The organism is Microbacterium sp. NPDC089186 (genome assembly GCF_040685115.1).
Lineage (GTDB): Bacteria > Actinomycetota > Actinomycetes > Actinomycetales > Microbacteriaceae > Microbacterium > Microbacterium galbum.
The window spans coordinates 1-57,459 of the sequence record NZ_JBFBHJ010000002.1; the positions used below are offsets into that span (position 1 = coordinate 1).

Sequence of the window (57,459 nt, forward strand, 5' to 3'; positions counted from 1 at the left end):
GAACAGATGTTGGGGGTGGTTCGCTACTTGAGGGGCTGCGGGGCCTTCCGGCCGCTCCGCTCTCCCCTGTGGGGCGAACAAGTAATAAGTTACGCCCGAACGACCACCCCGTCGAATCGAGCACACACCCCGGGCGTGTCGCGACCGTGATGCCGCGGAAACAGGACCGAAACGCGGGATGGCCCGGCCGACGCGTCGTCGACCGGGCCATCCGGGAATCCCTCGGCGAACCGTGACCGTTCAGGCGTTCGCGGCCTCGGCGCTCTTCTGCGCCGGAGCGGGCCAGAGCGCATCGAGCAGCTGCCGCACCCAGGCGATGAGGTTCGCGTCGTCGGCATCCTGAGGAAGGGGGACGACCATGGCATCCCCTCCCGCCACCAGCTTCGCCTTCGGGTAGAGGCGCTGGAGACGCACGCGCATGGAGTCGGGGAGGTCGGCGGGGGCGATACGCAGGTTGGACCCCATCGCCACGACGTCGGCGAGTCCGGCCTGGGCGGCACGGCGACGAAGACGCGCCACGGCGACGAGACCCTCGACCTCCGCCGGGGGCTCACCGTAGCGGTCGCGGAGCTCTTCGACGACGAGGTCGATGGCATCGTCCTTCGCCGTGGCGGATGCCGCGGCCGAAAGCTTCTGGTACGCCTCGAGGCGCAGCCGCTCGCTGTCGATGTAGAACTCGGGCAGACGCGCATCGACCGGCAGCTCGAGGCGCAGCTCGGTCGGGCCGTCGACGTCTTCACCGCGGAATGTCGACACCGCCTCGCCGATCATGCGCAGGTACAGGTCGAATCCGACGCCGGCGATGTGACCCGCCTGCTCCGCTCCCAGCAGGTTGCCGGCTCCGCGCAGCTCGAGGTCTTTCAACGCCACCTGCATTCCGGAACCGAGGTCGTTGTTGACCGCGATGGTCTCGAGGCGGTCGGCCGCGGTCTCGGACAGTGGCTTCATGTCGTCGTAGAGGAAGTACGCGTAGGCCCGGTCGCGGCCGCGCCCCACGCGCCCGCGCAGCTGGTGCAGCTGCGACAGGCCGTACTTGTCGGCACGGTCGATGATGATCGTGTTCGCGTTCGAGATGTCGAGACCGGTCTCGATGATCGTGGTCGACACGAGCACGTCGGCCCGCCGCTCCCAGAAGTCGTCGACGACCTGCTCGAGGGCGTGCTCACCCATCTGCCCGTGGGCGACGACGATGCGCGCCTCGGGTACGAGCTCGGCGAGGTGCGCGGCGACCCGCTGGATCGACGACACGCGGTTGTGCACGTAGAACACCTGGCCTTCGCGCAGCAGTTCACGGCGGATGGCCGCGGCGATCTGCTTGTCGTTGCGCGGGCCTACGTACGACAGGATCGGATGCCGGTCCTCCGGCGGGGTGGCCAGGGTCGACATCTCGCGAATCCCGGTGACCGCCATCTCGAGCGTGCGCGGAATGGGTGTCGCGCTCATCGCCAGGATGTCGACGTTGGTCTTCAGCTTCTTCAGTTGGTCCTTGTGCTCGACGCCGAAGCGCTGCTCCTCATCGATGATCATGAGCCCGAGGTCCTTGAAGACGACCTTCTCGGTGAGGATGCGGTGCGTTCCGATGACCATGTCGACCGTGCCGTCGGTGAGGCCCGCGAGCGTCGCTTTCGCCTCTTTGTCGGTCTGGAAACGCGAGAGCGGGCGAACCGTGACGGGGAACCCGGCGAAGCGCTCGGCGAACGTCTCGAGGTGCTGCTTGACGAGCAGGGTCGTCGGCACGAGCATCGCGACCTGTTTGCCGTCCTGGATGGCCTTGAACGCGGCGCGCACCGCGACCTCGGTCTTGCCGAAGCCCACGTCGCCGGAGAGCAGGCGATCCATCGGGATCGGCTTCTCCATGTCGGCCTTGATCTCGTCGATCGTCTGCAGCTGATCCTGCGTCTCGGCGAAGGGGAACGCCTCCTCCAGCTCGCGCTGCCACGGCGTGTCGGGCCCGAAGGCGTAGCCCTTGGACGCCATACGCGCCGAGTACAGCTTCACCAGCTCGACCGCGATGTCGCGCACGGCCTTGCGGGCACGGCCCTTGGCGGCCGCCCAGTCGCTGCCGCCCATCTTCGACAGCGTCGGCGCCTCGCCGCCGACGTACTTCGACAGCAGGTCGAGCTGGTCGGTGGGGACGAACAGCTTGTCGCCGGGATAGCCGCGCTTGGCCGGCGCATACTCCAGGACGAGGTATTCCTTCGTCGTCTTCACCGCGTTGCGGCCACCGCTGGAGACCTCGCGCTGCGTCAGCTCGAGGAACTTGCCGATGCCGTGCGTGGCGTGCACGACGACGTCGCCGGGCTTGAGCTGCAGAGGATCGACGACGTTGCGCCGACGGGATGCGAGCTTCTTCGCGCCGCGGTTGTCGGAACCCACCGACCGGCCGTAGAACTCGGTCTCGGTGATCACGGCGAACCGCGCCTCGACGAGCTGGAAGCCCCGTTCCATCGGCGCGCACACGACGTGGGCCACCCCGGGCTCGGGCGGGAGGCGCAGATCGTCGACCCGTCGGGCCGCGATGCCGCGCTCCGCGAGGACGTCTCGGGCGCGATCCACCATCCCCGGTCCGGATGCCGTGACCACGACGGACCAGCCGTCGGCGAGCAGCTGACCGACGTGCGCGGTGGCGCCCTCGACGTTGCCCTGGAACGACGGCACCGCGTCGGCCTTGACGCGCTGAGCGGAGTCGTCGCCGATCACGAGGCCCTCGTCCTCGGCATCCGCCGCTCCGGAATCGAAAGCGCTGAGCTGCCACCACACGCCTCCGCGACCGCTCGCGCGCTCGTGCAGGTCGTCGAGCGTCACGAAGTCGCCGGAGTCGAGATCGACGGGGGTGTCGGCCCCCGCGGTCGCCGCCGACCAGGCGGCCTCGAGGAACTCGCGGTTGGTGTCGCCGAGGGTCGTCGCGCGGGCGAGAGAACGCTCGGGATCGACGAGGGCGACGGCGCTGCCGCCCGGCAGGTAGTCGACGAGGGTGACGAGATCGTCGACGAGCACGGGGATGAGGGACTCCATGCCCTCGGCGGGGATTCCCTCGGCCATCTTCTCCAGAAGCTGACGCAGGCCCGGGTACCCGTCGCGCAGCGCGGCCGCTCGGGCGCGCACCTCCGAGGTGAGGAGGAGTTCGCGGCTGGGGACGAGGGTGACCTCGGTGACCTCGCCGGGCAGCGATCGCTGGTCGGCGACCGAGAAGGCGCGGATCTGATCGACCTCATCGCCGAAGAACTCCACGCGATAGGGGTGGTCGGCCACCGGAGGGAAGACGTCGAGGATGCCGCCGCGCACGGCGAACTCGCCGCGCCGGGACACCATGTCGACCCGGTGGTACGCCAATTCGACGAGGCGGGTGGTCACGCTCTCGAGCTCGTGCCCGCGTCCGCCGACGACGAGTTCGACGGGCTCGACGTCGCCGAGCCCGGGCGCGAGGGGCTGGAGGGCGCTGCGGACGGACGCCGTGACGACCAAGGGCGACTCGCCGTTCCACGCGGCGATGCGCCGGAGGACGTCGAGGCGGCGCCCGACCGTCTCGGGGCTGGGGCTCAACCGCTCGTGCGGAAGCGTCTCCCAGGCGGGGAAGTGCAGCACCTGGGCGCCGGGGAGCACGGCATCCAGTGCCGGACCGAGCGACTCGGCCCGACGACCCGTCGGCGCGATCACCAGAACGGCGCCCGGGTCGCCCGAGGCGCGACGACGCTCGATCAGGCCCGCGATGACGGGCGCGTCGAGGCCGTCGACGAGGGAGAGAGACAGGTCGGCGGAGGCCGCGGACGCGGCCTCGCGGTACGACTCAGCCTGCTCGAGGGCGCGGACGATCCCGGGAACTGTCACTCGGGAAAGTCTACGCGGGGCCACCGACACCGGGCGGGGCTGGACGAACACGGGCACGGTCATTCGTGCGGTGTCGACCGGTGACGTCGGCAGGTTCAGCCACCTCCGGGTGAAGCGAAGCCACCCGGGACGGGGCTCGACGGGCTGAGCCACCCCGGAGGGAGGGTGCTGCGTAGAGTGGCGGCATGTCCTCCCCCAGCGCTCCGGACGGACCGGTCTTCACGGCGCCCCACGTCGCGCCGCCGGTCGGGACCCTGCTCGCTCCCGTGCCGACGAAGCGCCGCGGGCGGCCGCTGGGAACGTGGGCTCTGCTGCTGGCGCTGATCGCGGGGGTGCTGGCATCCGCCGTCGCCGGATTCGTCGCGTTCCGCATCGCGCGGGGTGCCGGGCCCGGTCTCCTCGCCGCGGGCCCCTCGACCATCGATCTCCGGGTGCTCTCACCCGTCCGCGATCTGGTGCTGGTCGGCGAGATCACCTTCTGGACGGCGACGGTCATCGGCGTCGCCGCGGTCGCGATGGGCATCGTGGCGACGGTGCGCGGCTCCGCACGCGGGGCGGGCATTGCGGCGATCGTGATCGGCGTGCTCGGACCTGTGCTCTTCGGGATCTTCGTCGCCCTCGCGCTCGTCGGCGGGATCGCGACCTTGCCGGGTGGAACCGGCGTCGCGGTCTGACCCCGCTACCGGTCGGCGCGCCCGCCGTCCACCCGGTGAGCGGCGACGGCGGATTTCCTAGGCTGGGGTCCGGGCAACGGCCCGTCGACCCATCCGAGGAGGATCCCGTGAGCAGCACCACTCCCCCGCCCTACGATCGCGCGAACGCCTACCCCGACGCCGGCCGGGCGCCCTCGGCACCGGTATACGACGGCGGTCGGCGATCGACGACCCTCGGGCTGATCGCGTTCCTCGCCGCGGCCGCGGGCGTCGTCGTGGGCATCATCCTCGCCGTCATCGCCGGCGTGCAGGCCGGCGGGTTGCAGCAGTACGCCGGGCTGGACGGTCAGAACGACCCGACGACCTTCCCGCCGGACGCCTCGCAGAAGGCCATCGCCGCCAGTGTGCTCGGCATCGCCGCGTTCGCCGTCTACGGGATCTTCGCGCTCTGGGGATTCATCCAGGGCATCGTCGCCGCGGTCAAGAACCGCGGGCGCGGATGGGGCTTCGCCGCCGTCGCCATCTCGGTCCTCGGCGGCATCGCCGTCATCGTCGCGTTCGTGAGCGGCATCGGGATCGGCGTCGGCTCCGGCATGTGACCCCCTCACCGCCACGACGGCCCCGGTCCTCACGGACCGGGGCCGTCGAGCGTACGGGGCGTCGGCTCAGCGCCGCTCAGGCGCGCGGGGCGTGGAATCGCTGCTGCGCGGCGACGAGTCCCTCCTCGACCAGGAGCTCCACGGCATCCGCGGCATCCGAGACGAGGATCGGCAGCGTCGTGCGCTCGGTGGCGCCGAAGGGGTCGAGCACCCAGTCGGCAGGATCCTGGCGACCCGCCGGTCGGCCGATGCCCACCCGCACACGCGGGAAGTCCGCCGTGCCGAGCGCCTTCGCGACGTCGCGGACGCCGTTGTGCCCGCCGTGACCGCCGCCGGTCTTGAGCTTGAGCGTGTCGAAGGGGATGTCGAGCTCATCGTGGACGACGACGACGCGATCGGGGTCGATGCCGTAGAAACGCGCGAGACCCGCCGCGGGGCCGCCCGAGACGTTCATGAAGCTGTTCGGCTTGGCGAGGATGAGCTTCGCCGCGCCCGGGCGCACCCAGGTCTCGGCCACGCGCGCGTTCGCCTTGTGCGCACGGAACGCCTCACGCCGGCGGGCGGCGAGCTCGTCGACGACCATCTGGCCGATGTTGTGGCGCGTGGCCTCGTATCGCGGTCCGGGATTGCCGAGACCGATGATGAGCCAGGTGTCAGCCATGGCATCCATCCTTCCGGATCCGCGCGCGGACCCCGTGGAAACGACCGAGGGGACGCGAATCCGCGTCCCCTCGTCGTGTGCGGGTCTCGGAGGACCCGCGCAGGATCAGTTCTCGTCGCCCTCTTCGGCGGCCGTCTCGGCCTCCTCCGACTGCTCCTCGGCGACCTCGGCGTCGGCCTCGGCGATCTCCTCGTCGGCGGCGATGGTGTCGAGCGGAACCGAGACGCCCACGACGAGGGTCTCGGGCTCGGTGACCAGCGAGGCGCCGGCGGGGAGCGTCAGGTCGGCGGCGGTGATCTGGGTGCCGTCCTCGGCGCCCTCGACGTCGACCTCGATGTTCTGCGGGATGTGGGTGGCCTCGACCTCGAGCGACACCGAGGTGGCGTCGAGCATCGCGATGGTGCCGGGGAAGGGCTCACCGGTGACGACGACGGGCACGTCGACCTGGACCTTCTCGCCCTTCTTCACGACGATGAGGTCGATGTGCTCGATGATCTGACGCACGGGGTCCTTCTGCACGTCCTTCACCAGGACGAGCTGGCTCTTGCCCGCGATGTCGAGGTCGAGCAGCGCGTTGGCGCGACGGATGAGCAGCGCGGTCTGGTGACCGGGCAGCGCGACGTGCTGGGGCTCGGTGCCGTGACCGTAGATGACGGCCGGGATCTTGCCCGCGGCGCGGAGGCGACGGGCGAAGCCCTTGCCGAAGTTCTCGCGGAGCTCCGTGACGACCTTGTTGTCTTCCGACATGTTGTTCTCCTCGCGGGCTCATGTCCCGCAGCTTGTGAGCGGACGGTGTCCGCACCTGTGTGGTCTGGATTCGACTCGAACGCGAGCGCGTGAGGAAAGCCGGGAGCCTGCATCACCGCGTCGATCACGGATGCCGGGTGCTCCCTGCGGGCGCACGGCGATGGCATCCCTCGCCGAAGTACCCCGGAAGTCTACCAGCGACGGCCCGCGCTCTCGACCCCCGCGATGCGGGGGCGGACGGGAGCACGCGACGGCGACGGTAGGATCGAGGGGCCACACCGACCCGGAGGATCATCATGGACAGCGGCTTCTTCTCTCACGTCGTGATCTGGGTCGTCGGCGGCCTGGCCGCGATCGGCGGCGTCGCCGCGATCGGCGCGCTCTTCTCGCTCGGCCGCAACGCCTCGTACAAGAAGCACTGACGCCCACCCGGGCTGCTCCTCGAGCCCCGGTCTCGCGTCGAGGTGTCCGCGCGGGGGTCGTCCCCGGCGCGCGCCCCGGCTTCTTCCGACGGATTCGACGCGCCGAGCCCGTAGACCATCGTCGCCGCGACCTGACGGCGTCCGCGCGCGCATTCACGACGCATCCCGGCCGGCCCGGGCCCACCGGACGCTCGAACGCCCCGGTCACCGTCCTCGCGGGCGGCGACCGGGGCGTTCTCGTCGGTCAGAGCGCGAAGACGACCTTGCCCGAGCGCTGCGAGTCGCGCGCCGTGGCGAAGGCCTCCTCGGCATCCGTCACCGCGAACTCGTGCGTGAGCGCGCTCTCGATACCGGGGGTGGACGCGAGCAGCTGCACCGCGCGGTCGATCTCGTCGAGGAATCGGAACGCACCGAGGTAGCGGACCTCCTTCGAGATGAAGGGGGCGAGGTTCACCGGGCGCGGGTCATCCGGCAGCATGCCGACCTGCACGACGGTGCCTCCGGGGCGTACGGCCTTCAGCGCCGTCGAGATGGAGACGGGCACGCCCGAGCATTCGAGCACCACGGCGTACGCGTTCGGCTCGACCTGCTCGCTCGACACGTCGATGGTCGCCGCAGCGCCCAGGTCCGCGGCGCGCTCGAGGGGCCCGGTCAACACGTCCGTCGCCGTGACGCGCGCCCCGGCGGCCGCCGCGGCGGCCACGGCCATCAGGCCGATAGGTCCCGAGCCGGTGACGAGGACCTCGAGTCCCGCGACGTCTCCCGCCTTGCCGAGCGCGTGCAGCGCCACGGCCAGAGGCTCGGCCAGCACCGCCCGGCGCACCGGCAGCTCCTCCGGCAGCACGCGCACCATGTCGGCCTCGATGATCAGGTACTCGGATGCCGCGCCCTGGGTGTGCGGCCATGTCGAGGCGCTGCCCAGGTACGACCCGCCCGGCCACAGGTGCGGGGCGTTCTCGATGCCCTCTCGCGGCGTGCCGAAGCGGGCGGGGTGCACGGTGACCGGCGTCCCCTCCGCCAGAACACCGGAGGGATCGAGGTCGACCCGCCCGGAGAGCTCGTGCCCCGGAACCAACGGCTCGCGCACGACGAAGGCGCCGTTGGCCCCCTCGTAGTAGTAGTGCAGGTCGGATCCGCAGATGCCGACGTATTCCACGCGAAGGCGCACCTGCCCCTCCCCGGGCTCGGGAACGGCGACGTCCTGCACCTGCGCGGTGAGCGCCTTCTCGATCAGCAGCGACTTCATCGGTCTTCCTCTCCGCGGTCAGACGACCGCCGTCATCCCGCCGTCGACGAAGATGTTCTGCCCCGAGACGAAGCTCGACGCGTCGGACGCGAGGAACAGCAGAGCCCCGCGAAGCTCGTCGAAGTCGCCCCATCGGGCGGCGGGCGTGCGCTGGGTCAACCAGCGCGTGAACTCGGGATCGTCGACCAGGGCGCGGTTCATCTCCGTCGCGAAGTACCCCGGACTCAGGGCGTTCACCTGGATGCCGAACCGCGCGAGGTCGGCGGCCATGCCGGCCGTGAGCTGCGCGACGCCGCCCTTCGTGGCCGAGTACGGCGCGATCGTCTGCCGCGCCAGGCGCGATTGAACCGACGCGACGTTGACGACCTTGCCCGATCCGCGCGCGACCATCGCGGGGGTGACGAACCGCGAGACGTAGAAGACGCCCGAGGTTCGCCGCGACGATGTCGTCCCAGTCGGCGACCGCGAACTCGTGGATCGGCGCCCGGCGCTGCACGCCGGCGTTGTTGACGAGGATGTCGGGAACCCCGACCTCCTCGAGCAGGCCGGTCACGCTCGTCTCGACCGCGGTGGCATCGGTGACGTCGAACACCACCGCGTGGGCGGGGCGCCCCGACAGCTCCTCGGCCTCGGCGCGGGTCCGCTCCACGGCATCCGCGTCACGACCGTGCACGATGACGCGGGCGCCGCCGCGGGCGAGGGTGAGGGCCAGCGCGCGGCCGAGGCCCCGCGATGAGCCGGTGACGAGCGCGAGCCGGTCGGAGACGTCGAACAGGTCGGCGTTCGAGCCGGTCACAGCAGCGCGCCGATGCCGAAGACGAGGAGCGCCGCGAGGAAGCCGAGCACCGACTCGATGGCCTGCTGCACCGTCCACGTCTTCAGGGTGGTCTTGACGTCCATACCCATCAGGCGTCCGACCAGCCAGAAGCCGGAGTCGTTGACGTGACCGGCGAACACGGAGCCGGCGGCCGTGGCGAGGGTGATGGCGACCACCTGCAGCGGCGAGAAGTCGCCCGCCATGACGGCCGGGGCCGCCAGGCCCGCGGCGGTGACGAGGGCGACGGTCGCCGAGCCCTGCGCGAGACGGAGGATGACGGCGATGACGTAAGCGGCGACGATGACCGGCAGACCGAGGTCGCCCAGGCTGTCGGCCAGCGCGTCGCCGATGCCCGAGGCGCGCAGGACGGCGCCGAACATGCCACCGGCGCCGGTGATGAGGATGACCGAGCACACCGGTCCGAGCGCCGAGTCGACGACCTTCTCGAGGGCGGTGCCGTTCTCGCCGCGGCGGAAGCCGAAGACGACGGTCGCGACCAGCACGGTGATGAGCAGCGCGACGGGCGAGTTGCCGAGCAGGATGAGCACCTGGACGACCGTGTTGTCCGTCGGCACGACGCCGGCGGCGCCCAGGGTGGTCAGACCCGTGTTGAGGAAGATGAGCAGCATCGGCAGCAACAGGACGGCGATGACCGTGAGCGGCTTGGGCGGGTTGGCCGGCTGATCGGCGTCGACGTCGCCGAAGAGGGCGGGCACGGGCAGCACTATGCGGCGCGCGATGAACTTGCCCCACAGGTAGCCCGAGAGGTACCAGATCGGGAACGCGATGATCAGGCCGACGATGAGCACGAGGCCGAGGTTCGCGCCGTAGAGGCCGCTCGCCGTGACCGGGCCCGGGTGCGGCGGCAGGAAGACGTGCATCACGGAGAAGGCGGCGGCGGCCGGCAGACCGAACAGCAGCACGTTGTTGCCCGAGACGCGGCGCGCGATCGCGAAGATGATCGGCAGCATCATGACGAGCCCGGCGTCGAAGAACATCGGGAATCCGAGGATGAGCGAGACGATGCCGAGGGCGAACGGCGCCCGCTTCTCGCCGAAGATGCGCACGAAGGTCTCGGCGAGCGACTGCGCACCGCCGGAGTGCTCGATGAGCCTGCCGAGCATCGCGCCGAGGGCGACCAGGAGGGCGACCGTGCCGAGTGTCCCTCCGAACCCTCCCGTCAAGGTGGTCACGATGGTCGACACCGGGATTCCGGCGACGAACGCCGTCACCAGCGACACGATGATGAGCGCGAGGAACGCGTGCACCTTCAGCCAGATGATGAGCACCAGGATGAGCGCGATCGCGCCCGCGGCGATGGCGAGCAAGGGCGCCGTGCCGAGTGTTTGGGTCCAGTCGTCCACGAGATCTCCGTTGATTCAGGGGGGCGCGGCATCGGGCAAGCTGTGTGTGACCCGCACCCACGGGTGAGTGAAGGCATTTTCACATAAAGATCGTATCTTTGACAAGATAAGGTCGTATCAAACGACCTGAGGAGGGGTCATGGCCCGCGCATCGCACGGATCGTTGCTGGACGCCCTCGGCATGCGCATCGTCGACGGGGACCTGCCCACGGGCCACGTTCTGACCCTTGCCGCACTCGAGGCCGAGTACGGCGTCTCGCGCACCGTCGTGCGCGAAGCCGTCCGCGTGCTCGAGGCCATGGGCATGCTCGCTCAGCGTCGTCGCGTCGGCATCACCGTGCGGCCCGCCTCCGACTGGAGCGCTCTGGACACCCGGCTCATCGGCTGGCAGCTCGCCGGCAAGCGCCGCGACCAGCTCATCGCGAACACCACGGAGCTGCGCGCCGCGGTCGAACCCGTCGCCGCGCGACTGAGCGCGCGTCGGGCGACCGACCTGCAACGCGGGGAGATCCTGCGCCTGGCCGAGGAGCTCGAGCGCCTCGGCGCCGCCGGTCTCGGCAACTCGCCCGAGTACCTCGCAGCCGACATCGCCTTCCACGACCTGATCCTCGTCTCCAGCGGCAACCTCATGCTCGCCGCCGCGCGCGCCCCCATCGCCGCCGCGATCGAGGGACGCTCGATGCACGGCCTGACCCCCGGCATCCCGAACCCCGACGCGCTCGACAATCACGTCGCCACCGCCGCCGCCATCGCCCGGGCCGACGCCGACGCGGCGGAGGAGCACACGCGGCTGTACGTCGCCGCCGTGCTCACCGAAGTGCGCCGCTCCATCTGACCCCTTCCCCCGACGAAGAGAGAAGCCATGACCGTCCCCGTCCTCGTATTCATGGGCCCCGCCGGCACCGGCAAGTCCACCGTCGCCGGCATGCTCGCCGGCCGTCTGGGGTGGGATTTCCAGGAGGGCGACGACCTGCACCCCGCGGAGAACGTCTCCAAGATGGCATCCGGTCACGCGCTCACCGACGACGACCGCTGGCCGTGGCTCGACCGGGTCGCCGGATGGATCGACGGTCAGATCTCCGCCGGACGGCCCGGCGTCATCACGTGCTCGGCACTCAAGCGCAGCTACCGCGACGTGCTGCGCCGCGACGATGTGACCTTCGTGCTGCTGATGGGCGACCCGAAGCTCGTGCTCGAGCGTCTGCTGCGCCGCCAGGGGCATTACATGCCGCCGTCGCTATTGACCTCGCAGTTCGAGACGTTGGAGATGCCGGATGCCGACGAGCGGGCGATCCGCGTCGACCTCGACCTGACGCCCGGCGAACAGGTGCAGGAGGTCGTCGACCGCCTCAGCCTCTCCCCCGCCTGAAACACGCGGGAGTCGAGCCGATAAAGTGGCATCGGCAACCCCACGTGCGCCCGAAACCCCTTCTCGCAGCCGATTTACGGAGCAACGAATGACGTCGACCCCCTCCCCGACCGGACCCTCGACCGACCAGGATCAGGCCCCTCACGAGGCCGCACAGGTGCACGAGGGTGCGCCCGGCATCGAAGAGGTGGACCGCCCCACCGCCGAGGCCGACTCGCGCCCCGAGGGCGAAGGCGACGGCCGCGCCAACATCGGCGTCGTGGGTCTGGCCGTGATGGGCTCGAACCTCGCCCGCAATCTCGCCAGCCGCGAGGGCAACACGGTCGCGATCTTCAACCGCAGCCAGGACAAGACCGAGCACGTGCTCGAGCAGCACCCCGAGGCGAATTTCGTCGCCTCGTTCTCGTACGAGGACTTCGCCGCGTCGCTGTCGAAGCCCCGCACCGCGATCATCATGGTCAAGGCCGGCCGCCCCACCGACTTCGTCATCGACGAGCTGGTGAAGGTGTTCGAGCCCGGCGACATCATCGTCGACGGCGGCAACGCCCTGTTCACCGACACCATCCGCCGTGAGAAGGCCGTGCGCGAGACCGGCATCAACTTCGTCGGCATGGGCGTCTCGGGCGGCGAGGAGGGCGCGCTGCGCGGCCCCTCGATCATGCCGGGGGGCTCCGACGAGGCCTGGGCCACGCTCGGCCCCATCCTGAAGTCCATCGCCGCGGTCGCCGAGGGCGAGCCGTGCGTCACGCACGTCGGCCACGACGGCGCGGGCCACTTCGTCAAGATGGTGCACAACGGCATCGAGTACGCCGACATGCAGCTCATCGCCGAGGCCTACGACCTCATCCGCCGCGCCACGGGCAAGTCGCCGGCCGAGATCGCCGACGTCTTCGCCGAGTGGAACCGCGGCGAGCTGGAGTCCTACCTCATCGAGATCACCGCCGAGGTGCTGCGCCAGACCGACGCCGACACCGGCAAGCCGCTCGTCGACGTCATCCTCGACCAGGCCGGGGCCAAGGGCACCGGCGCGTGGACCGTTCAGACGGCTCTCGACCTGGGCGTGCCGGTCTCGGGCATCGCCGAGGCGACCTTCGCCCGCTCGCTGTCGAGCCACCCCGAGCAGCGCGAGGTCTCGCGCGAGCTCCCCGGCCCCTCCGGCACCGACGTGCTGTCGGGCGAGGATGCCGACGCGTTCATCGAGCAGGTTCGCCTCGCGTTGTACGCCTCGAAGATCGTGGCCTACTCGCAGGGCTTCGACGAGATCCGCGCCGGCGCCGCGCAGTACGACTGGAACATCGACCTGGGCGCGGTGTCGAAGATCTGGCGCGGCGGCTGCATCATCCGCGCGCAGTTCCTCAACCGCATCGCCGAGGCGTACGACGCCGAGGCCACCCTCCCCGTGCTGCTGACCGCCCCGTACTTCGTCGAGGCGCTCGGTCGCGCCCAGGACGCCTGGCGCCACATCGTCTCGCTGTCGGCGGCGAGCGGCATCCCGGCCCCCGCCTTCAGCTCGTCGCTGGCGTACTACGACGGCCTGCGCGCCGAGCGTCTGCCCGCAGCGCTCATCCAGGGTCAGCGCGACTTCTTCGGGGCGCACACCTACCGCCGCATCGACAAGGAGGGCACCTTCCACACCCTCTGGTCGGGCGACCGCACCGAGATCGAGGCGGAAGACACCCACTGACCATCGGTCGGGCGAGGCGGCGACGGGCACTGCTCGTCGCCGCCTCGTGCGTCTACGCCGCAGCGGTGTGGTGGATGACGCTGCGCCCCTCGATCTACGACGACCGGGTGGGCGGCATCCTGCACCGGGTGTTCCGCGCGCTGGCGTCGTGGCCCGGCACGGCGTGGATCACCTTCGACCTGGTGGAGTTCAGCGCGAACGTGCTGCTGTTCGTCCCCCTGGGCGTGCTCGTCGTCGCGTGGCGTCGACGGTGGTGGCAGGGGATCCTCCTCGGCCTGGTGCTGAGCGCCGCGATCGAGATCACTCAGCTGGCGTTCCTGCCGACCCGGGTCGCCGACCCGCGAGACGTCATCGCGAACACGCTCGGGGCGGCCGTCGGCGTGGGGGTCGCGATCGTCCTCAGCCGCCGGATCGTTCGCTCTCAGGAATCCCATAAGCCGCGCCATAGAAAGCTCATAGATAGGGGCGCACAATGAGTCCCATGACCGCGACCGCCGCCGCCCCCGCCTTCACCCGCCCCGACGGGAGCGCGCTGCGCGTGCTCGTCGTCGACGATGAGCAGATGCTCACCGACCTCCTCTCGATGGCTCTGCGCATGGAGGGCTGGGAGGTCAAGACCGCCGGCTCCGGATTCGACGCGCTCTCCGCCGCCCGTGACTTCGAACCGGATGCCATGGTGCTCGACATCATGATGCCCGACCTCGACGGCATGGCCGTGCTGCAGCGCCTGCGCCACTCGGGCAACGACGTGCCCGTGCTGTTCCTCACCGCGAAGGACGCCGTCGCCGACCGCGTCGCCGGTCTCACCGCCGGCGGAGACGACTACGTCACCAAGCCCTTCAGCCTCGAGGAGGTGGTGGCGCGCCTGCGCGGCCTGATGCGGCGGGCCGGGACCGCGCTGACGCGCGACTCCGAGCCCATCCTGCGGGTCGGCGACCTGTCGCTCAACGAGGACAGCCACGAGGTCGTGCGCGGCGACAAGGAGATCGAGCTCACCGCCACCGAGTTCGAGCTGCTGCGCTTTCTGATGCGCAACCAGCGCCGCGTGGTCTCGAAGGCGCAGATCCTCGACCGCGTCTGGAACTACGACTTCGGTGGTCGCTCGAGCGTCGTCGAGCTGTACATCTCGTACCTGCGCAAGAAGATCGACGCCGGCAACGAGCCGCTCATCCACACCGTCCGCGGCGTCGGCTACATGATCAAAGCCCCCCAGTGACCCCGCCTCCGCGGCCGGCTCCCCCGGTCCCCCCACGCGCATCCGCGACCGAGACCCGGTTCCAGCGGCTGCGGCGGCGACCCTGGACGCTTCAGGCGCGCCTCATGACGGCGGTCATCGGCATGGTCGCTTTCATCCTCGTGATAATCGGCATCTCCACCAGCGCAATCCTCAGCGGTGTCCTCTACGTCAACCTGGGGGCGCAGGTCGACGAGGCCGCGGCCTCGATCCAGCAGAAGACGGTGTTCCAAAACTCCGCGGAGCAGGTTCTGGCATCCGGGTTCTTCGACCCGGGCACACTGCTCGTGATGAACTCCCGCGGCGCGGGAATCACGGGCGCCGTGGTGGGCGACGAGGGCGCCCGCGCGCTGACGACGGATGACTTGAATCGCATCGCCGACAGCCTGCAGGCGGCAGTGGAGTCGAACGCTCAGACCGTCGAATTGCCGAACCTCGGTGAGTACCTGGTCCGCACCTTTCCCGCGCCGGGCGGCGACAGCCTCTTCCTCGTCGGTCTGCCCCTCTCGAGCGTCACGAGCACGATCGGAGCGATCCTCACCACCGTCGCCCTCGTCACCACCGGCGGTCTGCTGCTGCTGGGCGCGATCATCGCGATCGTGATCCGCCTCGGTCTGCGTCCGCTCCGTTCGGTCGCCGAGACCGCCACCCGGGTGGCCTCGCTGCGCATGGACCAGGGCGATGTGTCGATCACCGAGCGTGTCCCCGCCGACCAGGTCGACGATCATACCGAGATCGGACAGGTCGGCCTGGCGTTGAACACCCTGCTCGACCGCGTCGACGCCTCGCTGTCGGCCCGCCAGCGCAACGAGGAACTCATGCGCCGGTTCGTTGCCGACGCCAGTCACGAGTTGCGCACCCCCTTGGCATCCATCCGAGGATTCTCGGAACTGTCGCTGCGCGCCATGCGGCAGGCCCAGGATGACGAGAGCCGCCAGCGCACCGCTCTCGCGGTCGAGACCACCGAACAGTCGCTCGAGCGCATCCAGGCGCAGTCGCTGCGCATGACCACTCTCGTCGAGGATCTGCTGCTGCTCGCGCGGCTCGACGAGGGGCAGGAGCTCGTCTACGGATCGGTCGATCTCACGCAGCTCGCTGTCGAGGCGGTCGGAGACGCCCGCCCGGCCGGCCCCGACCACTCGTGGAGCATCGAGGTCCCCGACGAGCCGGTCGAGCTGGCCGGCGACGCGTCACGGCTGCACCAGGTGATCGCGAATCTCCTCGCCAACGCCCGCACCCATACGCCCGCCGGCAGCACCGTGACCGTGTCGGTCGCGCACGAGGGCACCGAGGCCGTGCTGCGCGTCCACGACGACGGCCCCGGCATCGACCCCTCCGTCGCCTCGCAACTGTTCGAGCGCTTCGCCCGCGCCGATCGCTCGCGCGACCGCAAGACCGGTGGCACGGGACTCGGCCTCTCGATCGCGCGCGCGATCGTGGACGCCCACAACGGCGCCATCACCGTGCGCAGCGCTCCCGGCGACACGACATTCGAGGTGCGTCTGCCCGCGAAACCGGCCGACCCGGCGTGAGCCGGACGGTCTGAGCCCACCCGGTGCGAGCCGGACGGTCCGGGCGACCGGGTGGGAGCCTTCGGCGCGGGTCGACACGGTCCGCGCTGCGTCGGCCGGCCCGGGCCGTCAGGTGCAGCGGGCGCGCAGCTCGGCGCGGGCCCGTTCGAGGTCGCTCGGGACGCTGCCGGGCGGCGCGACGACATCGGGCTCGAGGGGGCCGTCGTAGACGGTGCCCGTGCGGTCGACGTCGTACGAGGTGGTCAGCACCAGCCTTGCGCCGTCGCTGAGCTCGCGCACCTCGTTGCCGGTGGTCAACCCCGCCGTGCGCGCGCCGACGCGCACGGTGTCGGCCTGACCCGCGAAGGCGATCGCCACGATCTCGGCGGCGCTTGCGGTCGTCGTCGACGTCAGCAGAGCGACGGGGGCGTCGATCGTGAAGCCGCCCGGCGTCTCGGTGCCGGCGTCTCCGGGGGTCGACACGACGCCGCCGCCCTCGACGCGCGCCCACGCCAGCTCGCCCTCCCGCGAGCGCAGACCCACGACGTCGCCGTCGTCGAGCAGCGGGGCTGCCACGGCGAGCATCGGCCACGCGTTGCCGCCGCCGTTCGTGCGCAAGTCGATGATCCACCCGCACGTGGTGGCGTCCGCCGCCCGCTTCATCGCCGTGAGCCCGGCGGATCGGTACCGCTCCTCGGCCTCCGCGGACTGCCCGTTGAACGACGGCAGCGACACGGTCGAGATGCCCTCGAACGTCGACACCGACGGCACCGGGAACGTCGCGCCCGGCTGATCCACCGACCGCGCCGCGACAGCCTCCGCGGGGGTGAGGAAGAACGAATGGATGCCGCCGGCCGCCACCGCCAGTTCGCCGAGACCGGCGTGCGCATCGCTGATCGTCTCCCGCGCTTTCAGCTCGCCCTCCGCCGCGGTCACGGCATCCTGGAACTCGGCGGTGTCGGCATGGATGCCGTCGCGCATCTCGGCGACGGCGCGGTCGACGTAGGCGGCCACGTCGTCGTCGGCCGCCGTGCACCCCGGCAGGGACAGCGCGCCCAGGAGCGCGACGCCGATGACGACGCGGAGGCGGGACGTCACCGCCCGCCGCCCTCGAACCGCGTCGCACCCGGCGTGAGAGCAGCGCGCACCCGCGCCGCCATCTCGGCGTCGAGCACCTCGTCGACGCGCGAGACGTCGTACCACCCGAGGTCGGTCATCTCGCCGTCGACCGGCGTCGGCTCCCCCGACAGCCACCGGCACGCGAAGACCAGATCGAGGTAGTCGGCACGATCGCCGTTGGCGTAGGTCACGCGCGGTATCTGATGCACCCAGGCGAGGCGGTCGACGCCGATTCCGACACCCGCCTCTTCCAGCGCCTCGCGCGCCGCGGCGTCGGCGGGCTCCTCCCCCGGGTCGACGATGCCCGTGAGGGGAGTCAGCCGCCCGTTGTCGCTGCGGCGCCCCAGCAACACCTCGTCGCCGCGGCGGATGACGGCGGTCACCCCCACGAGGGGGAGCGGAACCGTACCGACGTGTCGACGCAGCTCGAGAACGAAGTCCGGTGTGGGCACCGGCTCACTGTAACCGGTGCTCAGTACCCCGCGAAGGCGTCGGTCGTGAGCGACTTCGCCTTCGCGAGCGCCGGCGCGAGGGCGGCGATCAGCCGCGGCGGACCGGAGACGTACGCCGCGCGCTGCGCGATGTCGGGCACCGCGCGCAGCAGCGCACCGGCATCCACGCGATCCGGCCCCGCCCACGTCCAGCCCGCCGGGAGGTCGCCCGGTTCATCGCGCGAGAACACCACGACGGGGATGCCGCTGGCCGCGATGTCGTCACGGAAGGCCAGCTCCGCCGCCTCCGACACCACGTACACCAGCACCGCGTCGCGCTCCTGGCCGGTGGCGACGAGGTGGCGCAGCTGCGCGACGAAGGGGGTGACCCCGATGCCGGCCGCGACCATGAGCACCGGGGCGGTCGGACGCGCCGGAAGGACGAAATCGCCCCACACGCCCGTGACCGCGAGAGTGGAGCCGTGCGCGACGGCGGCGAGGGCGCGCTTGTACGACGACTGCGACCCGTCCTTGAAAGCGATGCGCACCTCGGGCAGGTCTTCGGGTGCCGAAGCGATCGAGAACTCACGGCGCGTACCGCGGCGGTCGGGCCGACGGTGCGGCACGTCGAGTTCCAGGTACTGGCCCGGGGCGAACGAGAAGGGACGCGCCGCGCGGAAGGTGAGTTCGCGCACGGTGGGGGTCAGATCGCGCCGCTCCTCGACGCGCAACCGCACGGCCGCACGCAGGCAGAACAGGAACGCCACGAGGTTGCCCACGAGCAGCGCCCGCTCCTGGCCGAGGGTAATCCCCCCGACCGCGAGCGGCCACCCGGCCAGCACGCCCACGACGATGGCGACGAGGAGCTGCTGAGCGCGGCGCGGCGGCAGCGTGAGCGGCTCCGAGAGCATGAACGCCCCGAGGAAGAGGAACGGCGACGAGAAGGCCACCTGCACCAGCACGCTCGGCACGTCGACCGGGAACCCCGCGGAGGTGAACTGAACGGTCGTGCGGACGAACGCGACCGTCATGGCCACGACCCAGAACGTCGCGACGACGGGCAGCTTGTCGGTGCGCAGCAGCAACAGCACTCCCAGCACCAGAACCGGCGCCGCGAGCCACGGCGAACCCACCCACCACGCCGACGACCCCAGATCGGGCGCCCAGATGCTCACGATCGTCAGAACCGTCGCACCGGCCGCCGCGGGGTTGAAGATGTGGCGCCCCCGCCACGCCAGCACGTACTTCGACGCGGATGCCACGACCCCGGCCAGTACGAGACCCGCGATGCCCAGCGGTTCGACGCTCGGGCGCAGCACGAACAGCAGGATCGCGGCAGTGATGAGCGAGGACTCCAGGCGGCGCGGCATCCGGAGCACGCTCTGCGCGACGAGATCGGTCACCGCGCACGCCGCGACCAGGACGACGGCGCTGACGACGAGCTCGAGCGGCTCCGGCACGACCAGACCGGCGAACGACAGCACGAGCGAGAGAATAGCGAGCAGTCCGAGCGACGACAGGACCAGGCGGTACATCGAGACACGGCCGATGAGACCGCGCACGCGGGTGGAGCCGGCGGTGAGCGTGGTGCTCATGACAGGGGTCCCTTCCGAGGGGTGAAGAGGGTCAGGCGAAGATCTCACCGGAGAAACCGGGCGACCACTCGACCCGGCCGTCGGTGCGCATGCGCACCCACTGCGCATCCCAGGATGCCGCGAGCTCGGGCCCGCCGTCGAAGAACAGCGCCGTCGCCAGGGCGTCGGCGCGCATCGCGGTGTCGGCGAGCGCCCACGTCGCCGCACACGCGCGGACGGGAGCGCCGGTGCGCGCGTCGAGAACGTGATGGAGGCCGTCGCCCCACGCGCGGCGATTGATGGCCGAGGCGCAGAGGGCGGCATCCTCCACCGTGACGACGCCGATCACCCGCGTGGGGTCGTAGGGGTGCTCGAGGCCGACGCGCACGGGGGCCCCGCGAGCGGCGAGGTCTCCGGAGGCGTCGACGATCAGGTCACCGCCGACGTGCGGGGAGAGGGCCTCGACGACGAGGTCGACGAGACGCCCCTTCCCGAGCGCCCCCACGTCGATCGTGGCGGGACGCGCGAGCCGCAGCCTCCCGTCGGACCACGACAGGTCCCGGCGCCAGTCGGGTGCCGCGACAGGCGCGCCCTGCGGCGCGAGGGAGAGGCGCGCGTCGTAGCCGAGCCGGGCGAGGGCGTCGCCGATCAGCGGATTGACGGCGCCCCCGGTCGCCCGATCGAGTTCGTCGTAGAGCGAGAGCATGGCATCCGCGTCACCGGGAAGGTCGACGGATGCCGCACGCCCGTCCGCGAGGGCCGACACCACCGAGTCGTCGCGGAAGCGCGACCACTCGCGGTCGAACCGCTCGACGACGGCGGTCACTGCATCGCGGGCGACCGGCGGCACGGGTGCGGCCGAGTCGATCGCCCACGACGTGCCGATCGCGTCGAAGGCCCACGTCGAGCCCGTCGCGGTCGGAGTGCTCATCTCGGTCAGGCCTTCGCCTCGGTCTTGATGGTCTCGACGGCCGTGTTGAAGCCGCCGCTGGTGAGGGAGGATCCGGCGACCTTGCTCACCGAGATCTCGTCGAGCTTCTTGCCGACGACCTCGTCCTGGATGCCGCCGATGAACTCGCTCTGGTACCGCTTGGACTCCGCGGCCTGCGGGTCGCCGGTCACCTCCACGGCCGTGACGGTGTCGCCCGCGATCGTGAGGGTGACGTCGATCGTCTCGACGCTCTCGGGGGTCGCGTACTGCCCCGTGGCCTCGTAGGTGCCGTCGGCGTAGGTGCCCGAGGTCGCGGAGCCGGTGGCGGAGCTCGCGCTGGGGGCGGACGAGGCGGCGGGGGCCGCGGTCGTCTCGGCGGGAGCGGCGGCGTCGGTCGTGCCGCCCGCGCACCCGGCCAGGGTGACGATGCCGGCGACGCCCAGGAGGGCGGTCCCGACGCGGACGGGACGGGGTACGGCTGTGGTGCGGATCATGGAGGGTCCTCCTTCGGTCGTGCCTCGCGGCGCGTGCATGCTCACGGTAGGGACACGACCTTCACGGCTCCCCGGTTCATACCTTTGTGCCGGCTATGAGCGGTGCGACGCGGGAGGTCTCCGCGCCTGTCGAAGGGACCGGCGCCCGGCAGCGCCTCCTCGAGCCGACAACGGACGGAGGCCCCTGCGCCTGTCGAAGGGACCGGTGGCTTCGACAGGCTCAGCCACCTCGCGAGCGTCGGGAAAACGGACGCAGCCACCTCACCCAGCGAGGACCGGTGGCTTCGACAGGCTCAGCCACCTGGCGACCGTGGGAAAACGGGCGCAGCCGCCTCCCGGCGGGGAGGCGGCTGCGTCGCGACAGGCGGGGAGGGCGCTTACGCGTCGCCGCCGAACATGCTCGTGACCGAGCCGTCTTCGAACACCTCGTGGATGGCGCGGGCCAGCAGCGGTGCGATCGGCAGCACCGTCAGGCGATCGAAACGGCGCTCGGCGGACAGCGGAACGGTGTCGGTGACGACGACCTCGTCGATCGCGGCATCCTGAAGCCGTTCCGTGGCGGGATCGCTGAAGATCGCGTGGGTCGCGGCGACGATGACCTTGCGGGCTCCGGACGCCTTCAGCGCCTGCGCGGCCTTCTGGATCGTGCCGCCGGTGTCGATCATGTCGTCGACGAGCAGGCAGGTGCGGCCCTTCACGTCACCGACGATCTCGTGCACCGAGACCTGGTTGGCGACCTTCGGGTCGCGACGCTTGTGGATGATCGCCAGCGGAGCGCCGAGACTGTCGGACCACGTGTCGGCCACGCGCACACGGCCCATGTCGGGAGAGACGACGGTGAGGGTCTCGCGGTCCTCCCCCGTGAGCCCCTGCTCGAAGTGCTCGAGCAGCACGGGCTTGGCGAAGAGGTGATCGACGGGGCCGTCGAAGAAGCCCTGGATCTGCGCGGCGTGCAGGTCGACGCTCATGATCCGGTCGGCGCCCGCGGTCTTCAGCAGGTCGGCGACGAGACGAGCGCTGATCGGCTCGCGTCCGCGGCCCTTCTTGTCTTGCCGCGAGTACGGGAAGTACGGCGCGACGACGGTGATGCGCTTGGCGGAGGCGCGCTTGAGGGCGTCGAGCATGATGAGCAGCTCCATGAGCCATTCGTTGACCGGCGGTCCGAACGACTGCACGACGAAAACATCGCATCCTCGGATCGACACCTCGAAGCGGGTGTAGATCTCACCCGAGGCGAAGGTGCGATGCTCGGTGGGGGCCAACTCGGTGCCGAGGTGCTCGGCGACCTGCTTCGCCAGTTCGGGATGCGACCGGCCGGAGGCGACGACGAGCCGCTTCTTGGTCTTGGCGACGAGCCCGGGGGCGATGCCGTTGTCGCGGTCGAGGTCTACACGATTCTTCTTACGAGCCATCGGCCGCTTCCTGTTCAGCCCGAGCCCGCGCAGCCACGTCGGCCGCCGCGGTGCCCGGTCGGTTCTTCTCGACCCACCCCTCGATGTTGCGCTGGGGGGACACGCTGAGCGCCAGAGCACCGGCCGGAACGTCCTTGCGGATCACCGCCCCGGCACCCGTCTTGGCACCGGCTCCAATCGTAACCGGCGCCACGAAGACGTTGTGCGATCCGCTGTGCACATCGTCGCCGATGACGGTGCGGTGCTTGGCGATGTCGTCGTAGTTGGCGGTGATCGCGCCGGCGCCGAGGTTGACCCCGCGGCCGATCTCGGTGTCGCCGATGTACGACAGGTGCGGGACCTTGCTGCCCTCTCCGATCGAGGAGTTCTTCACCTCGACGAAGGTGCCGACCTTGCCCTTGACGCCGACGCGGGCGTTCGCGCGGAGATAGGCGAAGGGACCGACGGTTGCGCCCGCCTCGACGACCGCGAGAGTCCCGTCGGTGCGCGTGACCGTGGCATCCTCACCGATCTCGCAGTCCACGAGGCTGGTGTCGGGGCCGATCGTGGCGCCCGAGGCGATGACGGTCGCTCCGCGCACGTGCGTGTTGGGCAGGATCGTCACGTCGGGAGCCAGCGTCGCCGTCACGTCGATCCACGTCGTCGCCGGGTCGACCACCGTGACGCCCTCGAGCTGCCAGCGGCGTACCGTCCGGGCGTTGAGGGTGCGTCCGGCTTCCGAGAGCTGCACGCGATCGTTCACGCCGAGGGCGGCCGCCGCATCGGAGGTGACGGATGCCGCGACGCCCAGCTGCGCGTCGCGGAGCAGGCCGATCACGTCGGTGAGGTACTTCTCGCCCTGCGCGTTGGCGGTGCCCACGAGCGCCAGCTGGGCGCGCAGCGGTGCCGCCTGGAAGACGTAGACCCCCACGTTGATCTCGGTGACCGCGGCCTCGTCGGTCGTGGCATCCTTCTGCTCGACGATGCGGCGCACACCGTCGGTCTCGTCGCGCAGGATGCGGCCGTAGCCGAAGGGCTCGTCGACGCGAGCGCTCAGGAGCGTCACGGCCGTTCCGCCGGTGCGGTGGGTCGCGAGCAGCTCGGTGAGGGTGCCGGTCTCGAGCAGCGGCACGTCGGCGCTGAGCACGAGCACGTCGCCCTCGAACCCGTCGAGCGCGTCGAGTGCGGCCTCGACGGCGCGCCCGGTGCCCGGGACCTCGTCCTGATCGACCACGACGACGCCGGGGGCGAGCTCCGACACCGCCTCGGCGACGAGCTCGCGCTCGTGCCGCACGACGACAACGATGCGGGCCGGGTCGAGGGATGCCGCGGTGTCGAGCACGTGTCCGACGAGCGGACGACCGCCCACCGGATGCAGCACCTTGGGAAGACGCGACCGCATGCGGGTGCCCTGACCCGCAGCGAGGACGACGACGGCCAACTCGGTCGGTGATGTCATGCTCCGCCGCCAGGATTCGAACCTGGACCTAACAGCTCCAAAGGCTGTCGTGCTGCCGTTACACCACGGCGGACCGTGCCCGCGGGCACCGGTCAAGTCTGCCAGACGTCGGCCCTCCGCACCCTCCCGACGCCACGACCACGGCGTCCTCTCGCCATAATGAGGGAGTGAGCCGGGACAGCGACGAAGTCGACCGCATCGTCGATGCGTGGATGCGGCAGCGCCCCGATCTCGACTTCTCCCCCCTCGAGGTGCTCTCGCGCGTGGCGCGGCTCTCGCGCCACCTCGACATCGCGCGCAAGGAGGCGTTCCGCCGCAGCGACATCGAGTCGTGGGAGTGGGACGTGCTCTCGGCCCTGCGGCGTGCGGGAGAGCCGTACCAGCTGAGCCCGAAGCAGCTGCTGCAGCAGACGCTGGTGTCGAGCGGCACGATGACCAACCGCATCGACCGCCTCGTTGCCCGCCGTTTCGTGCGGCGCGAGGCCGACCCCGGCGACGGTCGCAGCATCCTGGTGACCCTTACCGATGACGGACGCGTGCGAGTGGATGCCGCGATCACGCGCCTCGTCGACGCCGAGGCTCTGCTGCTGGAGGGTCTGGCGAAGAACGACCGCGAGCGCCTCGCGACACTGCTGCGCAAGCTGAGCCTGGGATTCGACGCATGAGCACCCCCGTCTCCTCCCCCTCTCGATGGGCGCGCGTGCGCGCGTGGTTCGACGTGCGCTTCCGCTCCCCCGCGGCCATCTACGGCCTGATCGTCTTCGCGGCCTTCGTCACGATCGCCGACGACCACGCCGAAACGGTGTGGGAGGTGCTGCTGAGCGCGTCGACCTCGCTCGTGGTCTTCTTCATCGCCCACGTCTTCGCCCACACGCTCACCGAGCACGCCGACCACGGCCTGCGCCACGCCACGCGCGAGGGGATGCGCCACGGCGCCGGCATGCTCTACGCCTCTGTGCCCTCGGTGCTGGTGCTGATGTACGCCGGTGTCACCGGGATGCCGATCGACGACGCGTCCGAGCTGTCGATGTGGTCGACGTTCGTGGTGCTCTTCCTGCTCGGCTACAGCGCCTATCGCCGCCGCGGCGCCCGCCTCTTCGGGCGGCTCGTCGGCGGGTTCGCGACCGCGTGTCTCGGGGTCTTCATCGCGATCCTCGAGTACGCGATCCACTGAGGCCCGCGGGTCGCACCCGATCGCGGGGGCGAGGACCCGGAGGCCGCAGCTGCGGCATCCGGAACGGCGCGAGCAGCGGCGCTCGGGCTCAGCCGATCGCCTCCGTGAGCTCGAACCAGCGTCCCTCGAGCTCGTCGCGCTCGTCCTCCAAGGCGCTGATGCGCTCCATCTCCTTGCCCAGACCGACGTAGTCCGACTGATCGTGGTCGGCCAGGGCGGCTTTCGCCCTGTCGATCTGCTGCTGCAGCTTCTCGATCTTGCGCTCGGCGGCCGAGGCCTCTTTCTGCGCGGCGCGCAGGTCGGCGCCCTGCAGCCCCGCCGGAGCCACTGACCCACCGGATGCCGCGGGGCGCGAGGGCTCGGCATCCTGGAGCGCCCGCAGGCGCAGGTATTCGTCCACTCCCCCGGGGAGGTGGCGCAGCTTGGCATCCAGGATCGCGTACTGCTGGTCGGTGACGCGCTCGAGGAAGTACCGGTCGTGGGAGACGACGATGAGGGTGCCCGACCACGAGTCGAGCAGGTCCTCCATGGCCGCGAGCATGTCGGTGTCGAGGTCGTTGGTGGGCTCGTCGAGGATCAGCACGTTGGGCTGGTCGAGGATGACCAGCAGCAGCTGCAGGCGCCGCTTCTGCCCACCCGAGAGGTCCTTCACCGGGGTGGACAGCTGGGCGCTCGAGAACCCGAGGCGCTCCAGCAGCTGCCCGGGGGTCAGCTCCTGCGCCTTCGACCCGGTGCCGAAGGCGTAGGTGGTGCGGAGGTTCGAGATGACCACGCGCACCGGGTCGTCCAGGTGCTGGTCGAGTTCGTCCAGGCGCTGGGTCAACGTGGCGACTTTGACGGTCTTCCCGCGCTTCACGCGTCCACTGGTGGGTTCGAGGGATCCGGTCACCAGGTTCAGCAGCGTCGACTTGCCCGCGCCGTTGACGCCCAGGATGCCGGTGCGCTCCCCCGGCGCGATCCGCCACTCGACGTCCTTCAGCACCGTCTTGTCGCCGAACGCGACGCCCGCGTCCAGCAGGTCGACGACGTCCTTGCCGAGCCGCGCGACCGCGAGCGACTGGAGCGCCACCTTGTCGCGGATCTCGGGGACGTCGGCGATGAGCTCGTTCGCGGCGTCGATGCGGAACTTCGGCTTCGACGTGCGCGCCGGCGCCCCGCGGCGCAGCCAGGCGAGCTCCTTGCGCGCGAGGTTCTGACGGCGCTGCTCGATCGATGCCGCCTGGCGGTCGCGCTCGACGCGCTGCAGGATGTACGCCGCGTACCCGCCCTCGAAGGGCTCGACGAGGCGGTCGTGCACCTCCCACGTGGTGTTGCAGATCTCATCGAGGAACCACCGGTCGTGCGTGACGACGAGCAGGCCGCCGGCGCTCGGCGCCCAGCGCTTCTTGAGGTGTCCGGCGAGCCAGGTGATGGCCTCGACGTCGAGGTGGTTGGTGGGCTCGTCGAGGAACAGCACGTCCCAGTCGCCCGAGAGCAGCTTCGCCAGAGCGACGCGACGCCGCTGACCACCGGAGAGCTCGCCGAGTCTGGCATCCCAGGGCAGGTCTCCGAGCAGCCCGGCGATGACGTCTCGCGTGCGGGCGTCGCCGGCCCACTCGTGCTCGGGGCGGTCGCCGACCACCGCGTGGCCGATCGTGTCGTCGTCGTCGAGGGTGTCCTGCTGGTCCAGCACCCCGACCGTCACTCCCCCACGCACGGTCACGCGCCCGCCGTCGGGTTCGCGGATGCCGGCGAGCATGCCCAGCAGGCTGGACTTGCCGTCGCCGTTGCGGCCGACGATGCCGATGCGGTCGCCCTCGTTCACGCCCAGCGAGACGGAGTCGAACACGACCTTGGTCGGGTATTCCAGGTGCAGGGCTTCGCCCCCGAGCAGATGTGCCATATCCGTCCCAGGCTACGCGGTGCGGTGACCCGCCCGAGCGCCGCGGTCGCGGCATCCTCCCTCCCGCTCACGCGGCAGCGCCGACGCAGGAGCGATTTCGACGCCGTGAGCCGGCAGCTCGCTGACGACTCGGGCGCAGGATGTCGCCGGACTGCTGTCTTGCGGATAGCGCCGACCCGGCCGCGGAAACACGGCGGGGCCGCCCGGCGAACCGGACGGCCCCGCACTGCGGAACGGGCTCAGAAGCCGTTGGCGGCGAGCCACTCCTTGGCGATGTCGGGCGTCGACTCCTGGTCGACGGTCGACTTCACGTTGAGCTCGACGAGGCCCTCGGGGGTGAGCGCCGCGCTGACCTTGTTCAGCACGTCGGACACCTCGGAGGCGACGTTCGAGTTGACGACCGGCACGACGTTCGACGCGAGGAACAGGCCCTTCGGGTCGGTCAGCGTGACGAGGTCGTCGGTCTGGATGCGGGGGTCGGCCGTGTAGACGTTCGCGACCTGGATGGTGCCGGCGACGAGGTCGTCGACCGTGGTCTCACCGGTCGGCGAGAACTGCACGTTCACGCCGTAGGTCGACTGCAGGCCGGTCGGGCCGTAGGGACGCTCGGCGAGCTCGGCGTTTCCACCGAGCGTGACGCCCGAGGTGACCTTGGCCAGATCGGCGATGCTCGTGAGGCCGTTCGCCTGCGCGAAGGCCGCGGTCACGGTGTACGAGTCCTGGTCGGTCGCGTCGGACTGGTCGAGCACCTCGAGGCCCTCGGGAAGCGCCGCCGGCAGCGCCGCGTACACGTCGTCCGCGGTGCGGGCCGTGGTCTCGGCGTCGAAGAACTGCAGGAGGTTGCCGGTGTACTCGGGGAACACCGAGACGGTGCCGTCCTCGAGCAGCGGGATGTAGGCGTCGCGCTGGCCGATCTGGAACTGGCGCGTGACCGTCTTGCCGGCGCCCTCGAGGGCCTGGGCGTAGATCTCGGCGATGATCTCGTTCGAGTAGTAGGCCTGCGAGCCGACGACGATGGTGTCGGACGACGCCGACGCGTCGCCGCCGCCGTTGCTCAGCGGGTCGCTCGAGCCGCCACTGCAGCCGGCGAGGGCGATCGAGGCGACAGCGAGGCCGGCGAAGACGCCGAGGCCCTTCCGGGTTCGTGCTGTGAACATGGGTGCTCTCTTTTCTGGTGATGCGGGATTCGGGTGGGTCAGGGGGTCGCGGGCGGCGCGGCGGGGGCGCCGACGGCGATGGCCTCGGCACGGCGCTGACGCGCGGAGCGTCGCTGCGGTTGCGCGGAGCCGGCGGCGCGGATGCCGCGCGGCACGACGAGATGCTGGAGCAGGGCGAACAGGCCGTCGATGACGAGGGCGAGAACGGCCACGAGGATCGCGCCGCCGATGAGGATGTCGAAGCGACGCAGCGGGATGGCGGCGATGATGTACTGCCCGAGACCGCCGAGACCGATGTAGGCGGCGATCGTCACGGTCGCGAGCACCTGCAGTGTCGCGGCGCGGATGCCGCCGACCAGCAGCGGGAGTCCGAGCGGCACCTCGATGCGCCAGAGGATCTGCGATTCGGTCATGCCCATCGATCGGCCGGCGTCGATGACGCGCCGGTCGATCGCCTCGAAGCCGGTGTACGCCCCGGCCAGGAGGGAGGGGATCGCGAGGACGACGAACGAGATGACCGCCGCCTCGGGCTTGTGCAGCACGCCGAGCAGGAGGGTCAGGAGGATGAGCAGTCCGAACGACGGGATCGCACGCGCGGCCCCGGAGATCGCGACGGCGATCTCTCGTCCCTTGCCCGTGTGGCCGATGTACCACCCGAGCGGAATCGCGATGACGCCCGCGATGACCACCGCGATGAGGGTGTAGAGCAGCTGTACGCCGATCGCGAGCGGGATGGCATCGAACCCGCGGCCGGGATCGCCGGAGAAGATCCACCCGATGGCGTCTCCGAGAAGGTTCACGCGGCCACCGCCGTCCGTGCGCGTCGCGCCGAGGGCACCGCGGCACGACGGGTCCAGGGCATCAGCAGGCGCCCCGCGATCACCAGCACGAGGTCGATGACCAGCGCGAGCACGACGACGGCGACGACCCCGGCGAAGACCTCCGGGATGATCCGGCGCTGCAGTCCGTTGGTGAAGAGGTAGCCGATGTTCTGGATGCCGACCAGGATGCCGACCGTGGCCAGCGCGATCGTGCTCGCCGAGGCGACGCGAAGACCCGCCAGCACCACCGGTCCGGCGAGGGGGAACTCCACCGCGATGAAGCGGCGGAACGAGCCGTAGCCGATGGCGGTGGACGCCTGGCGGACGCCCGCATCCACCGAATCGAGACCGTCGGCGACGGCGCGGACGAGGATGGCGACGGCGTAGATCGCGAGCGCGACGATGAGGTTGGTCTCACTGACGATGCTGTACCAGCCGGTGACCACGGGCACGAGGATGAGCAGCGCGAGCGAGGGGATCGTGTACAGCAGCCCCGTGATCGTGATGACGCCGCTGCGCACCAGACGGTACCGCCAGGCGACCCAGCCGAGGGGGACGCTGATGACGAAGCCGACGACCAGGGCGATCAGACTTTGACGCAGGTGCACCAGCGTCAGCTGCCCGATGAGGTCGAGGTTGTTGCCGACCCAGTTCACGGGCGCGCGTCCTCCACGAGGGCGCCCTGCGTGCGGCCCTCGGCATCCACCACGACCGTGCCGGTCGGCGTCTGCTTGAGGTGGAGTGCGCGCTTGCCCTTGACGGCACCGATGAAGCTCGCCACGAAGTCGCTCGCGGGGTTCTCCACGATCTCGCTCGGCGTGCCCACCTGGGCGATCTTGGCGCCCTTCTCGAGGATGACGACCTGGTCGCCGAGGAGGAAGGCCTCGTCGATGTCGTGAGTGACGAAGACGATCGTCTTGCCGATCTCGCTCTGCAGCCGCAGGAGCTCCTGCTGCAGCTCGTCGCGCACGATCGGGTCGACGGCGCCGAACGGCTCGTCCATCAGCAGGATGTTGGGGTCGGCGGCGAGGCCCCGGGCGACGCCCACGCGCTGCTGCTGGCCGCCCGAGAGCTGGCTCGGGTAACGGTCGGCCATCGCCGTGTCGAGGCCGACGGTCTTCATCAGCTCGAGCGCGCGCGTGCGTGCGGTCTTGCGGTTCTGGCCCTGCAGCACGGGAACCGTGGCGATGTTGTCGGCGACGGTGAAGTGCGGAAGCAGACCGGAGTTCTGCATCACGTAGCCGATGCTGCGTCGCAGCTGCACGGCGGCCTTTCCGCCGATGTCGTCGCCGTCGATGGAGATCGTGCCCGACGAGGGCTCGACCATGCGGTTGATCATGCGCAGGAGGGTGGTCTTCCCGCAGCCCGAGGAGCCGACGAAGACGGTGGTCTTGCGCGAGGGGATGACGAGGTGGAAGTCGTCGACGGCGCGGGTGCCGTCAGGGAAGACCTTGGAGACGGCCGAGAACTCGATCATGCGAATCGCCGCCTCAGTCGGAGACCACGACCTTGCGGTCGAAGGCCACGTAGCCGGCGAAGTCCTTCCCGACGCGCTCGACGGCACCGTCGCGCAGGTCGGGGTACGACCATGCGCCGTCCTTCAGCTCGGCACCGTCGAGGGAGACGTTCCAGTACTGCGCGGCGCCCTTCCAGGGGCAGGTGTAGGCCGTGGGGCTCTTCTGCAGAGCCCCCTCGCGGATCGCCTGCGGCGGGAAGTACCAGTTGCCCTCGATCGAGGCCAGGTCGTCGCGGTCGGCTTCGGCGATCACGACGCCGTCGAGAACTGCCTTCATGGGTACCCCCTCCGTGGCGCCCCGCGGGCACAGCGCCGACGGGTGACGATCCACCTCGGTCGAGGCTAGCGAGGTACGGAACGCGTCAGCGGAAGATTGCTCCGTGTGTCGACCTGGGCTATGGTGCCCGGCTCCTGCGAGGCGACCCGGATCGGCCGGAGGGACCGGGGACATGGGGACCGGTGGCTTCGACAGGCTCAGCCGCCTCTGCCGCGACGCGGGTCCCCCGACACCGTCGAGGGACCGGGGGCGCGGCGGGGTCAGACGACGCGGGCTCCGGGCACCGGTCCGTGCACGTGGAGAGCCACGTGACCGGCAGCGCTCAGCGTCACCTGGAGATCGATCGCCGACGACTCGTCGGCGGCGAGGAAGGCGAGGGTCGGCCCCGACCCCGATACGAGACCCGCCAGAGCGCCCGAGCTCTCTCCGCGTTCGAGGACCCGGGCCAGGTCGGGCCGCAGGTGAAGCGCCGGAGCCTGCAGGTCGTTGCGCAGGGTCGCGGCGAGCATTCCGGCATCCCCCTGGCGCAGGGCGTGCAACACGTCGGGGTCGACCGCCGGGACCCGCCGGGCGGGTCCGATGTCGACCGCGTGGCGTTCGCGGTGCGCGTCGAGTTCGCCGTAGACCACCGGCGTCGACATGCCGACCTCGTTCGTGACCAGCACCCAGTCGAAGCGTCCGCGCGCCAGGGCCGGGCTCAACTCATCACCACGGCCCGTGCCCACGGCGGTGCCGCCGAGGAGGGCGAACGGCACGTCGGCCCCCAGCTGCGCCGCCAAGTGGGCGAGCTCGCTCGTCGGCATCCCGAGCCCCCAGAGGGCATCGCAGGCGACCAGGGCCGCCGCCGCATCCGCGGACCCGCCGCCCATACCGCCGGCCACGGGAACGGCCTTGCGGATCGCGAGGTGCGCGCCGCGGTCGACACCGGCCGTTCGCGCGAGCAGCCGGGCGGCGCGGATCGCGAGGTTGCGGTCGTCGGTGGGAACGCCCTCGATGTCGACCGGACCCTTCGCACTCACCGACATCGCGAAGTCGTCGGCCGGGGTGGCGATCATCTCCTCGTAGAGAGACACGGCCTGGAACGCCGTCGCGAGTTCGTGGTACCCGTCGTCCTGCACGTCGCCGACCTCGAGGAAGACGTTGATCTTCCCGGGCGCGCGCACGCGGACGGACGCGGGGGTGGTGAGGCTCACGACAGCCCCCGCTCACCCGTGCGCCGCGAGGCCCCGGCGTGTGCGAAACTGGAACGTCGGCCCGCTTCCCGCCGTCGCTCGCAGGGCGGTTCGGGACAGACCGGGCCGGAGCGAGCGATGAGAGTCACTCTTCGACAGTAGCGCTCCGCTCCCCGCCGTTCGGCGTCGCCGCCGAAACGTCTTCGTAACCCCGGAACCTTACGGTGTCCGGAACCCGTCACCTACCCCCGAGGAGGCAGTATGCGCCCGATGGTCCCCCTGTCGATCGACACCGACCCCTGGCGCGCGCTGCTCTCCCGCTCCGATATCCGGATGCACGACGGCATCCTGCACGTCGTCGACGACACCTCGACCCCCTCGATCGCCGAGCGCGACGACCTGCTCACCGCGGCATCCGCGATCGAAGCGGCCGGCGTGCGCGTGCTGCTCGTGCGCGACGCGAACCGTCGCCCGAAGCTCGTGGTCGACACCGCCGACGCCGAGGCGGCGCTGACGGCACTGCGCGACCCCGAGCTCGGGCCGATCTACCTCAAGGCCCGCGGCGAAGACCCGGTGCCCGCGCACAGCGTGCACCCCTCCGCCGGTTCGGTGCAGGCGTACGCCGTCTTCCGTCCGCGCACCTCGACCGAGGGCTCCTACCGCTACGGCGCCTCGCTCGCGCCGCGGCTCGAACTCTGGCGCTTCGGCGAGAAGACGATCGAGGCTCCCCGCCCCAGCGCCCTCACCCGCCGGCGATTCGCCGCGGCCGACCTCGACCTGGTCGAGATCGAGCGCTACGGGCGCCGGTGGATGACCGTGTCGGGCATGTTCGACCCGCACCCGAACGAGTTCACCGCCGAGGTCGACATGGTCTTCTCGTGGGTCGACGGCTCGTCGAGCGAGTTCCAGCGCCAGCGCGCGGCGCGGATGAAGGGCTACGTCGTGGGCGACGGCGACGACAACGCCGCCCGTTACCGCCAGGTCGACGAGCTTCGCTACGCGCTGCGCAGCGTGCACATGTACGCGCCGTGGGTGCGACGCATCTTCATTGCGACGGACTCCCCCACCCCCGAGTGGCTCGCCGATCACCCGAAGGTGACGATCGTGCGCAGCGAGGACTTCTTCGCCGACCCCTCCGTGCTGCCCACGCACAACTCGCACGCGGTCGAGGCGCAGTTGCATCGCATCCCGGGGCTGGCCGAGCACTTCCTCTACAGCAACGACGACATGTTCTTCGGTCGCCCGGTGACGCCGGAGCTATTCTTCAGCGGCGGCGGCGTGAGCCGTTTCGTCGAGAGCGGTGTCCGTATCGGCAGCGGACCGGCGCACATCGAGCGCTCCGGTCACGACAACGGCCTGCGCGTGAACCGCGCGCTGCTGAAGGAGCGCTTCGGGCGCGTCATCACGCTCGACCTCGAGCACTGCGCCACCCCGCTGCGCCGCTCCGTCGCGTTCGAGCTCGAGCGCGAGTTCGCCGACGACTACGCCCGCACCGCGGCCAGCCGCTTCCGCTCCGCCACCGACATCTCGGTGACGAACAGCCTCTACCACTACTACGCCCTGGCGACCGGTCGCGCGATCGTCACGACCGAGCCGCGCACCCGCTACGTGCAGACGACGCAGCTGGACTCGCTGCGCACGATGGAGCGCCTCGTGTCGCGTCGCGACACCGACATGTTCTGCCTCAATGACGGCAGCGTGCCCGAGATCCCCGAGGAGGTGCGCGTGCCCGCGCTGCGCGCCTGCCTCGAGCGGTACTTCCCCGTGGCGGCGCCGTGGGAGAAGAAAGCGGTCAGCGAAGGATCGGCAACGGCGTCGTCGGCGGCGACACCGGTCCGCTGAACGCCCGCGACGCCGGCACCACGACGCCGGCGTCGCGCAGCCGTCGCTGCGATTCCTCGGCATCCACGTACTGCAGGGCCGCGCTGGCGGCGAGCGGCACGACCGAGTGGACCACGGTCTCGTCGTAGACGTGCACGAGGTTGAATCCCTGGGCGGAGTCCTGCGGACGGGTTCCGCCGACGGGCACCATCAGGTCCTGCGTGTAGCAGGTGGCCGAGGCCACCGACACGGGGATGCCGGCGAACGTCGCGAACGTCGAGTAGTGCAGGTGCCCCGCGAGGATCGCGCGCACGTCGGATCCGCGGAGCACCTCGGCGAGGCTGCGCTGATCGCGCAGCTCGACGGATGCCGCGAGGTCGAGGACGCTCGGCACGGGCGGGTGGTGCATGGCGAGGATCGTGCCCAGGGGCGCGGGGGTGGCGAGCACGTCGGCGAGCCAGCGCAGTTGGGCGGGGGTGACCTCGCCGTGGTGGGCGCCCGGGACCGACGTGTCGAGGGTCACGATGCGCAGGCCGTCGAACTCGTCGACGCGGTCGACCGGGGCCGTCGGCTCCGCCGTGTCGCCGGGGAGCAGTTGAGAGCGGAAAGCGGCCCGGTCGTCGTGGTTGCCCATGACCCAGACCACGCGCGTCGCGAGGCGCTTCGCGAGCGGCTCGACGAGGGCGCGGACCCGGTCGTAGGCGTCGCTCTCGCCGAAGTCGGCCAGGTCGCCGGTGAACACGAGCGCGTCGGGACGGATGCCGGAGGCCTCGATCGACGCGACCGCCCGGGCGAGATAGGCCTCGGAGTCGACGTCGTCGTACAGCGGCGCACCGCCGGCACGGAGGTGGGTGTCGCTCAGGTGCAGCAGCACCCGTTCGGCGCGGGGGTACTCGGCGTAGCGCATCTCGTTCCTCTCGGGCCGTCGGGTACGACCTCGTCACCGGCGTGATGCTCCCGGTTGGCTCGAAATGTTACCGGCATGTTTCAGGAACGCGTGGTGAACACGTCAAGAATTGCCTGACGGGCGTCTCCCCTCCCGGCGAGTCGCGCGAGTCGCCGAGAATCGTCGCGGGAGCGCAGCCCGAAGCGACGATTCTCGGCGAGTCGTGCGAGGGGCGCGGGCGGCCGGGGCGTCAGGACGAGGCGGCGATGCGGGCGTAGTCGTCGACCGTGAGCTGCTCGCCGCGCAGGGTCGGGTCGACCCCCGCCGCCTCGAGGCGCGCGGACGCGTCGCCCGCCGTGCCACCGAGCACCCCGGCCAGCGCCTGACGCAGCATCTTGCGACGCTGCTGGAAAGCGGCGTCCACGATCCGGAAGGTGCGCAGCCGGTGCTCCTCGGTGCCACGGGGCTCGGCATCCCGCTCGAAGGCGACCAGCACGCTGTCGACGTTCGGCACGGGCCAGAACACCTGGCGCGACACGGTTCCGGCCAGGCGCCACGAACCGTACCAGGCCGCCTTCACGCTCGGTGCGCCGTACACCTTCGACCCCGGAGGGGCGGCGAGACGCTCGCCCACCTCGGCCTGCACCATGACGACGCCGCGCTGCAGGTAGGGGAAGGTCTCGAGGAAGTGCAGCAGCACCGGCACCGACACGTTGTACGGGAGGTTCGCGACGAGCACGCTCGGCTCGCCCGGCAACTCGTCGACGCGCAGCGCGTCGGCGTCGATCACCTGGAGGCGCCCCTCGGGCACGTCGTGCGCCGCCACGGTCACGGGGAGGCGCTCGGCGAGCCGGTGATCGATCTCGACGGCGACGACCGAGGCTCCGGTCTCGAGGATCGCCAGCGTCAGGGATCCGAGGCCCGGACCGATCTCGACGACCCGGTCGGATGCCGTGACCCGGGCCGCCTGCACGATCTTGCGCACCGTATTGGCGTCGACGACGAAGTTCTGCCCGAGCTTCTTGGTGGGGGTCACGTCGAGGTCGGCGGCGAGCCGACGGATCTCGGCGGCACCGAGCAGCGAAACAGGCATTGTTCCACTGTAGTCAGGGGTCCGCCAGAACCCTTGCCGAGCGCGAGCCGGGAGTAGCGTGGTCAGGTGAGTCAAACGCAGTCGATCCCCGCAAACGCCTTCACCCTGCGAAGCCCCTACGGGCGACGAGCCATCGGCCTGTCGGTCGCGGCGGCGGTCGGCGGCTTCCTCTTCGGATTCGACTCCTCCGTCATAAACGGTGCCGTCGACGCGGTCGAGGGCAACTTCGAACTGACCCAGGTGCTGACCGGATTCGTCGTCGCGGTCGCGCTGCTGGGCTGCGCGGTCGGCGCGGTGGTCGCCGGAGCCCTGTCGGACCGCTGGGGTCGACTGAAGGTCATGCTCCTCGGTGCCGTGCTGTTCTTCGTCTCGTCGATCGGTGCCGCCCTCACCTTCAGCGTCCCCGACCTGATCCTCTGGCGCGTCATGAGCGGCCTCGGCATCGGCATCGCGTCGGTGGTGGCCCCGGCCTACATCGCCGAGGTGGCTCCGCGTCAGATCCGCGGCTCGCTGGCGTCACTGCAGCAGCTCGCGATCACGCTCGGCATCTTCGGCGCCCTGCTCTCCGACGCGCTTCTGGCGAACTCCGCCGGCGGCGCGGCCAACCAGCTGTGGCTGGGCCTGGAGGCCTGGCGCTGGATGTTCCTCGTCGGCGTCATCCCTGCGGCGGTGTACGGCATCCTGTCGTTCACCGTTCCCGAATCCCCGCGCTACCTGCTCGCGAAGGGCAAGCGCGACGAGGCGAAGGCGATCTTCGCCCGCCTCGTGCCGCCCGCCGATCTCGACAAGACGATGAACGAGCTGTCGAACACGATCGAGGCCGACCGCAAGAACAAGAACGTCTCGCTGCGAGGTCCCGTGCTGGGCCTGCAGGGCATCGTCTGGACCGGCATCCTGCTGTCGGTGTTCCAGCAGTTCGTGGGCATCAACGTGATCTTCTACTACTCCACGACCCTCTGGAAGGCCGTCGGCTTCGACGAGAGCAACTCGCTGTTGATCTCCGTCATCACCTCGGTCACGAACGTGGTCGTGACCTTCGTCGCGATCTTCCTGGTCGACCGGGTGGGCCGAAAGCCGATCCTCATCACCGGCTCGCTGCTGATGACGCTGTCGCTGGGCGCGATGGCCCTCGCCTTCGCGTTCGCCACCGGCTCGGGCCAGGACGTGTCGCTCCCCGCCCCCTGGGGCAGCGTCGCGCTCGTCGCCGCGAACGTCTTCGTCGTCGGGTTCGGCGCCTCGTGGGGACCGCTGGTGTGGGTGCTGCTCGGCGAGATCTTCCCGAGCCGCATCCGCGGCAAGGCGCTCGGCGTCGCTGCCGGCGCCCAGTGGATCGCCAACTTCGCCATCACGGTGTCGTTCCCGGCCATGTCGAGCTGGTCGCTGCCGCTCACCTACGGCATGTACGCCCTGTTCGCGGCCCTCTCCTTCGTCTACGTGCTGCTGCGCATCCCGGAGACGAAGGGCATGGAGCTCGAGCAGACCGAGACGCTGTTCGTCCGCAAGCCGAAGGACGCCGCCAAGGCCTGAGCCCGGATGCCGAGAGGCCGGCGCCCTGCGGGGTGCCGGCCTCCGTCGTTCGGGCGTCGTGTGCGCCCGCGTGATCTCTGCGATCTGCACAAGCTCAGCGGCATCCGTCGCCATTCGGCTGAGGATGCGCGAATCGCCGAGATCCGCGCTCGCGTCAGTCTTCGAACGCGCCGTAGACCTCGAGGGTGTTCGCGGCGACCCGGGCGGCGAGCTCGTCGGCATCCATCGACAGTTCTGCGGCGAGGAAGCGCAGCGTCACGGGGATCAGGTACGGCGCGTTGGGGCGGCCGCGGTACGGAGCCGGCGTGAGGAACGGGGCGTCGGTCTCGACGAGGATGCGATCCACCGGGGTGACCGCGAGGGCGTCGCGCAGGTTCTGCGCGTTCTTGAAGGTGACGTTGCCCGCGAACGAGAGGTAGTAGCCGCGGTCGGCGGCGATCCGGGCCATGTCGGCGTCGCCGGAGAAGCAGTGGAACACCGTCTTCTCGGGAGCGCCGACGCGCTCGAGCGTCTCGAGCACGGCCTCGTGGGCGTCGCGGTCATGGATCTGCATCGCGATGCCGTGCTTCTTCGCCAGGGCGATGTGCGCCTCGAAGGAGCGGATCTGGGCGGGGATGCCGTCGGCCTCGGTGCGGAAGAAGTCGAGTCCCGTCTCGCCGATCGCGCGCACCCGCGGTTCGGCGGCGAGCTCGTCGATGATGGCGATCGCGGCATCCAGCTCCCCGGCCTGCTCGTAGACGGGGGCCTCGTTGGGGTGGATCGCGACCGCCGCGAGAACGCGCGGGTGGGACCGCGCCCCCCACGCCGACCAGCGCGAGGAGTCGACGTCGCCGCCCGCCTGCACGACCCCGTGCACGCCGACCGCGAGCGCGCGTTCGAGCTGCTCGTCGAGCGACAGGCCGGTCTCGCCATCCTCGATCTCGAGGTGCGTGTGGTTGTCGTAGACCGGGATGCCGAGGGGCTCGGGCACCGGCGGATAGCTGACGTCGCGCCGACCGTCGGTGGAGCGCTCGCGGACGTACTGACTGGGGTCGGTGCCGTCGATCGTTCCGCGCGGGCGCTCGACCGGGGCGGAACCGGCGGCGGGCCGGGGGGCGGAGGCGTCGACGGGCTCAGGAGCCGCCGCTGCACCCCGGGCCGACGCCGACTCCGCGGCCGACGCCCCCGGGGCCGCCGCCGACTCGGAAGGCATCGCCGTCACGCCTGCTCGACGCGCGGGAAGAGCGGCGTGAGCGGGGTCACCGTGGCACCCGCCGGCAGCAGGCCCCACGCGCCCGCCTCGCGGATCGGCTGGTCGACGAGTGCGCCGAGGCCCTGCTCGGCACCGAGGGCGACCCACAGCTTCGCGGTCGCGGCGGGCATGACGGGCGACAGCAGCACGGCCAGGGAGCGCAGTCCCTCGGCCGCGGTGTAGAGGACCGTTCCGAGACGCTCGCGCTGAGCCTCGTCCTTCGCGAGCGCCCACGGCTCGTTCTCGGTGATGTAGCCGTTGAGCGCGTCGACGATGGTCCAGATCGCCGAGATCGCCTCGTCGATGCGGAAGCGTTCGATGGCGGCGTCGGCGGCGGTCGCGGCATCCGCCACCACCTTCTGGATCGCGAGGTCGAGCGCGGTCGAGGGCCCGGCCTGCGGGACGACACCGTCGAAGTACTTCGAGATCATCGCGACCGTGCGCGACGCGAGGTTGCCGAAACCGTTGGCGAGCTCCGCCTGGTAGCGGGCCGACAGGTCTTCCCACGAGAACGAGCCGTCCTGGCCGAACGCGATGGCCGAGAGGAAGTAGAAGCGGTACGCGTCGGAACCGAAGACGTCGGTGATCTCGGTCGGCGCGATGCCGGTGAGCTTCGACTTCGACATCTTCTCGCCGCCCACAAGCAGCCAGCCGTGCGCGAAGACCCCGCGAGGCACGTCGAGACCGGCGGCCATCAGCATGGCCGGCCAGATGACCGCGTGGAAGCGGAGGATGTCTTTCCCGACCACGTGGAACGCCGGCCAGCGACGCGCGAACTGCTCGGGATCGGTGCCGTAGCCGACGGCGGTGGCGTAGTTCAGCAGCGCGTCGACCCACACGTAGATTACGTGCGACGGGTCCCAGGGGACGGTGATGCCCCAGTCGAATGCCGAGCGCGAGATCGAGAGGTCTTTCAGACCGCTGCGCACGAACGAGACGACCTCGTTGCGGGCCGATTCGGGCCGCACGAAGTCGGGCTCGGTCTTGTAGAGCTCGAGCAGGCGGTCCTGGAACTCGCTGAGCTTGAAGAAGTAGTTCTTCTCCTGCAGCAGCTCGAGGGGCTTCGAGTGGATGGCGCAGACCTTGAGGCCCTCGAAGGGCCCGGTGCCGTCGACGATCTCGGCCTCGGGCTTGAACTCCTCGCAGCCCACGCAGTACAGCGCCTCGTACTCGCCGGCGTAGATGTAGCCGCGGTCGAAGAGCGCCTTCACGAACTGCTGCACGCGCTCTTCGTGGCGCGGCTGCGTCGTGCGGATGAAGTCGTCATTGGCGACGTCGAGCGTCTCGAGCAGCGGGAACCACGACTCGGACACGAGCTTGTCGACCCACTCCTGCGGGGTGACGCCGTTGGCGGCGGCCGCGCGCAGCATCTTCTGCCCGTGCTCGTCGGTGCCGGTCAGCATCCAGGTGTCGTCGCCCGCCTGGCGGTGCCAGCGCGCGAGCGTGTCGACGGCCACCGTCGTGTACCCGTGCCCGATGTGGGGCAGGTCGCTGGGGTAGTAGATCGGCGTCGTGATGTAGAAGGATCGGCCGGAAGTCACTCGGAGATTCTACGGGGAGGCTCCGACACGGCCGCGCGTGTGACGGGCGGTCAGGCCGAGGCGCGCACGACCAACGTCGTCGGCAGCACCACCGGCTCGACCGCGCGACCGTCGATCGCGTCGAGCAGAAGGGTGACCATGCGCTCGCTCAGCTGCTCCCACGGCTGGCGCATGGTCGTCAGGGGCGGCTCGTGCGTCGCGGCGAGTCCCGAGTCGTCGAAGCCGGCGACGGCGATGTCGTCGGGCACCCGTCGTCCCGCGCGGCGCAGCGTCTGCACGGCGCCCGCCGCCATGAGGTCGGATGCCGCGAACACGGCGTCGATGTCGGGAGCGCGCTCCAGCAGCCGCTCCATGGCCGCGGCACCGGAGTCCTGCGAGTAGTCCCCCACCTCGACCAGCTCCGGGTCGAAGTCGTCGCCCATCTCGTCACGGAACCCCACGAGGCGGAAGCGTCCGCCCGGTGTGTCGTCGGGCCCGGCGATCATGGCGATCCGCCGATGCCCGTGCGCCCGCAGGTGCGCCGTCATCGTGCGCGCCGACCCGGCTTCGTCGACGGAGACGCTCAGCACCTCGCTGCGATGCCCCAGGGGCACCCCGCACGCCACGGTGGGGATCCCGGCATCCATCAGGGATTCCAGCAGGGGATCGGCCTCGTGCGAAGAGATGAGCAGAACGCCGTCCACGTGCCCGGCACTGACGTAGTGCGCGACGTTCGCGCGCTCGGCCGGGGTGCCGGCGATGAGGAGGACGAGCGTCATCTGACGCTTGGAGAGGGCCTCGGCGGCACCGCGCAGCAGCAGGGCGAAAGTCGGGTCGTCGAAGAGCAGGTGCTGCGGCTCGGTCATGAGGAAGGCGAGGGACCCCGCGCGTCCGGTGGCGAGACTTCGCGCGGCGTGGTTGGCGGTGTAGCCGGTGCGCTCGATGGCATCCTCGACCGCCGCGCGCGCATCCGGAGACACCCAGTGGCCGCCGTTGATGACGCGCGAGACGGTGCCGCGTGACACGCCCGCGGCTGCCGCGACATCGCGGATCGTCGGCTTGCGCCGAACGGTCGGGGTCTGCTCCATGCGGGAATGCTATCGGCCGGGAGACGGTCCGGGATGCCGACACCGAGCCGAGACTGGGACCGGTCACAGTTATGTAACGAACATCGACCCGTTGTTGCGCGATGCGGCCGGACCGCCGGAGGCTGTGACCGGTCCCAGTCCGGGACGCACGAAGATCCGATGGAGTGTCATGACCCGCGCTACCCCCTGGCCCGCTCTCGACGGCATCGCATACGGCGGTGACTACAACCCCGAGCAGTGGCCTCGCGAGGTCTGGGACGAGGACGTCCGCCTCATGCGCGAGGCGGGCGTCAACCTCGTGAGCGTCGGCATCTTCTCGTGGGCCCTCCTCGAGCGCAGCGAGGGCGTCTTCGACTTCGCCTGGCTCGACGAGCTCCTCGATCTGCTGCACGCCAACGGCATCCACGTCGACCTCGGCACCCCCACCGCCTCCCCGCCCGCGTGGTTCTTCCACGCCCACCCCGAGGCGCGGGTCGTGACCCGCGACGGCCGCACGATGGGCTTCGGCTCGCGGGGCATGGCATCCCCCTCCTCCCCCGCCTACCGCACCGCCGTCACGCGCATCGCCGACGCGCTCGCCGCCCGCTACGCCGCGCACCCCGCGGTCGTGATGTGGCACGTGCACAACGAGTACGGCGTGCCCGTCGGCGAGGACTACTCCCCCACCTCGGTCGCCGCCTTCCGCGACTGGCTGCGCGAGCGGTACGGCTCGCTCGACGGTCTCAACGCGGCCTGGGGCACCGCCTTCTGGGGTCAGCACTACGGCGACTGGGAGCACGTGGGCGCCCCCGCCGACGCCCCGAGCGTCGTCAACCCCGCGCAGCGCCTCGACTTCGCGCGCTTCACCGACCACCAGCTGCGCGCGTGCTTCCGCCTCGAACGGGATGCCATCCGCGCCCACGCCACGCAGCCGGTCACCACGAACTTCATGGCGAACCAGAGCTGGACCACCGACCTGTGGGCCTGGGGCCGCGAGGTCGACATCGTCTCGGACGACCACTACCTCTGGGCCGCCGACCCCGACGGACACGTGGGCCTCGCGATCGCCGCCGACCTGTCACGGTCCGTCGGCGGGGGTGCGCCGTGGATCCTCATGGAGCACTCCACCTCGGCCGTGAACTGGCAGCCGCGCAACGTCGCCAAGCGCCCGGGCGAGATGGCCCGCAACTCGCTGACTCACCTCGCCCGCGGCGCCGACGCGATCCTCTTCTTCCAGTGGCGCGCCTCCCGCTCCGGGGCGGAGAAGTTTCACTCGGCGATGCTCCCCCACGCCGGCACCGACTCCCGGGTGTGGCGTGAGGTCGTCGATCTCGGCACGGCCCTCGGGCGCCTGGGCGAGGTGCGCGGAGCACGCGTGCAGGCCGAGGCCGCGGTGCTGTGGGACTTCGAGTCGTTCTGGGCGCAGGACCTCGAGTGGCGCCCCTCGGTCGACGTCACCCACCAGGCGCAGGTGCGCGCGTACTACGAGCAGCTCTGGCGCGACGGCATCACCGCCGACTTCGCTCTGCCCGGTCACGACCTCTCGGGCTACCGCCTGGTCGTCGTCCCGGCCCAGTATCTGCTGTCGAAAGCGGATGCCGACAACCTCGCCGCCTACGTCCGCGGCGGCGGGACGCTGGTCGTGTCGTTCTTCTCGGGCATCGTCGACGAGAATGACGCCGTGCACCCGGGCGGCTACCTCGCCCCTCTGGCCGACGCGCTCGGCGTGCGCGTGGAAGAGTTCCTCCCGCTCCGCGAGGGCGAGACGATCACCCTCGAGCGGGCCGACGGCGCGGCCCTCACCGCTCGCGCCTGGGCGGAGGACCTCATCGTCGACGGGGCCGACGTCGTGGCCCGCTACGTCGACGGTCCGGCCGCCGGGCGCGCAGCCCTCACCCGGCACCCGTACGGCGCCGGGACCGGGTGGTACGTGTCGACGAGCCTGGATGCCGACAGCCTCGCGCACGTGATGGCCGCCGCCTACGCCGACGCCGGGGTCTCGGCATCCGTCGTCCCGGCCGGGTGCGAGGTGGTCGTGCGGAGCTCCGACGAGCACGACTTCACGTTCGTCGTCAACCACCGCGACGACGCCGTCGACCTCGCCCTCGCCCTCGACGGCACCGAGCTGCTCACCGGCGCACCGACGGACGGCGCGCTGACGGTACCCGCGGGCGGCATCGCCGTCGTCCGCACCGCACGTGAGGAGGCCGGCCGGGCCTGACGGGCCGGCATCCCACTCCGAACGACACCCGGCCGCACCGACGCGGCCGGGTGAGCGGGCCGCGAGGACCGCGACCCCGCACGACCCGACCGCGACCACCGCGGTCACCCGAACCGACCGCAATGGCTGCGGTCGCACAGAAAGGGACCTCTCATGCGCATGACAGCACCCCGGCGCACGCTCCTCGGCTCGGCGGCGATCCTCGCCGTCTCGGCCCTCGCCCTCACCGGTTGCTCCGGCGGCGGATCCGGCGACGACTCCGCCCAGGGCGGTGACGGCCCCGAGATCGTCGTGTGGACCGACGCCGAGCGCGAGCAGGCCATCGGCGATGCCGCGAAGGCGTTCGAGGAGGAGACGGGCGCGACCGTGCGGCTCGTGCAGAAGAACTTCGAGGACCTCCGCAACGACTTCATCGCCCAGGTCCCCACCGGCGAAGGCCCCGACATCACCGTCGGCGCGCACGACTGGCTCGGCGCCCTCGTCGCGGCCGGCGTCGTCGACACGATCGACCTCGGCGACACCGCCTCGAACTTCGAGCCCGTCGCGCTGGAGGCCATGACCTACGACGGGCAGCTCTACGCCCTGCCGTACTCCCTCGAGACCGTCGCCCTGGTCCAGAACACCGCCCTCGTCGGCACCGACGCGCCGGCCACGTGGGACGACATGATCCAGCGGGGTCTGGCATCCGGGGCCGAGCGCCCGTTCGTCATCAACACCGCTGGTGAGACCGGCGACGGCTACACGATGTACGGGCTGCAGACCTCCTTCGGCGCCCCCGTGTTCGTGCAGGACGCCAGCGGCTCGTACACGTCCGAGGTGGGCATGGGCGGGGCCCCGGGCGAGAGCTTCGCGCAGTGGCTGTCGACCAACGGCCAGGCGGGGTACCTCTCGACCACGATCGACTACGACATCAACAACGAGCTCTTCGCGAGCGGCAAGGCGCCCTACACGGTGCAGGGCCCGTGGGCGATCAGCTCGTTCGAGGGCATCGACGTCGCCGTGAACCCCCTTCCCAGCGCGGGCGGCGAGACGGCCGCGCCGTTCGTGGGCGTGCAGGGCTTCTACCTCAGCGCGCAGAGCAAGAACGCGCTGCTCGCGACGGAGTTCCTCGTGAACTACCTCGGCACCGAGGACGCCCAGCGCGCCCTGTATGAGGCCGACCCGCGCATCCCCGCCTACACCTCGCTCGGCCAGGAGGTCGCCTCCGACCCGATCATCGCCGGCTTCCTCGCCTCGGCCCAGAACGGCGTGCCGATGCCCTCGATCCCCGAGATGGGGTCGGTGTGGGACCTCTGGAACGCCGCCGAGGCGCAGATCATCTCCGGCGCCGAGCCCGTCTCGACGTGGAACCAGATGATCACCGACCTTCAGAGCACGCTGGCCGGCTGACGACACGCTCCGCGGGCGGGCGCGGTTCCCCCGCGCCCGCCCGCGGTACCACCTCGACGAAATCCGGAGCACCCATGTCGGTCACCCCTCCCGTCGCGCCCCCGGGCGCGGCCCCCACCGCCCCCGCGCCCCTCCCGGCACGCGAATCGCACGCCCGCAGCTTCCGCGGCATCGGCGTCGGCTTCCTCGTCAAGCTCATGATCATGGCGGTCGTCAACGCCTTCGGCATCCTGACGATCCTCACCGCCGTCGGCGCCGAGTCCTGGCTGCTGGCCTCGATCACCGCCGTGCTGCTGATCATCGCCGACATCGTCTACTTCACCCGGCGCGCACTGCCGCTGAAGTACCTGCTGCCGGGGCTGATCTTCCTCTTCGCGTTCCAGGTCTTCATCTTCGGCTACACCGCCTACATCGCCTTCACGAACTACGGCACCGGTCACGCGGGCTCCCAGTCGCAGGCGGTGGATGCCACCCTGATCCAGGGCGAGCGCCGGGTCGACGACTCCGCCACCTACCCCATGGCCGTGGTGGAACGCCTCGGCACCTACGGCCTCGCGATCGCCGACGACGACGTCGTGCGCGTGGGGACACCCGACGAACCCCTGGCGACGGTCGAGGGCGAGATCGGGGCGAGCGGCGCTCCGACCGAGGTGTCGGGCTGGACCGTGGTGCCGCGTGCCGACGTGCTCACCGACCCCGCGGTGCAGCAGGCCGCCGCGAGTCTCCGGGTGCCCCTGTCCGACGACCCCAACGACGGTGCGCTGCGCACACGCGACGGCTCGACCGCGACGGTCTACACCTCGACGCTCGTGTGGGACGAGCAGGCGCAGACCATCACCGACACCACGACGGGCACGGTCTACACCGCGACCGACCGCGGCACCTTCACCTCCGCCGACGGGCAGAGCCTGCCCACCGGCTGGTACGTCAACGTGGGGTTCGAGAACTTCCTGCGCGTCTTCACCGACGGCGCGCTGCTGCAGCCGCTGCTGTCGGTCACCGGGTGGACGTTCGCGTTCGCGATCCTGTCGGTGGTGATCAGCTTCGGCCTCGGGCTGCTCTTCGCGATGATCTTCAACGACCCGCGCGTGCGGGCGCGGAAGTTCCTGCGGACCCTGTTCATCCTCCCGTACGCGTTCCCGGCGTTCATGTCGGCGCTGCTGTTCCGCGGCATGTTCAACTCCGAGTTCGGTGTCATCAACGACGTCTTCTTCTTCGGCCTGCCCATCAACTGGCTCGGCGACCCGGTGCTCGCGAAACTCGCCGTGCTGTGGGTGAACGTGTGGCTGAGCTACCCGTACTGGTTCCTCGTCTGCACGGGCGCCCTGCAGGCGCTGCCGTCCGACACCCTCGAGGCCGCGCAGCTCGACGGCGCCGGCCGCTGGCGCTCGTTCCGCTCGATCGTGCTGCCGCTGCTGCTCGTGTCGACCGCTCCACTGGCGATCTCGTCGTTCGCGTTCAGCTTCAACAACTTCACCGTCATCTACATGTTCAACAACGGCGGACCCGCGATACCCGGGGCGCCCTACGCGCTGGGCTCGACCGACATCCTCATCTCCGCCATCTACGACATCTCCGGCGTCTCGGGCGGAGCGGCGGATTACGGCCTCGCCAGCGCTCTGTCGATCGTCGTGTTCGTCGTCGTCGGCGCCATCTCGGCGCTGGCCTTCCGTCAGACCCGCAAGCTGGAGGAGTTCGCATGACCGTCACCGCACGCGGCACCGGACACGATGCCGCCCGCAGCACCCCCGCGAAGAAGCGCCGCTGGCTCGCCGAGGTCGGGTGGAAGTACCCCGTCGCCGCGCTCATCGCCTTCTACGCGCTGTTCCCGCTCGTCTACGTGCTCTCCGCTTCGCTCAACCCTCGCGGGAGCCTCGCCTCGTCGAACGCGCTGTTCTCGGCGGTCGATTTCTCGAACTACGCCGCCCTGTCGGGCACGAGTTACTGGACCTGGGTCGGTAACACCCTCCTCGTGGGCGGTGTCGCCTCGGTCGGCGCGGTGCTGATGGGCGCCGCCGGCGCCTACGCGTTCTCGCGCTTCCGCTTCTCGGGGCGGCGGGCGAGCCTCACCGGCCTGCTCATCGTGCAGATGTTCCCCCAGGCGCTCGCGTTCGTGGCGATCTTCCTCATGCTCCTGACCATCGGCGAGGTCGTGCCCGCGCTCGGCATCAACTCGAAGCTCGCCCTCATCTGCGTCTACCTCGGCGGCGCGCTCGGCGCGAACACGTTCCTCATGTACGGCTTCTTCAACACGATCCCGATCGAGATCGACGAATCGGCCAAGATCGACGGCGCGACCCACGCGCAGATCTTCTGGAAGCTCATCATGCCGCTGGTCACGCCGATCCTCGCGGTCGTCGCGCTGCTCGCCTTCATCGCCGCCTTCGGCGACTACATCCTGGCGCGCATCATCCTCGTGTCCGAGGACAACTGGACCCTCGCCGTCGGCATGTACCAATGGGTCTCGAATCAGCTCACCTCCCGGTGGGGCCTGTTCGCCGCGGGATCAGTGCTCGCGTCGATCCCGGTCCTCGCCCTGTTCCTGTCGCTGCAGCGCTACATCGTCGGCGGCCTCACCCAGGGTTCGGTCAAGGGCTGAGTCCCGACCGACCCGTCCTCGATCGATGGAGATCCGGATGCCGAATCACCCCCGTCCCACGGCTCTCGCGGCCCTGACCCTCGGCGTCGCCCTCGCGGTGGCGCCCCTCACGGCGGCCCAGGCCGCGCCCGCCGCCGAGCCGGTCGAAGGCGGGATCACCGTCCCGCGCGTCGAGGGCCTGGCATCCGATTTCGCCCTCGGCGTCGACGTGTCGTCGGTGCTGTCGCTCGAGGAGTCGGGAGTCGTGTTCCGCGACGACGACGGCGCCCCCGCCGACCTGTTCGAGGTGCTCGCCGACCACGGCGTGACCGACGTGCGCCTGCGCGTGTGGAACGACCCGTTCGACGCCGAGGGCCGCGGGTACGGCGGAGGCAACGTCGGTGTGGAGCGGGCCGTCGAGATCGGCGCGCGCGCGACCGCCGCGGGTCTCGGCGTCGCCGTCGACTTCCACTACTCCGACTTCTGGGCCGACCCCGCCAAGCAGAAAGCGCCGAAGGCCTGGGCGGGAATGGATACCGCCGAGACCGCCGACGCGGTCGGCGACTTCACCCGCGAGGCGCTCACCGAGTTCGTCGCCGCCGGTGTCGACGTGGAGCTCGTCCAGGTGGGCAACGAGACCAACGGCGGGGTGGCCGGCGTGACCGGCTGGCCCGACATGGCGCGGGTGTTCTCGGCGGGAGCCGCCGCCGTCCGCGAGGTCACGCCCGACGCCCTCGTGGCCGTTCACGTCACGAACCCCGAGCGCCCCGGCCATTACGCCGCGTACGCCGCGGAGCTGGCGGCGAACGAGGTCGACTACGACGTGTTCGCCTCGTCGTACTACCCGTTCTGGCACGGCACGACCGAGAACCTCACCGCGGTGCTGCGTCAGGTCGCCGACACCTACGACAAGAAGGTCATGGTCGCCGAGACGTCGTGGGTGCGCACGCTCGACGACGCCGACGGTCACCCCGACGTGATCGACGCGGCCTCCGAGGCCGAGGCCTATCCCATCAGCGTCCAAGGTCAGGCGACCGCGCTGAGCGACGTCGTCCAGGCCGTCGCCGACGTCGGCGACGCCGGCATCGGCGCGTACTACTGGGAGCCCGCGTGGCTCCCCGTCGGCTCGCCCGACCAGCTGGCGCAGAACCGCGTGCTCTGGGAGCGCGACGGCTCGGGCTGGGCCACGAGCTTCGCGGGCGAGTACGACCCGGAGGATGCCGGTGAGTACTTCGGCGGATCGGCGTGGGACAACCAGTCGCTCTTCGACGTCGACGGCACCCCGCTCGAGTCGCTGCGCACCTTCGCCTACGTCCGCACCGGCGCCGTCGCACCCCGGGAGGTCACGGGCGTCGACACCGTGCGGCTCTCCGTGACCGTCGGCGACGCGGCGGCGCTCCCCGGACGGGTGACCGTGCGCTACAGCGACGGCACGAGCGAAGAGAGCCCGGTGACCTGGGAGGCCGCGCCCGACCTGTCGCGCCCCGGCGTCTACGAGATCGCCGGCGCGACCGCCGAGGGTCACGCCGCTCTCGCCGTCGTCACCGTCTCGGCCGAGAACCTCTTGCGCAACCCCGGGTTCGAGGATCCCGACGTCTCGATGTGGATCGTCGACGGTCCGCTCTCACTGCGCGCGACCGACGATCCGCGCACGGGCGAGCGCTCGGCCCACTTCTTCGCCGCCGAGGCGATGTCGTTCACCCTCGAGCAGCGCGTCGACGACGTCCCGGCCGGTCGGTACGTCGCCGCCGGAGCGCTGCAGGGCGGCGCGTTCGGCGACGGGACGGCGAGCATCGAGCTGGCCTCGGATGCCGACACCTCGGCCGCTCCGTTCACGGCGGGCGGATGGCGGGTGTGGTCGGAACCGCGCACCGACGAGATCGAGATCGCCGAGGGCGAGAGCCTCACCGTACGGGTGAGCGCCGAGCTGCCCGCCGGCGCGTGGGGGACGATCGACGACCTCGGGCTCGAGCGCGTCGGCGATGCCGCGCCCGCCCCCGGCGGACCGACGCTCGGTGAGCCCGGCCCGACGCCCACGCCGGGTGCTCCGTCATCCGCGCCGACGGAGCCCGCTCCGGCCGAGCCCGCACCGGCCCCCGCGGCGCCCGTACCCAGCAATCCCGCACCCGCCCCGGCGACGCCCGCGCCCCCCTCCGCACCGGCGCCGGGTCTGGCCGAGACCGGCACGAGCGTTCCCCTCGGCATCCTCGCCGCCGGACTCCTCGCCCTCGCGACCGGAACGGTCCTGATCGCCCACCGCCGCCGCTCGCGCTCTCCACGCGCGTAAGGGGTCAGAGAATGTCGCCTGGCAGCTCGTCAGGCGACATTTTCTGACGCCTCGCGCGGCTAGCGCGCGGCCAGAGCGGCCTGGTAGAGCTCGCGCGAGGAGTGACCGGTCTGCGACGACACCTCGGCCGCGGCCTCCTTGAGCCGCGTGCCGCTGCGCACGAGCTCGAGGGTCTGGGCCACGGCATCCGGGAACGCCACCTCGCGCGCCGAGGCGCCACCCACGACGATCGCGATCTCACCGCGCACGCCCTCCGCCGCCCACGCGGCGAGTTCGCCGAGGGGCCCCCGCTTGACCTCTTCGTAGAGCTTCGTCAGCTCGCGGCAGACGGCGGCGGGGCGATCGGCGCCGAACGCCGCGGCGAGGTCGTCGAGGGTGGATGCCAACCGCGACGGCGACTCGAAGAAGACGAGGGTCCGCTCCTCCGACGCGAGCTGCGCGAAGGCCCGGCGACGTTCGCCGGGCTTGCGGCGCGGAAAGCCCTCGAACGCGAACCGGTCGGTCGGCAGGCCCGCCACGGCGAGCGCGGTGACGACCGCGCTGGGGCCGGGAAGGGCCGTGACGGTGACGCCCGCGGCCGCGGCGGCGGCCACCAGGCCGAACCCGGGATCGCTGACCGTCGGCATGCCGGCGTCGCTCAGCACCAGCAGATCGTCGACGCGGGCGAGCTCGACGAGCTCCGCCGCGCGCTGCTTCTCGTTGTGGTCGTGCAGGGCGATCAGACGCGGGCGGTTCTCGACGCCGAGGCCCGCGAGCAGGCGCTGCGTCGTGCGGGTGTCTTCGGCGGCGACGACCGTGGCGTTCTCGAGGGCTTCGACGAGACGCCGCGAGGCGTCACCCAGGTTGCCGATGGGGGTCGCCGCGAGGATGATCACCGTTCCACCTTAGGCTGGGGGCCGTGAGCACAGCCGTCTCCCCCCTGCTCCCCGACGAGCAGACGCGCCTCGATCGCTGGCGCGACGCTCTGCTCTCCACCCCCCGCGGGATGCGGCTCTGGCGATGGCTCGCGCCGACCCTCGTGACCCTCGTGGCCGCCGTGCTGCGCCTCGTCGACATCGGCGACCCGCACCAATTGGTGTTCGACGAGACGTACTACGTCAAAGACGCCTGGAGCCAGTGGGTGCTGGGCTTCCCCTCGACGTGGCCCGACGACGCCGACGCGAGCTTCGCGGCCGGCGACACCGACGTGTTCACCGGGATCGGCAGCTACGTCGTGCACCCCCCGCTGGGCCGGATCCTCATCGGCGCGGGGATGGCCCTGCTCGGACCGGACTCGGCCACCGGGTGGCGCATCTCGGCCGCAGTCATCGGCACGGCGACGGTGCTCGCCATCTACCTCTTCGCGCGGACGCTCACCCGGTCGATCCCCCTCGCCACCGTGGCATCCGGACTCTTCGCCATCGACGGTCTCGGCATCGTGCTCAGCCGCATCGCGCTGCTCGACATCTTCCTGACGTTCTTCATCGTGCTGACGTTCTGGTTCGTCGCCCTCGACCACCGTCGCTCCGGCGACCGGATGGCCGGCCTCGTCGCGGCGCGCGGACTCGAGCATCCGATGTGGGGGCCGATCCTGTGGAATCGCCCGTGGCTGCTCGCCGCCGGCGTCGCCGCGGGGGCCGCCACGGCCGTGAAGTGGTCGGGCCTGTACGTGATCGCCGCCGTCGGCGTCTACGCCGTCGTCACCGACGCGCTCGCGCGCCGCCGCGCCGGGATCGTGCAATGGCCGATGGATGCCGTGCGCCAGGGCCTGGCATCCTTCGTGCTGCTCGTGCCGGTGGCCGCCGTCGTCTACGTCGCCAGCTGGTCGGGGTGGCTCTTCACCACCGGCGGGTACAAGCGCGGGACGCCCGTGGATGCGACCGGCTTCTGGGCGTGGGTCCCCGAGCCGCTCCAGCGCCTGTGGGCGTATCACCAGGAGATGTACGCCTTCCACGTGGGCCTCGTCACCCCGCACAGCTACGCGAGCCCCGCGTGGCAGTGGCCGCTGCTGATCCGTCCCACCTCGATGTACTGGCACCAGGATGACGCGGGCGTCAACGGCTGCGCCCTGCCCTCGGGCTGCACCGAGGCGATCTCGAGCATCGCGAACCCGATCATCTGGTGGGCGGGCGTCGCGGCATCCCTCTTCCTGCTCGTGCGGTTCGTCATGATTCGCGACTGGCGCTACGCCCTCGTCCTGACGGGGCTGGCGGCGACCTACGTGCCGTGGCTGCTCTATCCCGAGCGCACGATCTTCCAGTTCTACACGGTCGCGATGCTGCCCTTCCTCGTGCTGGCCCTCGCGTTCACGCTGCGCGAGATCGCGCGGGGGGTGAGGGGCTCGAGCCGTCTGAGCGGCCAGATCATCGTGCTCGCCTTCCTGGGGCTCTGCGTCGTCGTCTCGGCATTCTGGTATCCGGTGTGGGCGGGGCTCCCCGTGCCGTACGAGTTCTGGCGACTGCACAACTGGCTGCCCACCTGGATCTGACGGGTCCAGACGAATGCCGAGGGGGCGAGCGTGACGCGAGGAGACGAGTGGCTGCACGACCCGCGGCCGGTGCAGCGGGTGAAGCTGTTCCGGGACGCGCCGGTGGACCGCGGGGCGTGGCCGGCGACCGTGCCGGCGGTGGCGCACTTCCTCGACGTCGCCGGGGCGGACGGGTGGGAGTTCGGCCCCGGTGTGACCTTCCTCGTCGGGGAGAACGGGTCGGGCAAGTCGACGCTCATCGAGGGCATCGCCGAGGCGGCGGGTCTGCCCGCTGAGGGCGGGTCGATCAACGGCGGAGGCGAGACACGACGAACCGAGAGCCCGCTCGGCGAGTGGTTGCGGATCGAGCGGAGCCCACGTGCTCCGCGGTGGGGCTTCTTCCTGCGGGCCGAGACGATGCACGGCTACTACTCGTGGCGAGACGATCTCGGTGGCCCGGCGCCGAGCCTCCACGAGATGAGCCACGGCGAGTCGTTCAACAGCCTCCTCGACGAGGTGCTCGACCACGAGCGTTACGTCGCGGGCCTCGCCTGCCTGGATGAGCCCGAGGCGGCTCTGTCGTTCTCCTCCACGCTGCGCTGGCTGGCCTCCCTCGACCGCATGCGTTCGCGCGGGACCCAGGTCATTTGCGCGACGCACTCCCCCGTGCTGGCGGCGCTGCCGGGCGCGACGATCCTCGAGCTGGGCGAGTGGGGCATCCGCGAGAGCTCCTGGGACGACCTGGAGCTGGTGAGGTTGCACCGAGGGTTTCTGGAGGCGCCGGGGAGGTTCTTACGGCACCTGTTGGAGTGAGCGGATGCCGGGAACGACCACTTCGACTCGCTCTCCTCAGACCAGCCGGCCCGGGTCCGTCGTCGGCAACGCGCAGGTGAACGCCCGGCAGTCGTAGGCCGTGGCCTCCCCATTCTGCGCGACCTTGCTCGCGAAGAGCTCGAACCCGGCCGCGGCGAACGCCTGCGCCTGCGCGGGAGAGACCACCGCGACGACGTCGGCGGCGACCCGGCGCGCGGCATCGGCGATCTCGGCATCCGCCTCTCCCACCACGACCACCTGACGCGGTGCCGTGGCGAGCCCCGTCGCGACCTCGAGGATCGCCCCGTGCGCGAGCGGCGAGGCGAGGGCGACGTCGGCGGCGCCGCGCACGAGGGCGTCGGCGGCGGCGCGGTAGCGCTCCCCCGCACCGAGGCGCCAGAGGTCGAGGGACGCGGCCGCGAACACCGACGGACCCGACGGCGACCCACCGTCGGTGGGAACCCCGTGGGGCTGCATGCCCTGCGCGACGAGCACCGCGTCTCCGCCGCCGGGCGGATGGATGCCGTCGTCACCCAGGCACAGGTCGACCAGCGCCCGTGCCCGCTCGGCGTAGGCCACCTCGCCGGTCGCGCGGGCGAGGGCGAGGAGGCCGCGGGCGAGGCCCCCGTAGTCCTCGAGAGTCGCGGGGGCCGCGGAGCGCACCTCGTCGAGCGAGGCGCGGCGGAGCGTGCCGTCATCGGCGACGTTGCTCTCGAGGACCGCGTCGGCGGCCCAGCGAGCGGCTTCGAGGAAGCGCGGGTCGGTACGGGTGCCGGCGGTGGCCAGCGCGGCGATCGCGTGCCCGTTCCAGCCGGTGACGACCTTCGCGTCGAGGGCCGGAGGCTGCAGCCCCGAGCGGTCGGCGACGCGGTAGTACCCGCCCTCGTTGCGGACGCCGTCGATGATCGACTCGGAGTCCTGCGCCGCGGCGATGCCGCCCGACGGCAGTTGAAGGACGTCGACGAGGAAGCGCGCGGCATCCGTGGCCGCAGCCTCATCCCCCGCGGCGAGCGCGACCTCGACGAGCCCGGCGTTGTCGGTCAGCATGCGCTCGTAGTGCGGCACGCTCCAATCGCGCCGCGTGGCGTAGCGGAAGAAACCGCCCTCGACGGTGTCGTGCAGGTCGGAGTCCACCATGGCGGAGAGAGCGCGGGATGCCACGGCCGCGGCATCCGGAGCCTCCGACGCCAGAGCGGGGTGCTGCAGGAACCGCAGCACAGGGGTGTTCGGGAACTTCGGCGTCTCGAACGCGGGGCCGGCGGCGAAGCCGGCGTATTCGCGGTCCTCGCGCGCGGCGACCGTGCGCGCGGCGGCGGCGAGCTGGTCGAGGGTCGGTGCCGCGTCGACGGGGGCCGTCGCGGCGGCGGCAAGGGCGTCGCGGAGCGAGGAGCCGGTGGCATCCACCTCGGCGCGTCGCTCGGTCCACGCCTCGCGGACCGCGGCGAGCACCTGGCGGAACGAGGGCTGCGGCGGGCGGGGCGCGGGCGGGAAGTAGGTGCCCGCATAGAAGACGCGGCCCTCGGGGGACGCGAAGACGGTGAGGGGCCAGCCCAGGTGCGGGGTGAAGGCGGAGGCGGCGTCGAGATAAGCGGCGTCGACATCGGGGTTCTCTTCACGATCGACCTTGATCGACACGAAGCCGTCGTTCAGGATGCCGGCGGTCTCGGCATCCTGGAACGACTCCCGCGCCATCACGTGGCACCAGTGGCAGGTGCTGTAGCCGATCGAGATCATCACGGGGACGTCTCTCTCGGCCGCGAGCGCGAACGCCTCGGCCCCCCACGGGAACCACGCGACGGGGTTGTCGGCGTGGGCCCGCAGGTAGGGGCTTGAGGCGTTCGCGAGGCGGTTCACATCGCGCCCGGCGTCAGTTGAGGTCGTCGGGGTGCGTGCCGACGCGGCCGGAGCCGTCGCCGGGGTCGACGGCGTCGATCGCGGCCATCTCGTCGGCGGTGAGCTCGAAGTCGAACAGGTCGAAGTTCTCCTCGAGGCGCTCGCGGCGCACCGACTTGGGGAACACGATGAACCCGTGCTGGATGTGCCAGCGCAGCACGGCCTGAGCGGGGCTCTTGCCGTGGGCTTCGGCGGCATCCTTCACCGCGGGGATCTCGAACAGGTCGTACTTGCCCTGGCCGAGCGGGCCCCACGACTCGATGTGCATGTCGTGCTCCTGGCCCCAGGCCGCGATCTCGCGCTGGCTGAGGGCGGGGTGCAGCTCGATCTGGTCGACCACGGGGGTCACACCGGTCTCGGCGACGATGCGGTCGAGGTGCGGCACGAGGAAGTTCGAGACGCCGATCGAGCGCGTCTTGCCCGCCTCGCGGATCTCGATCATCTTCTGCCACGCGTGGACGTAGTTGTCGTTCTTCGGCGTCGGCCAGTGGATGAGGTAGAGGTCGACGGCGTCGAGCTGCAGCTTCTGCAGGCTCTCGTCGATCGCGGCGAGCGGCTCGTCGCCGTCGTGGCGGTCGTTCCAGAGCTTGGTGGTGACGAAGAGCTCGTCACGAGGGATGCCGCTGGCGGCGATGGCGCGGCCGACACCCTCTTCGTTCTTGTAGATGGCGGCGGTGTCGATGTGGCGGTAGCCGACCTCGAGGGCCTCGGACACGGCACGCTCGGCGTCGTCGGCGGGCACGAGGAACACGCCGTAGCCGAGCTGGGGGATGGAGTTTCCGTCGTTGAGCTGAACAGAAGGAACGGTCATGGATCGAGCCTAGAAGAGGCGGACGGATGGGGCGCCGGGGTTGACGCGCCCCGCGAGGGTCACGACGCGGGAGGCGCGAACGCCGCCCGCGCGAGCGCCTCGGCCACGAGCCGCACGTTCTCGATGACGGAGCCGCCCGTGACGCGGACCCACCCGCCGACACCCGCCCCCTCGGCACTGGCGCCGCCCGATCCGGCGGCGCCCGATCCGGCGATCTCGGGGGCGTCGATGACGAAGGGCGTCCCCGCGGCCACCGCGATCCCCTCGGCCGCGAGGTGCACGAGCGCCGCGCGTTCGTCGCGCACCGGCATCCACAGGTTGATCCCATCGGGCTCCCCCACCTCGACGCCGAGACGGCGGAGCGCGGCGGCGAGGCGGTCGAGACGGTCACGGTAGATGAGCCGCGCGGTGCGCACCGGGGCGATCGAGCGGGCATCGGTGAGGAGCTCGAGCAGGATCGATTGGAGGAGCCGCGAGGTCCACCCGGGACCGAGCATGCGGCGGCGGATGATGCGCTCGACGATCTCGGACGGGCCCCCCAGGGCCGCGATCCGCAGGTCGGGTCCGTGCGACTTCGAGAATCCGCGAACGTGCACCACCTGGCCCGGGATCCACAGCGCGAGCGTCACCGGCGGCGCCGACGCGATCAGCGCCGAGTGGTCGTCCTCGATCACGGTGACGCGCGTGCCCCCGGGCACCGTCAGCAGAACGTCGGCGAGCCGTCGCGCGCGATCGATCGACATCGAAACCCCGGTCGGGTTCTGGGCGCGCGGCTGCAGCACGAGGGTGGACGGACGCTGAGCGAGGGCGAGCGCGAGCGAGGCGGGAAGGATGCCGTTGCGGTCGCTCTGCAGGGGCAGGGGGACGCCGCCCGCCGCCTCGACGAGGTCGAAGATGTACGGGAACCCCGGGGATTCGACGGCCACGCGATCGCCGAAGCGGACGACCTGTTCGACCGTGCGCGAGATCCCGTCGAACGCTCCGTCGACCACGGTGATCGCCTCGACGCCGCGTACCGGCCACTGCTCGCGCAGCAGGTCGTGCAGCTCCGGCAGCACGGGCAGGTCGTGGTAGCGACCGGTGTCGGCGCGCGGTCGGGCGAGAGCGAGAGCGCGCTCGAGCGAAGGGAGCATCGCCGGATCGGGTGTGCCCAGAGAGAGGTCGAGGGCGACGGATGCCGCACCCCGGCGACCGTCGCCGAGTCCGGGCGGTACGGCGACCCCCGCGCCGACCGCGGGAGCGGAGAGCCCCCGGACCCGCGGACTCAGCCATTCGCGCTTCTCGGTGCGCACGAACGTCCCCGCGCGCCCCCGGGACGTGACGACGCCGGCGTCGGCGAGCGCACGCCACGCGGTGGCGACCGTGCCGGTCGACACCTCGAGCGCGGCGGCGACCTGGCGCACGGTCGGGAGCCGGTCGCCCGGCGGGAGCGTGCCCTCGCTGACCAAGCGCGCGATCTCCGCGGCGAGGCCCGCGGCGGTGCGTTCGACGAGGGTGTCGGGCGCCAGCATCCGGTCCTCCAATTTACGGGGGTGTCACTCGTGGAAATCGTCGGGAAATGTTCAGGCGCGACAGTAACAGAACACGACACGACCGGGCGGGCGCGCGGTCGAGAGCGAGGAGAACCCGATGACGACGGTGCGAGCGGCCATCACGCAGACGACGTGGACCGGCGACAAGGAATCGATGCTCGACAAGCACGAGCAGTTCGCGCGGGATGCCGCTGCGGCCGGAGCGCAGGTCGTGTGCTTCCAGGAGCTGTTCTACGGTCCCTACTTCGGCATCACGCAGGACCAGAAGTACTACCGCTACGCCGAGCCGGTCGACGGTCCGATCGTGCAGCGCTTCGCCGCACTCGCGAAGGAACTCGGGCTGGTCTCGGTGCTCCCCATCTACGAAGAGGCACAGACCGGGGTCTACTACAACACCTCGGTCCTCGTCGACGCGGACGGCTCGGTGCTCGGCAGCTACCGCAAGAACCACATCCCGCACCTCGACAAGTTCTGGGAGAAGTTCTACTTCCGTCCCGGCAACCTCGGCTACCCGGTCTTCGACACCGCGGTCGGCAAGGTCGGCATGTACATCTGCTACGACCGGCACTTCCCCGAAGGCTGGCGCGAGCTGGGCCTGAACGGCGCGCACATGGTCTTCAATCCCAACGCGACCAAGCCCGGGCTCTCCAACCGCCTGTGGGAGGTCGAGGGTCCCTGCGCCGCGGTCGCCAACGGCTACTTCGTTCTGCAGCCCAACCGGGTCGGCCGCGAGGACAACGAGTACGGCGACGAGGCCGTGTCGTTCTACGGGACCAGCCAGGTGATCGACCCGCGCGGCAACCACGTCGGC

Annotated in this window: 49 protein-coding genes, 1 tRNA gene and 1 pseudogene (1 of these 51 only partly in view); 21 read left to right on the top strand and 30 right to left on the bottom strand. The window is 70.9% G+C overall.

Annotated features, from left to right (window positions below; genetic code table 11):
* Positions 1-240: 240 nt before the first annotated feature.
* A complete protein-coding gene (mfd, locus tag AB0N82_RS06255; RefSeq protein WP_363389459.1) occupies positions 241-3,828 on the bottom strand; it encodes a transcription-repair coupling factor in 3,588 nt (1,195 codons plus the stop codon).
* Between the two features lie 185 nt (positions 3,829-4,013).
* Between mfd and AB0N82_RS06260 the strand changes: the two genes are divergently transcribed.
* Both AB0N82_RS06260 and AB0N82_RS06265 read left to right on the top strand, forming a co-directional pair.
* Positions 4,014-4,502, top strand: a complete 489-nt coding sequence (locus AB0N82_RS06260) for a hypothetical protein (RefSeq protein ID WP_315994611.1) — start codon at positions 4,014-4,016, stop codon at positions 4,500-4,502.
* A 107-nt stretch (positions 4,503-4,609) separates the two neighbouring features.
* A complete protein-coding gene (locus AB0N82_RS06265; RefSeq protein ID WP_315994612.1) occupies positions 4,610-5,080 on the top strand; it encodes a hypothetical protein in 471 nt (156 codons plus the stop codon).
* Between the two features lie 76 nt (positions 5,081-5,156).
* Here the strand turns inward: AB0N82_RS06265 and pth are convergent, their stop codons facing one another.
* Both pth and AB0N82_RS06275 read right to left on the bottom strand, forming a co-directional pair.
* Positions 5,157-5,741: an aminoacyl-tRNA hydrolase gene (pth, locus tag AB0N82_RS06270; RefSeq protein WP_315994613.1), complete on the bottom strand. Its 585-nt coding sequence runs from the start codon at positions 5,739-5,741 to the stop codon at positions 5,157-5,159.
* A 105-nt stretch (positions 5,742-5,846) separates the two neighbouring features.
* The gene (locus AB0N82_RS06275; protein ID WP_363389464.1) at positions 5,847-6,488 is read right to left on the bottom strand and encodes a 50S ribosomal protein L25/general stress protein Ctc; all 642 of its coding nucleotides are present in this window, start codon (positions 6,486-6,488) and stop codon (positions 5,847-5,849) included.
* Between the two features lie 296 nt (positions 6,489-6,784).
* Between AB0N82_RS06275 and AB0N82_RS06280 the strand changes: the two genes are divergently transcribed.
* Positions 6,785-6,910: a hypothetical protein gene (locus AB0N82_RS06280; protein WP_315994615.1), complete on the top strand. Its 126-nt coding sequence runs from the start codon at positions 6,785-6,787 to the stop codon at positions 6,908-6,910.
* Positions 6,911-7,154: 244 nt separating this feature from the next.
* Here AB0N82_RS06280 and AB0N82_RS06285 read toward each other — a convergent pair whose 3' ends face one another.
* The 3 genes and pseudogenes from AB0N82_RS06285 to AB0N82_RS06295 form a co-directional block, all read right to left on the bottom strand.
* A complete protein-coding gene (locus tag AB0N82_RS06285) occupies positions 7,155-8,156 on the bottom strand; it encodes a zinc-binding dehydrogenase (protein ID WP_363389468.1) in 1,002 nt (333 codons plus the stop codon).
* 18 nt (positions 8,157-8,174) lie between these two features.
* Positions 8,175-8,952: pseudogene (locus tag AB0N82_RS06290) on the bottom strand (SDR family oxidoreductase).
* Positions 8,949-10,337 carry a GntP family permease gene (locus AB0N82_RS06295; protein ID WP_315994618.1) on the bottom strand — a complete coding sequence of 463 codons (1,389 nt, stop codon included), beginning with the start codon at positions 10,335-10,337 and terminating at the stop codon, positions 8,949-8,951. Before AB0N82_RS06295 ends, AB0N82_RS06290 begins: the two are co-directional and overlap by 4 nt.
* 139 nt (positions 10,338-10,476) lie before the next feature.
* Here AB0N82_RS06295 and AB0N82_RS06300 point away from each other — a divergent pair, with 139 nt between their 5' ends.
* The 6 genes from AB0N82_RS06300 (at position 10,477) to AB0N82_RS06325 (ending at position 16,156) form a co-directional block, all read left to right on the top strand.
* Positions 10,477-11,172 (top strand): FCD domain-containing protein, encoded by a 696-nt coding sequence (locus AB0N82_RS06300; protein WP_363389472.1) that lies wholly within the window; start codon positions 10,477-10,479, stop codon positions 11,170-11,172.
* A 27-nt stretch (positions 11,173-11,199) separates the two neighbouring features.
* Complete coding sequence (locus AB0N82_RS06305; RefSeq protein ID WP_363389475.1) at positions 11,200-11,706, top strand: gluconokinase; 507 nt, start codon at positions 11,200-11,202, stop codon at positions 11,704-11,706.
* Positions 11,707-11,794: 88 nt separating this feature from the next.
* On the top strand, positions 11,795-13,390 hold the full coding sequence (gene gndA / locus AB0N82_RS06310; protein WP_363389478.1) for an NADP-dependent phosphogluconate dehydrogenase: 1,596 nt from the start codon (positions 11,795-11,797) through the stop codon (positions 13,388-13,390).
* A gap of 29 nt (positions 13,391-13,419) precedes the next feature.
* Complete coding sequence (locus tag AB0N82_RS06315) at positions 13,420-13,866, top strand: VanZ family protein (RefSeq protein ID WP_315995256.1); 447 nt, start codon at positions 13,420-13,422, stop codon at positions 13,864-13,866.
* Positions 13,867-13,871: 5 nt separating this feature from the next.
* Complete coding sequence (locus tag AB0N82_RS06320; protein WP_264631701.1) at positions 13,872-14,606, top strand: response regulator transcription factor; 735 nt, start codon at positions 13,872-13,874, stop codon at positions 14,604-14,606.
* 104 nt (positions 14,607-14,710) lie between these two features.
* Positions 14,711-16,156, top strand: a complete 1,446-nt coding sequence (locus AB0N82_RS06325; RefSeq protein WP_363389482.1) for an ATP-binding protein — start codon at positions 14,711-14,713, stop codon at positions 16,154-16,156.
* Positions 16,157-16,264: 108 nt separating this feature from the next.
* On the opposite strand, the gene AB0N82_RS06330 is transcribed toward AB0N82_RS06325, so the two are convergent.
* The 8 genes from AB0N82_RS06330 to AB0N82_RS06365 form a co-directional block, all read right to left on the bottom strand.
* On the bottom strand, positions 16,265-17,233 hold the full coding sequence (locus tag AB0N82_RS06330; protein WP_363389485.1) for a S41 family peptidase: 969 nt from the start codon (positions 17,231-17,233) through the stop codon (positions 16,265-16,267).
* On the bottom strand, positions 17,230-17,706 hold the full coding sequence (locus AB0N82_RS06335; protein ID WP_315994624.1) for an NUDIX domain-containing protein: 477 nt from the start codon (positions 17,704-17,706) through the stop codon (positions 17,230-17,232). Before AB0N82_RS06335 ends, AB0N82_RS06330 begins: the two co-directional genes overlap by 4 nt.
* A gap of 20 nt (positions 17,707-17,726) precedes the next feature.
* Positions 17,727-19,280 (bottom strand): flavodoxin reductase, encoded by a 1,554-nt coding sequence (locus AB0N82_RS06340; protein ID WP_363389488.1) that lies wholly within the window; start codon positions 19,278-19,280, stop codon positions 17,727-17,729.
* Between the two features lie 31 nt (positions 19,281-19,311).
* A complete protein-coding gene (locus AB0N82_RS06345) occupies positions 19,312-20,190 on the bottom strand; it encodes an FAD:protein FMN transferase (RefSeq protein WP_363389491.1) in 879 nt (292 codons plus the stop codon).
* Between the two features lie 5 nt (positions 20,191-20,195).
* Entirely contained in the window at positions 20,196-20,684 is a 489-nt protein-coding gene (locus AB0N82_RS06350) for a hypothetical protein (RefSeq protein WP_363389494.1), read from the bottom strand.
* 377 nt (positions 20,685-21,061) lie between these two features.
* Complete coding sequence (locus AB0N82_RS06355) at positions 21,062-22,096, bottom strand: ribose-phosphate diphosphokinase (protein ID WP_315994628.1); 1,035 nt, start codon at positions 22,094-22,096, stop codon at positions 21,062-21,064.
* Positions 22,086-23,534, bottom strand: a complete 1,449-nt coding sequence (glmU, locus tag AB0N82_RS06360) for a bifunctional UDP-N-acetylglucosamine diphosphorylase/glucosamine-1-phosphate N-acetyltransferase GlmU (RefSeq protein WP_315994629.1) — start codon at positions 23,532-23,534, stop codon at positions 22,086-22,088. The genes AB0N82_RS06355 and glmU overlap by 11 nt, the downstream gene beginning before the upstream one ends.
* A gap of 1 nt (position 23,535) precedes the next feature.
* Positions 23,536-23,607: transfer RNA gene (locus AB0N82_RS06365), tRNA-Gln, on the bottom strand.
* Between the two features lie 94 nt (positions 23,608-23,701).
* On the opposite strand from AB0N82_RS06365, the gene AB0N82_RS06370 reads away from it, so the two are divergent.
* Complete coding sequence (locus AB0N82_RS06370) at positions 23,702-24,199, top strand: MarR family transcriptional regulator (RefSeq protein ID WP_076676560.1); 498 nt, start codon at positions 23,702-23,704, stop codon at positions 24,197-24,199.
* Positions 24,196-24,708, top strand: coding sequence for a hypothetical protein (locus AB0N82_RS06375; protein WP_363389499.1), 513 nt, complete (start codon positions 24,196-24,198; stop codon positions 24,706-24,708). Before AB0N82_RS06370 ends, AB0N82_RS06375 begins: the two co-directional genes overlap by 4 nt.
* An 88-nt stretch (positions 24,709-24,796) precedes the next feature.
* On the opposite strand, the gene AB0N82_RS06380 is transcribed toward AB0N82_RS06375, so the two are convergent.
* The 7 genes from AB0N82_RS06380 to AB0N82_RS06410 form a co-directional block, all read right to left on the bottom strand.
* Positions 24,797-26,590, bottom strand: coding sequence for an ABC-F family ATP-binding cassette domain-containing protein (locus AB0N82_RS06380; RefSeq protein ID WP_363389502.1), 1,794 nt, complete (start codon positions 26,588-26,590; stop codon positions 24,797-24,799).
* A 239-nt stretch (positions 26,591-26,829) separates the two neighbouring features.
* The gene (locus AB0N82_RS06385; RefSeq protein ID WP_363389505.1) at positions 26,830-27,747 is read right to left on the bottom strand and encodes an ABC transporter substrate-binding protein; all 918 of its coding nucleotides are present in this window, start codon (positions 27,745-27,747) and stop codon (positions 26,830-26,832) included.
* A gap of 38 nt (positions 27,748-27,785) precedes the next feature.
* A complete protein-coding gene (locus AB0N82_RS06390; RefSeq protein ID WP_363389508.1) occupies positions 27,786-28,547 on the bottom strand; it encodes an ABC transporter permease in 762 nt (253 codons plus the stop codon).
* Positions 28,544-29,224, bottom strand: a complete 681-nt coding sequence (locus AB0N82_RS06395; RefSeq protein WP_315994634.1) for an ABC transporter permease subunit — start codon at positions 29,222-29,224, stop codon at positions 28,544-28,546. The genes AB0N82_RS06390 and AB0N82_RS06395 overlap by 4 nt, the downstream gene beginning before the upstream one ends.
* Positions 29,221-30,045 (bottom strand): ATP-binding cassette domain-containing protein, encoded by an 825-nt coding sequence (locus AB0N82_RS06400; protein ID WP_315994635.1) that lies wholly within the window; start codon positions 30,043-30,045, stop codon positions 29,221-29,223. The genes AB0N82_RS06395 and AB0N82_RS06400 overlap by 4 nt, the downstream gene beginning before the upstream one ends.
* 13 nt (positions 30,046-30,058) lie before the next feature.
* Positions 30,059-30,361: a DUF427 domain-containing protein gene (locus AB0N82_RS06405; RefSeq protein WP_315994636.1), complete on the bottom strand. Its 303-nt coding sequence runs from the start codon at positions 30,359-30,361 to the stop codon at positions 30,059-30,061.
* 260 nt (positions 30,362-30,621) lie between these two features.
* Positions 30,622-31,554 carry a 4-(cytidine 5'-diphospho)-2-C-methyl-D-erythritol kinase gene (locus AB0N82_RS06410; protein WP_363389513.1) on the bottom strand — a complete coding sequence of 311 codons (933 nt, stop codon included), beginning with the start codon at positions 31,552-31,554 and terminating at the stop codon, positions 30,622-30,624.
* Between the two features lie 240 nt (positions 31,555-31,794).
* On the opposite strand from AB0N82_RS06410, the gene AB0N82_RS06415 reads away from it, so the two are divergent.
* Entirely contained in the window at positions 31,795-33,375 is a 1,581-nt protein-coding gene (locus AB0N82_RS06415; protein WP_363389516.1) for a stealth conserved region 3 domain-containing protein, read from the top strand.
* Here the strand turns inward: AB0N82_RS06415 and AB0N82_RS06420 are convergent.
* Both AB0N82_RS06420 and rsmA read right to left on the bottom strand, forming a co-directional pair.
* On the bottom strand, positions 33,326-34,261 hold the full coding sequence (locus AB0N82_RS06420) for a phosphodiesterase (protein ID WP_363389519.1): 936 nt from the start codon (positions 34,259-34,261) through the stop codon (positions 33,326-33,328). The two genes, AB0N82_RS06415 and AB0N82_RS06420, sit on opposite strands and share 50 nt — an antisense overlap.
* Positions 34,262-34,490: 229 nt before the next feature.
* Positions 34,491-35,333, bottom strand: a complete 843-nt coding sequence (rsmA, locus tag AB0N82_RS06425; protein WP_363389522.1) for a 16S rRNA (adenine(1518)-N(6)/adenine(1519)-N(6))-dimethyltransferase RsmA — start codon at positions 35,331-35,333, stop codon at positions 34,491-34,493.
* Positions 35,334-35,399: 66 nt separating this feature from the next.
* On the opposite strand from rsmA, the gene AB0N82_RS06430 reads away from it, so the two are divergent.
* The gene (locus tag AB0N82_RS06430; RefSeq protein WP_315994641.1) at positions 35,400-36,860 is read left to right on the top strand and encodes a sugar porter family MFS transporter; all 1,461 of its coding nucleotides are present in this window, start codon (positions 35,400-35,402) and stop codon (positions 36,858-36,860) included.
* Positions 36,861-37,014: 154 nt separating this feature from the next.
* Here AB0N82_RS06430 and AB0N82_RS06435 read toward each other — a convergent pair whose 3' ends face one another.
* Genes AB0N82_RS06435 through AB0N82_RS06445 form a run of 3 tightly spaced genes read right to left on the bottom strand, consistent with a single transcriptional unit; the run spans position 37,015 to position 40,699 of the window.
* On the bottom strand, positions 37,015-38,052 hold the full coding sequence (locus AB0N82_RS06435) for a TatD family hydrolase (RefSeq protein WP_363389526.1): 1,038 nt from the start codon (positions 38,050-38,052) through the stop codon (positions 37,015-37,017).
* Between the two features lie 5 nt (positions 38,053-38,057).
* Positions 38,058-39,632 (bottom strand): methionine--tRNA ligase, encoded by a 1,575-nt coding sequence (gene metG, locus AB0N82_RS06440; RefSeq protein ID WP_315994643.1) that lies wholly within the window; start codon positions 39,630-39,632, stop codon positions 38,058-38,060.
* Positions 39,633-39,682: 50 nt separating this feature from the next.
* Positions 39,683-40,699, bottom strand: a complete 1,017-nt coding sequence (locus AB0N82_RS06445; RefSeq protein WP_315994644.1) for a LacI family DNA-binding transcriptional regulator — start codon at positions 40,697-40,699, stop codon at positions 39,683-39,685.
* Between the two features lie 169 nt (positions 40,700-40,868).
* Here AB0N82_RS06445 and AB0N82_RS06450 point away from each other — a divergent pair, with 169 nt between their 5' ends.
* From AB0N82_RS06450 to AB0N82_RS06470, 5 genes are all read left to right on the top strand, one after another.
* Positions 40,869-42,899, top strand: coding sequence for a beta-galactosidase (locus tag AB0N82_RS06450; RefSeq protein ID WP_363389531.1), 2,031 nt, complete (start codon positions 40,869-40,871; stop codon positions 42,897-42,899).
* Between the two features lie 153 nt (positions 42,900-43,052).
* Positions 43,053-44,288, top strand: coding sequence for a maltose ABC transporter substrate-binding protein (locus AB0N82_RS06455; RefSeq protein WP_315994646.1), 1,236 nt, complete (start codon positions 43,053-43,055; stop codon positions 44,286-44,288).
* A 74-nt stretch (positions 44,289-44,362) separates the two neighbouring features.
* Positions 44,363-45,991, top strand: coding sequence for an ABC transporter permease subunit (locus AB0N82_RS06460; RefSeq protein ID WP_363389534.1), 1,629 nt, complete (start codon positions 44,363-44,365; stop codon positions 45,989-45,991).
* The gene (locus AB0N82_RS06465) at positions 45,988-46,887 is read left to right on the top strand and encodes a sugar ABC transporter permease (protein ID WP_363389537.1); all 900 of its coding nucleotides are present in this window, start codon (positions 45,988-45,990) and stop codon (positions 46,885-46,887) included. Before AB0N82_RS06460 ends, AB0N82_RS06465 begins: the two co-directional genes overlap by 4 nt.
* Before the next feature lie 37 nt (positions 46,888-46,924).
* Entirely contained in the window at positions 46,925-49,153 is a 2,229-nt protein-coding gene (locus AB0N82_RS06470) for a glycosyl hydrolase 53 family protein (protein ID WP_363389540.1), read from the top strand.
* A 59-nt stretch (positions 49,154-49,212) separates the two neighbouring features.
* Here the strand turns inward: AB0N82_RS06470 and rsmI are convergent, their stop codons facing one another.
* Positions 49,213-50,028 (bottom strand): 16S rRNA (cytidine(1402)-2'-O)-methyltransferase, encoded by an 816-nt coding sequence (rsmI, locus tag AB0N82_RS06475; RefSeq protein WP_363389543.1) that lies wholly within the window; start codon positions 50,026-50,028, stop codon positions 49,213-49,215.
* A 23-nt stretch (positions 50,029-50,051) separates the two neighbouring features.
* On the opposite strand from rsmI, the gene AB0N82_RS06480 reads away from it, so the two are divergent.
* A complete protein-coding gene (locus AB0N82_RS06480; protein WP_363389546.1) occupies positions 50,052-51,620 on the top strand; it encodes a phospholipid carrier-dependent glycosyltransferase in 1,569 nt (522 codons plus the stop codon).
* Positions 51,621-51,650: 30 nt separating this feature from the next.
* Entirely contained in the window at positions 51,651-52,412 is a 762-nt protein-coding gene (locus AB0N82_RS06485; RefSeq protein WP_315994652.1) for an AAA family ATPase, read from the top strand.
* A gap of 36 nt (positions 52,413-52,448) precedes the next feature.
* Here the strand turns inward: AB0N82_RS06485 and AB0N82_RS06490 are convergent, their stop codons facing one another.
* The 3 genes from AB0N82_RS06490 to AB0N82_RS06500 are packed head-to-tail and all read right to left on the bottom strand — an operon-like array spanning position 52,449 to position 56,627.
* The gene (locus tag AB0N82_RS06490; RefSeq protein WP_363389550.1) at positions 52,449-54,266 is read right to left on the bottom strand and encodes a DUF255 domain-containing protein; all 1,818 of its coding nucleotides are present in this window, start codon (positions 54,264-54,266) and stop codon (positions 52,449-52,451) included.
* 13 nt (positions 54,267-54,279) lie between these two features.
* A complete protein-coding gene (locus AB0N82_RS06495; protein ID WP_315994654.1) occupies positions 54,280-55,116 on the bottom strand; it encodes an aldo/keto reductase in 837 nt (278 codons plus the stop codon).
* Between the two features lie 59 nt (positions 55,117-55,175).
* On the bottom strand, positions 55,176-56,627 hold the full coding sequence (locus AB0N82_RS06500) for an aminotransferase class I/II-fold pyridoxal phosphate-dependent enzyme (RefSeq protein WP_363389554.1): 1,452 nt from the start codon (positions 56,625-56,627) through the stop codon (positions 55,176-55,178).
* A gap of 118 nt (positions 56,628-56,745) precedes the next feature.
* Here AB0N82_RS06500 and AB0N82_RS06505 point away from each other — a divergent pair, with 118 nt between their 5' ends.
* A protein-coding gene (locus AB0N82_RS06505; protein WP_363389557.1) for a nitrilase-related carbon-nitrogen hydrolase crosses the window boundary here: on the top strand, positions 56,746-57,459 show its 5' portion. 135 nt of this gene lie beyond the right edge of the window; the window shows 714 of its 849 coding nt (coding positions 1-714); the start codon lies at positions 56,746-56,748; the stop codon falls past the right edge of the window.

Coding starts and splice junctions, on each gene's coding strand:
- AB0N82_RS06400 (WP_315994635.1), bottom strand. CDS start 30,045: ATGATCGAGTTCTCGGCCGTCTCCAAGGTCTTCCCTGACGGCACCCGC.
- AB0N82_RS06495 (WP_315994654.1), bottom strand. CDS start 55,116: ATGACCGTTCCTTCTGTTCAGCTCAACGACGGAAACTCCATCCCCCAG.
- AB0N82_RS06300 (WP_363389472.1), top strand. CDS start 10,477: ATGGCCCGCGCATCGCACGGATCGTTGCTGGACGCCCTCGGCATGCGC.
- AB0N82_RS06340 (WP_363389488.1), bottom strand. CDS start 19,280: ATGAGCACCACGCTCACCGCCGGCTCCACCCGCGTGCGCGGTCTCATC.
- AB0N82_RS06275 (WP_363389464.1), bottom strand. CDS start 6,488: ATGTCGGAAGACAACAAGGTCGTCACGGAGCTCCGCGAGAACTTCGGC.
- AB0N82_RS06260 (WP_315994611.1), top strand. CDS start 4,014: ATGTCCTCCCCCAGCGCTCCGGACGGACCGGTCTTCACGGCGCCCCAC.
- AB0N82_RS06405 (WP_315994636.1), bottom strand. CDS start 30,361: ATGAAGGCAGTTCTCGACGGCGTCGTGATCGCCGAAGCCGACCGCGAC.
- AB0N82_RS06320 (WP_264631701.1), top strand. CDS start 13,872: ATGACCGCGACCGCCGCCGCCCCCGCCTTCACCCGCCCCGACGGGAGC.
- AB0N82_RS06285 (WP_363389468.1), bottom strand. CDS start 8,156: ATGAAGTCGCTGCTGATCGAGAAGGCGCTCACCGCGCAGGTGCAGGAC.
- AB0N82_RS06350 (WP_363389494.1), bottom strand. CDS start 20,684: ATGATCCGCACCACAGCCGTACCCCGTCCCGTCCGCGTCGGGACCGCC.
- AB0N82_RS06450 (WP_363389531.1), top strand. CDS start 40,869: ATGACCCGCGCTACCCCCTGGCCCGCTCTCGACGGCATCGCATACGGC.
- AB0N82_RS06375 (WP_363389499.1), top strand. CDS start 24,196: ATGAGCACCCCCGTCTCCTCCCCCTCTCGATGGGCGCGCGTGCGCGCG.
- AB0N82_RS06500 (WP_363389554.1), bottom strand. CDS start 56,627: ATGCTGGCGCCCGACACCCTCGTCGAACGCACCGCCGCGGGCCTCGCC.
- AB0N82_RS06445 (WP_315994644.1), bottom strand. CDS start 40,699: ATGGAGCAGACCCCGACCGTTCGGCGCAAGCCGACGATCCGCGATGTC.
- AB0N82_RS06465 (WP_363389537.1), top strand. CDS start 45,988: ATGACCGTCACCGCACGCGGCACCGGACACGATGCCGCCCGCAGCACC.
- AB0N82_RS06435 (WP_363389526.1), bottom strand. CDS start 38,052: ATGCCTTCCGAGTCGGCGGCGGCCCCGGGGGCGTCGGCCGCGGAGTCG.
- gndA (WP_363389478.1), top strand. CDS start 11,795: ATGACGTCGACCCCCTCCCCGACCGGACCCTCGACCGACCAGGATCAG.
- rsmA (WP_363389522.1), bottom strand. CDS start 35,333: ATGCCTGTTTCGCTGCTCGGTGCCGCCGAGATCCGTCGGCTCGCCGCC.
- AB0N82_RS06460 (WP_363389534.1), top strand. CDS start 44,363: ATGTCGGTCACCCCTCCCGTCGCGCCCCCGGGCGCGGCCCCCACCGCC.
- AB0N82_RS06305 (WP_363389475.1), top strand. CDS start 11,200: ATGACCGTCCCCGTCCTCGTATTCATGGGCCCCGCCGGCACCGGCAAG.
- AB0N82_RS06470 (WP_363389540.1), top strand. CDS start 46,925: ATGCCGAATCACCCCCGTCCCACGGCTCTCGCGGCCCTGACCCTCGGC.
- AB0N82_RS06325 (WP_363389482.1), top strand. CDS start 14,711: ATGACGGCGGTCATCGGCATGGTCGCTTTCATCCTCGTGATAATCGGC.
- AB0N82_RS06455 (WP_315994646.1), top strand. CDS start 43,053: ATGCGCATGACAGCACCCCGGCGCACGCTCCTCGGCTCGGCGGCGATC.
- AB0N82_RS06415 (WP_363389516.1), top strand. CDS start 31,795: ATGCGCCCGATGGTCCCCCTGTCGATCGACACCGACCCCTGGCGCGCG.
- AB0N82_RS06420 (WP_363389519.1), bottom strand. CDS start 34,261: ATGCGCTACGCCGAGTACCCCCGCGCCGAACGGGTGCTGCTGCACCTG.
- AB0N82_RS06345 (WP_363389491.1), bottom strand. CDS start 20,190: ATGAGCACTCCGACCGCGACGGGCTCGACGTGGGCCTTCGACGCGATC.
- AB0N82_RS06380 (WP_363389502.1), bottom strand. CDS start 26,590: ATGGCACATCTGCTCGGGGGCGAAGCCCTGCACCTGGAATACCCGACC.
- AB0N82_RS06385 (WP_363389505.1), bottom strand. CDS start 27,747: ATGTTCACAGCACGAACCCGGAAGGGCCTCGGCGTCTTCGCCGGCCTC.
- AB0N82_RS06355 (WP_315994628.1), bottom strand. CDS start 22,096: ATGGCTCGTAAGAAGAATCGTGTAGACCTCGACCGCGACAACGGCATC.
- glmU (WP_315994629.1), bottom strand. CDS start 23,534: ATGACATCACCGACCGAGTTGGCCGTCGTCGTCCTCGCTGCGGGTCAG.
- pth (WP_315994613.1), bottom strand. CDS start 5,741: ATGGCTGACACCTGGCTCATCATCGGTCTCGGCAATCCCGGACCGCGA.
- AB0N82_RS06280 (WP_315994615.1), top strand. CDS start 6,785: ATGGACAGCGGCTTCTTCTCTCACGTCGTGATCTGGGTCGTCGGCGGC.